This window comes from Arthrobacter sp. HMSC06H05, from assembly GCF_001807395.1.
GTDB classification, from domain to species: domain Bacteria; phylum Actinomycetota; class Actinomycetes; order Actinomycetales; family Micrococcaceae; genus Pseudoglutamicibacter; species Pseudoglutamicibacter albus.
Window position 1 is genome coordinate 27170 of sequence record NZ_KV788983.1, and the last position, 57507, is coordinate 84676.

Here is a 57507-nt window from a genome sequence, read left to right on the forward strand (position 1 = left end):
GTTCCCCGCGCCTGCGGGGATGATCCGTTTCCTGGCGTTCGCGGCCTTCACCGGACGGGAAATCAACGGATTCAAGGGACTAGTCATCTCGCTGATCGTCTGCGTCCTGGCGATTAGCGCGGGAACGATCATCAACGTCTTCGTCTAAGCACCGGTGAACCGTCTGAGAGAAAGAGAAGATCCTCATGGCTGAAACTGATCCATTAGGCAGAAGCTGGAAACTCTGGGGCGGTATCCTCGCCTTCATCGTGGTCATTGTGATCGCGGGGCTAGTCATCTTCCCCCGCGTCAACTCTGAACCAGAAACAGCTCCGACCGCTGCTGCCCCGTCGGTACCAGTTGAGTCTGCGTCCCCGCCCTCCCCTTCGAATTCGCCTTCGGCTTCGGCTTCCAAGCCAGCTTCTGGGGATTGCCCTGCGCTAAGTACCGACAATTCATTCCCGAACGATGCCCCGGAGGCTGAATGGAAGCGGCACCCTGTGGGTATGCTGCTGCCGGTATCGGCGGAGCATGGGCCTGCGAAGATGGATGGGGATTTCTGGCGTTGTTTCAGCCACACACCATCTGGCGCAGTTTTTGCAGGATTGACTCTAAGCCTAGAGTTTTCGGGAGCCGGCATCATCGAAGCCGCAGTTGAATCACCAGAACGCGATCAACTTTTTGAGCAGCAGATGGCCCTGGAAAACGACTTCGAATACCCCGTAATCTCTGGCTACCGCATTATGCATAGCTCAAATGATGCTGCTTCTATCGAATATATCGCCCCAGTGGGCAGTCAGTATGTTTCTATTCGTATAGATCTTCTATGGGATGAAAATGCTAACGATTGGCGGGTGGATCTTTCATCCGGTGAACCGGCTTCGGCCATTGTAAACGATCCCAGCACGTTTACCGATTGGAAGTAGGTGCAATTATGGCCGATTCACAATGCGATTTCTGGGATTCTTTTTGCAAAGGCGGCGAAGTAGCAAAGGACCTTGCGGATAGTGTGATTTCTGGCTTCGTGCAGTCGCTCCTTGAAGGTGCCGTGGCCTTCGGAGTTCCCCGCGCCTGCGGGGATGATCCGCTGCGCGGCCGCAGAGGCTCGCATGCAAGGCACAATTGCAGCCGGGGGGATACGTTAGTCATCCGCGCCCTGGATCGCGTCGCAGGCGAAGAACGAATGACCATCGAGATTATCCGCGAGCTGGCAGAGCGCGGCGTAAGGATCAAAAGTCTTACCGAGCCATTCTTAGACGTGGACATATCTACGCCGATGGGTGAAGCCATTGTGGGCATCATGGCCGTTATGGCGCAGCTGCGCGTCTCTATGATCAGGGAGAACACCAACAGGGAATTAGCGCACGCGCACGCCCAGGGCAGAATCGGAGGGCGGCCGCCCGTCATGGATGCAGACCGCACAGCCATGGCACGGCAGCTGCGCGAGGAAGGGAAAAGCTACGCACAGATCGGCAAAATTCTTGGTGTCAGCGCAACGAACATTCATAGAGCTTTGAACCTATAACCCTAATAATCGCCTATAACACATATTATAATTGAAGTGCATGGATTCTGATTTCCCGTCTTAGGAGGTAGTCATGAGCCAGGTTCTTGAATCGCCACGGGATAGTGAGATGGCAGCTGATTTACTGCGCGCCAGAGAGCTATCGGAGGTTGCGCTACTGGACTATAAGCGGAATCTGAAGGTGGCCGCTAAACAAATGACACAGAAACAAATTGCGGAAATCGTGCGCTTATCGCAGCCAGCAATTGCTACAGCTTTGAAGCGTGCCGCAAAGGTTCCTGATGCTATTGCGGGCTTCAAAGCCGCGTCACCGCATGAGGTGTGCCAGCGGTACGCTGCTGGGCTGATTAGCCGCAAAGAAGTTGTGCGCCAGTTGGTAGCGTGGCCGTACAACGATACGCCGAAGTTCAATGAATTTGGCGAAGTCCAGGGCGACACCTCCGGTACGTTTACGGACGTGGAGAACGCTGTCATGTTTGGTTTGATTGATGACTCAATCTATGAGGAAGTTTTCAACCAACTGGCCGACTAGTCGCGCGCCCTAAAGGAGAGTTTCCCGCGCCTGCGGGGATGATCCCGGATCGCGACGGCGCGGCAGCTGCGGCAGGAGGGCAAAAGCTATGCGCAGATGGCCAGCATTCTCGGTGTCAGCACCGCCAACGTATACCGTTCTCTGACCCACGAAACCCCTTGAAACCACATGATAACACAAGTTATAATTGAAGTGGAGGAAGTCTCCCTTGAGGAGTTGAGGAGGGTGTTATGAGCCAGTTGGTGGAGCGGCCGCGTCATGGTGATATGCGTGCGGAGCTGCTGCGGGTGCGGCAGCGGATGGAGGTCGACACGTTGGATTACAAGCGCACGTTGAAGACCGCTGCGAGGTGCATGTCTCAGCGGGAGATGGCCGAGGTGTTGGGGATGTCTCAGCCGGCTGTGGCGAAGGCGTTGCAGCGTGCCCAGGCAGTACCGGCTGTGGTTGGTGAGTTCAACGCTGCAAGCCCTTATGAAGTGTGCCAGCGGTACGCGGCCGGGTTTATTGATCGTACCGAAGTGGTGCGCCAGTTGGTTGCATGGCCGTATAAGCCGACTCCTTGGGCGAACGAGTACGGTGAGTACGAAGAGAGCAGGGACGGAACCTGGCGAGAGGTTGTCGAAGCGGCCGATAACGGCTTGATTGACGATGCGATCTACGATGAAGTTTTGAAGAAGACGGCCGGTTAGACGCGCGCCCTAAAGGAGAGTTTCCCGCGCCTGCGGGGATGATCCGAATTCACGGTCGTGCTCATGAAACACGACATTAGCGGTAACGGCTAGTTGAAGCCAGCAAGGCCCCGGGGTGATCCGCTCCGGAGCCTTCGCCTATTGAGAGGAAAGCATGGCTAACAGCTTGTTCACCTCAGCGGAATTCAAGACCCTGCGAACCCTCCTAGGGTACTCAATCACTGAAATCAGCCGATACCTCGATATCGGTCCCGCTACCGCCCGCGACTGGGACCGGGGCCGCTATAACCCGCCCCCGGGCGTAGGCGAAGAGATGAGGGATCTAGCAGACCACACCGACGAGATCGTCGCGCGCCTGGTACGGCACTATGAGACACACCCGCGCGATTGGCCGATCCGCACGCCGAGGCGCTCCTGCGACATCGCTACCGCGTTCCCCGGTGTCGAGCTGCCACACTATGTGTCTCTTGATTGGTGTCGCATTGTTGTAGCGAGGGTTGCGCGGGAAATCCCAGGGCTTGGCGTCGATTGGTTCTAACTAACACTTGCAGAGCTCCCCGCGCATGCGGGATCTCCGGCTGAGAAACGCGGGAGCCATCAGTTCACAAGGAGCCCCCGGCCCTGTATGCCATAGCTTCCACCCAGAACCTCCCTTGTGACCCCCTGGACTCTGAGAGGAACAGTCCACGCATGTTTTGAGACAGTCTTTAAGGGAGCGCTTTCGTGGCCATTTTCGATGTTGAATACACCTACATCGACAACGCCGAACTCATCCAGAAACACCGGCCCGAACACCGCGCGTTCCTCAGCGAACAACGCGAAGCCGGCACCGTGCTCCTCTCCGGCCCCAAAACAACCGAACCAGCCAGCGCCCTCATCATCGTCCGCGCCAACACCACCGAAGAAGCCGGCCGCATCCTCGACGCCGACCCCTTCAACGACCACGGCATTATCACCCACCGCGCCATCGCGGAATGGAACGTCGTCATCGGCGAGCTCTAAACCACCCACCCAAGCCCTAAAGCGACAACCGCGCGACGAAAGCCGTATAACGAAAGGTAGCCAGCCGTGGTAGCCCCAGCCCTCAGAACGCATCGCCTCACCGACCCAGCAGCAAACAAGCCGCTGCTGCTCGTCGGGCCCGGAATCGGAACAGGCGTGCAGGAACTGTGGAACACCACGGCGCAACATCTCGCCGATGATTTCGAAGTGATCGGGTACAACCTCCCCGGTCACGCCGGAGCCCCCGCCCACACGGATCCCTACAGCGTCAAGGAACTCGCAGACGCAGCCGCCGCACTCGTCGCCGACCAACCCGCGGAGAGGCGCATCTACTTCGCCGGCGTCTCCATCTCCGGCGGGGTAGCCATGGAACTCGCCCTCCACCACCCCGAGCGGTTCGCCGCGGTCGCAGTCGTGTGCTCGGCACCGAAAATCGGTGAACCCGAAGCCTGGGAAGAACGCGCCCAAGCAGCCGCCGCCAACGGAACCGAGATCATGGTCCCGTTCTGCCGCGAAGGCTGGTTCGCGCCCGGATTCATCGACGAAAACCCCGCCCAGTCAGACGCACTGCTCGATAACCTACGGCAAGCTGACCTCGCCTCCTACGTCACCATCTGCCGCGCACTCGGCACCTACGACGTCCGCGCAGATCTCGCCACCGTCACCATCCCCGTACTCACCATCAACGGCGCGCACGACCACGTCTGCCCACCGAGCGAAGGCGCCACCATCGCCGCCGGCGTACCCCACGGCAAAGCCGTTACCTTCAACCACGTGGCCCACCTCGCCCCCCGTCGAAGACCCCGAACGCACAGCCGCCGAACTCCGACACTTCTTCCTCGCGTAGGGCTAGGAGACGGCGGGGAGAGTAGCGGCAGCTGGGGAAGCCGGCTCAGTTGAGCACCGGCTGCTCGGCGAGCGTGTAGCGGTTGCCTGTGCGTGCCACTGAGATGGGGCCGTGGTACTGGGTTGCGGCTTGTTCTGCCCACCACTGCTCGGTCGCGACTCCGGCGAGGTGGGACAACACCAAGCGGCCCACGCCGGCTTCCTGCGCCACCGCGCCCGCATCGGCGGGGGATGTGTGGGAGCATGCCTGGTGGTTCAGGAACGCTCCAGAGAAACCTTGTTCCTTATAGAAGTCGAGGTTCACGGCCTCGTGCACCAGAATGTCCGCGCCGCGGGCTAGCTCGACGAGGGCCTCGGATTTAGCGGTGTCTCCCGAGAACACGATGGAGCCTTCGTTTGTGTCGAAGCGGAACGCGAACGCCGGGTAGACCGGCGGGTGCTCCACGAGGGTCGCGTTCACCGTCACCGCATCATCGCGATACACCTGGAATATCGGCTCCTCAGGGACCGTGATTTCCTCGGTCTGCACCAGCTCGTGGAGGTTGGGGCGGGCCTCATCCTGGATCCGGATGTCGATGTCGTAGGAGAACCCCTCGAGGGTCTTGCCCACCAGCTCCGCGGTCCCGGCCAGGTCCTCGCCGCCCTCGCGGTGCGGGTCCTTACCTGGCCCCACAATCCGGAACGGCTCCGTGAACCCCTCGACCGGTTTACCCCAGTTCCACAGCAGGAACCCCGGTAGCTCCACCACGTGGTCGGAATGCAGGTGAGTCACGAACCCGGCCGTGAAGTGCTTGCCTTTCAACCCGGCTTCGGCGGCGGCTCGTGTGCAGCCCAGCCCGAAGTCGATCAGATAAAACCTGTCCCCTACCCGTACCGCGGAGCAAATACCGGGTTCGCTCCCGCGGATTGCCGGGCCTGCAGCCGTGCCTAGGGTGATCAGTTCAACGCTCATGTCAATGTCCTTTTAGTTATGTGCACGTTATTGATATGCACGCCAGTTGACGGTGGTCGGCTCCAGGTAGGCGTCCAAGCCCCAACGGCCGCGCTCGCGGCCAATCCCGGACTGTTTCCAGCCACCGAACGGCGCATCCAGCTCAACAACTGTGTGCTGATTAATCCAGACCGTGCCGGCCTCCAGCTCCGGCGCGAGCTGCCGTGCCCGCTCCATATCCGGCGTCCAGATCGAAGCACCCAACCCGAACTCGGAATCGTTCGCGAACTCGATGGCCTCATCAACCGAGCTGTACGTCACGATCGGCAAGGCGGCACCGAATTGTTCCTCCCGCACGATGCGCATGCCCTGTTCCGCATCCGCCACGATGGTCGGGGTCTGGAAATAGCCCGGAAGTTCGCACCGCTGTTGCCCAGCGAGCACGGTCGCGCCGTCAGCTGCGGCCGCATCGACCAGTTCCCGCACATAATCACGCTGGCTCGCGTTATGCATGGGCCCCAGCGTGGTTGCCGCATCAATTCCGTGGCCGAGCACAAACTTATTGACCTCAGCCAGCACAGCGTCAGTGAAGTCCGCGCGCAGCGCCTCCGGCACATAAACGCGCTTGACCGCCATACACACTTGTCCGGCATTTCGGAAAGCACTGCCGACGATGCCGCGTGCGGTCACCTCGATGTCGGCATCCTCCAGCACGATGGCGGCGTCATTACCGCCGAGCTCCATGGTCACGCGGGTGACATTTTCAGCGGCCTGCTGCATCAACGAGGTGCCCACCGCGGTGGAGCCGGTGTAGGAGATCTTGTTGACGAGCGGCTCGGAAGCCAACGCAACGCTCACGGTGCGGTTAGATCCGGTCAGGACCTGCACAACATGCTCGGGCAGCACGGCGTTCATCAGCTCAATCAACGCGATAGCTGAAGCCGGGGTGGTCGGAGCCGGTTTCGTCAGCACCGTGCAACCGGCGATCAGCGCGGGAGCCAGCTTGACGCACAGCAGGGAGATCGGGAAGTTCCACGGAGTGATGGTCCCCACCACCCCCACCGGGCGGTTCAAGACCTCGACGTTGCGGCCATCGCGCTCCGGAAGGCTGATCGCCTCATCCCAATCCAAGGTTGCGTAGTACCGGAACAGGCCGGCCGCGACCGTGAACTCCATCTTCGCCTCAGCAACCGGTTTACCCTGCTCACGCGAGAGCACCTCACCCAAAGAATCGAGGTTCGCCTCGATCTTCTCCGCGATCTTCACCAGCGCCTCAGCGCGCGCCCCACGGTCACGCCGCCAACCACGCAACGCCGCACGAGCTCGGAGCGCTGCCTGCCGCGTGTCTTCGGCCGTGTTTTCCGGAACCTGCGCAACAACTTCCAGTGTTGCCGGATCAAGAACCTCGTACTGGCTGCTCACGTGTACCTACCTTCGGGGCTAGAACTGGACGGGTGTAAAGGTGGACGGGCCTAGAATTGGACGGATCTAGAGTTGGACGGGCCTAGAGGCGAAATGGGCGTTGACACCGCCAGCGCCGCCAGCGCCGCCGCAATTTCTCTACATCATGGAAGATTCAAGGCACCCAATGGCGTTAACTTTCCAACCATTGGAAAAAACTCTGCGCTGATGAGGCAGAATGGTGACCATAGAACCAAACGCATGATCCAGCTCACATGAAAGGTTCTATCCAATGAAAAAGACCATTGTTGTCACCGGCGTCTCCTCCGGAATCGGCGCCCAGACCGCCGCGCAGCTACGCGAGGCCGGCCACCGCGTGATCGGCGTGGACCGCAACCCACCAGCCAACGCCGATACCTGCACCGCAGCCCAGACCAACGCTGAGGCGGGCACCGCACCCCAGACCAACGCCGATGCAGGCCAGGATTTCGTGCAGCTGGATCTCTCATCGACCGAGTCCATTCAGGCTGGCGTCGCGCAGATCACCGAGCTGGCCGGCGGCCCCATCGACGGGCTCGCGAACATCGCTGGCGTCCCCGGCACCGCACCGGCCGAGGTGGTCATGGCTGTGAACGTGCTCGGCCTGCGCGACTTCACCCAGGCGCTCTTGCCACAGCTAGCAACCGGTGCCGGGATCGTGAACCTCGCCTCGTCCGTGGCCTTCGACTGGCGCAGCAACGTCGAGCAAGCCAGCCGTGCCGTGCAGGCCGAAAGCGTCGAGGAGCTGAAAGCTGATGAGCAGGTGTGGGCCCTGGTCCAGGATGAGTCCTACCTGTTCTCCAAGCAGTGCGTCCGCCTCTTGACCGAAAAACTCGCCGCATCCCTGGTGCAGCAGAAGATCCGGGTCAACAGCGTGAGCCCCGGCCCCGTATCGACCCCGATCTTGGAGGACTTCAAGAACGATCACGGCCGCGAGAAAGTCGAAGGCGCCTCAAAACTGCTCGGCAAATTCGGTGAAGTAGCCGAAATCGCTGACGTCATCGAATTCCTCCTCAGCGACTCCGCCCGCTGGGTCAACGGAACCGACATCCGCGTCGATGGCGGTCTCGTGGCGTCCCGCCGGAGCGGAAACCTCTAACCATGGCTAACCGTGCACCGCAGCGGCAAGGCAACCCGGCCGGCCGTTCGACTACGCAAAAGTCGGAGGCACCGTCCATCTCGGTGACCTCGCGGGCGCTACGGATCCTCGACACCTTCGACAGCACGCAACGGGAACAATCCCTCAGCGGCATCGCCCGCCGCGCGAACCTACCGTTGGCGACCGCGCACCGGCTCGTCAACGAACTCACGATGTGGGGCGGCCTGGAAAAGAAATCAGGCCGCTACCGCATCGGCCAAAAGTTGTGGCGCATCGGCCTGCTCGCTTCTGCCCAGCGGGATGTGGCCGAAGTCGCCTCCCCCTACATGCAGGATGTGCTGTTTGTGACCCACAATGTGGTGAACCTGTTCATCCTGGACCAGCAAGAAGTGCTGCTGGTGGAACGTATCTCCGGTACCAACACGGGTGCCCCGTTCCGCAGGGTCGGCGAGCGCATGGACCTGCACTCGAGCGCGGCCGGTAAGTTGATGCTCGCATACGGCTCCCCACACCTATTGGATGATCTACCGGCCGAGCTACCTCGGCATACAAGCCACACGATTGGGCGGAAATCCGAGCTGATCCAGCACATCGCCCGGATCCGTTCGCAAGGGTTCGCGACCACTCAGCGGGAAAGCGGGGAGAACAACTTCGCGATCGCGGTGCCGGTTTTCTCGCCGGCTACCGGCCACATCATCGCCGGGCTTGGGATCGTGACCCAGGACGCGATGGCGCCCATCGGCAACGTGGTGCCCGTGTTGAAGATCGCGGCGCGCGGCATCTCCCGAACACTCGAAGTGGGCGACTAGCTCTCGCGTTCCGGCTTCTCTTTCAGCAAGATCATGGTCCCCGCGATGCCGAGCAGGCTGAATGTACCCGTGAGCATCCAGGAGCTCTCCCAGCCGCCGGTTTTGACCGCGAACCACGCGATGAGGAACGGGCCTAGGAAGTTTCCGAGGTTGAAGATCTGCTGCATGAGCCCCATCACCACGGCACTTGAGCCGTTTGGTTGGGCTAGCTCGCCGATCATTCGCGTCAACAGCATGGGTGCTGCGCCGCCGATCGCGGAGAACGCGACCGCGAAGAGGAACGTCGCCAACGCCGGGTGGGATGTCTGTTGCCACGGGATCGCGAAAAGCCCGAACGACGTCACCGCCATGGCACCCAAGGCCCCGATCAGCAGGTGCTTTTCCTTCACGCCCTTGTGCGCCAGCACGCCAGCCCCCAGGGCACCGACGATGTTGACCCCACCCACGAACGCAGACATCAGCCCTGCTCCCGGCTGCTGAATCCCGTACTGCTCATAGATGCGCGGCAAGAAGCCCAGAACCGCCATCCATTGGATGCTGTAGCACGCGAAAATGGCGCCGGCCAGCCACGGCCCAGACCTGGATATGGTGACGCGCACCAGCTGCCACGTCTTGGTTGCACCGGACGCGGCCGCATCGCCGACGCTGCCCGCCGGGTCTTTCGGCACCAGGGAGATCACGAACGGGATCAAAAGCAGAGTGATGCAGGCCGCGCCAATCCACATCGGCCGCCACCCGAACTCCGGAACCACGAACGTACCCACTGTGAAACCGATGAACGCCGCAAGCCCCTGAAAGGTCGCCCACGCAGTCAAAGCCCGATGCACGTGCGGCGGTTCGAACCGATCCCGAAGTAGCGCTGGTCCCAAGACCACGCAAAACAGGAAGCCGATCCCCTCGACGGCCCGCGAAATGAAGATCATCGCGGGCGAGGACGCCAGCGCGCCCAGTATGGAGCCGAAGCTCAACAGGACCATCCCGGCGAGGATGACCCTGCGTAGCCCAAGCCGTTCCCCCATCCACGCCGTTGGCAAGCCACCAATGATGCTGGCCACCTGGATGATGCCGATGAGGATTCCCGCTTGCACCAGCTCGATGCCGAGCTCTGAGCTCAGCGAATCCAGGGATGGCGGCAACTTCCAAATGTGGATGGCGCTGATGATGCCCATCAGGACTATGCACAGCCATGAAACAGTCTCGCTGTGAGAAGAACTCTGCCTGCGCATCGTTGTCATGGCCCCACCTTCAATACCGCTGATTGCCTTATCTTATTCCGACAATCATGCACACCTTGACTCATCAACAGACTAGATCTTCCATTAGCCGGAAAGCATGGCTCCAGGCGGCGAAACGCAACACCACACCGGTGTTTCCATTGGATGGAATGTTTTGTGATGCGTGACACAACTAGTCCTAGGGTTGCTTCACGAGTAACCGCTACCCCGCGTATCAAGGGGTAGCCCCAACGAATCTTGTTCCCCACTGACCCACGAGGCTTGTTCTAGGAGTGAGCTCATAGTGACACCCACAGCTACCGAAGAAACCCCAGAACTCATCGACGTTGTGGTTGACGAAGTCGATGACATTGCTGAGGGCGTTCTGTCACTCGTGCTGCGCCGCCGCGATGGCCAAGAGTTCCCGCACTGGACTCCGGGCTCCCACATCGACTTGCATCTAGGCAATGGTCTGATCCGCCAGTACTCCCTGTGGTCACCTATGGATGATTTGACCCAGCTACGCGTTGGCGTGCTGCGGACCCTCGATTCACGCGGCGGCTCCGAATGGATCCACGACAACCTGCGCGCCGGCGAGCGCCTCAGCATCTCAGCGCCGCGGAATAACTTCCCTCTGGTTGATTCCCGTAAGTACATGTTCGTGGCCGGCGGCATCGGCATCACGCCTCTGGTTTCGATGATTCAACAGGTTGAGGAGCAGGGCCGGGAATGGCAGCTGTACTACGGCGGCCGCAGCCGGGCATCGATGGCGCTAGTTGAGCAGCTGGAAGAGCAGTACGGCACCGAGAAGGTGCACATCTTCGATGAGGACGGCCGGGGTCGCCTGGATCTGGAAAGCATCCTTGCCCTGCCGCGGGCTCACATGCTGATCTATGCGTGCGGCCCGGGCGGGATGCTGGAAGCGATCGAGGATTTCTGCATGGGTTGGCCTCCAGGCTCGTTGCACACCGAACGGTTTGTTGCCGGCACGCTCGGGGCGGCCGGAAACCAGGATCCGTTCTCTGTGGAGCTTGCCCGCAGCGGTAAAGAGTTCACCGTTCCACCTGAGAAGTCCATCCTCGAAGTCATGGAGGAAAACGGCACCCGGGTGCTTTCCAGTTGCCGCGCTGGCCTGTGCGGTACGTGCGAAACCCGCATCATCTCAGGCGAGGTTGAACACCGCGATGCCGCCCTCACCCAGGAAGACAAGGACGCCGGCGACGTCATGATGGTGTGCGTTTCACGTGCAGCGGCCGGCTGCAACCGACTCGTTCTAGACCTATAAACCCGCGCCGAACTTTTAGCCCCTGCGCTGGCTTTGTTACCCGTGTGCTGGACTTATAAAACCTTGGGAGTAGAGCAATGAAGACGTTAGAGAACGTACCTGTTTTCACCGAAGACCCCTACAGCGAATCAGCGCTGCTGGACCCTTACCCCTTCCTGGAACGGCTCGCAGCAGCAGGGCCTGTCAGCTACCTCGAAGCCACCGGGATCTACGCGATCACCGGTTATGAAGAGGTCTATGAGGTGCTCAAGGACTTTGAGACCTACGTTTCCTCCGGCGGCCTCGGCCCTCGCGATATCCGCAAGGACGAGGGTTGGCGTCCGCCAAGCATCCTCGAATCCGATCCACCCATCCACACGCTCATGCGGCGAGCGCTGACCGGGGTCATCAACCCTGGAACGGTACGTAAGCTGCGTGAACCGTTCACCCCGCCAGCGGCGGAACTGGTTTCTGAGCTTGCGCATCGTACCCATTTCGATGCGATCAAGGACCTCGCTGAGCTCTACCCCATCCGGGTCTTCCCTGACGCGGTGGGTATTCCGGAAGAGGGACGGGAGCATCTTCTGCCGTACGGCAATATGGTGTTCAACGCTTTCGGCCCAGAGAACTACATCTATGAACAAGCCTTCGCGCACGCGGATGAACACTCCGCGGTCGTGATGAAGGCGTGCGAGCACGAGTCCCTCTCCCCTGGCGGTTTCGGCGCCAAGATTTGGGAACGCGTCGAGGATGGGCTGATTACCGAGCAGCAGGCAACCCTGCTGGTGCGTGCGTTGCTGTCTGCGGGAGTGGACACCACCATCTTCGGGATCGGCAACGTTCTCTCCGTGCTCGCCGGCGAACCAGAAGCCTGGCAAGAGTTGCGCAAGCAGCCGCATCTAGCGAAGTTCGCGATCGATGAGGCGCTGCGCCTGGAATCGCCGTTCCAGAAGTTCCACCGAACTGTCAGCACTGACACGACCCTCGGCGGAGTGGACCTTCCGGCCGGGACTAAAGTGCTCGTGTTCTTGGGTGCCGCTAACCGTGATCCGGAGAAGTGGGGCCCAGACGCAACCAAGTTCAGCCTGGACAGAACGTCCTCTGGACACGTCGCTTTCGGTATGGGCCTGCACCAGTGCGTCGGCCAGCCGATTGCGCGACTAGAAATGGAAATCGTGTTGCAGCAAATGCTGGAACACGTCGAGACCATCTCCCTGGCAGGAGAACCACAACCGATCCTGCACAACGTACTTCGCGGTTTCGAATCGCTGCCAGTAGAGATCAGCGCGGCTAAGTAAGCCTTTCCCTCACCCCATCACAACCTGCGCGAGCCGTGCGGGTTATCACCCCTGCCCAAAAGTAGAGATAGGAAAGACATGTCAATCGATGCGAAAAAAGTCGAGGTGAATACGCTCCCTCCGCTCGATGCCTCGGACCCTGCCAACTGGACCGCACGCAAACGCAACGCTTACGGCTGGTCCATCGCAGTCATGTTGCTGATCCTGATGATGATCAGCTGGGCGGATAAAGCGATCCTCGGCATCGTCGCGATGCCTTTGATGCGTGATCTGGGTATCACGCCGGCACAGTTCGGCCTGTTGGGTAGCGCCGTCTTCATGCTCTTCGGTGTCGCCCAGTTCGTGGCAGCACCTATCGCAAACCGGATCCAAGCCAAATGGATCCTGCTCGTGTTGTGCCTGGTTTGGTCGCTCTCCCAGGTTCCAGTCATCCTGTTCGCATCCCTACCGGCACTGTGGATCAGCCGCCTCCTGCTCGGTGCCGGCGAAGGCCCGCTGGCCCCGATCACGATGCACGCGGTGTACAAGTGGTTCCCCGCCAAGCGTTCCGCGACCCCAGCGGCACTGGCCTCGGCTGGCGTGACACTCGGCATCGTCGCTTTCGCGCCAGTCATCGCGTGGATCACCGCCGCGCACGGCTGGAAAGCAGCCTTCGTTTTCGTCGCCCTCATCGGTGTTGTCTGGGCTGTTCTCTGGCTCTTCTTGGGCAAGGAAGGCCCATACACCTCGGTTGAGGCCGAGCACCGCATCGAAGGTACCACCCCTGACGAGACCACCATCGCTGCTGACTCGAAGGTCAAATACCTCAAGTCCTTCCTGACACCAAGCTGGCTGCTCGCGGTCCTCTGCTCCTTCCTGGGCTACTGGACCTTCACCGTGGCAATGACCTGGCTGCCGGCATACTTCGAAACCGTGTACGGAATGTCCACCCAGCAAGCCGGCTCGATGATCGCGCTGCCAGCTATCTGGGGAACCATCTGCACGGTCGGTTTGAGCTGGCTCACCGAATACCTCGGCAACCGCGGAATCGCTACCCGCTTCTCCCGCGGCTGGGTGCTCGGCCTTGCAGCAGCCTTCTCCGGCATCATGGTCCTGGCCGGCACGTGGGCAGACAACCCGACGCTTGCACTGGTGTTCTTCACCTTCGGGTTCGGTACCGCCCCAGCCCTGTTCGCTGTCACCTACCTGATCGCCGCAGAGACCACGAGCATCTCCCAGCGTGGCGCCGTACTGCAGATCACTAACGCGTTCCTGACCTCGGGCGGCCTGCTGGCCCCAGCGATCGTCGGACTCCTCGTTAACGCGGCAGCAACTGAGGCGATCGGCTACGAGAACTCGTTCCTCCTGACCGGCGCGATGATGGTCATCGCCGGCATCATCGGCTGCCTCGGCATCAACCAGCAGCGCGACCGCCGCAAGCTCGGCCTCGACCAGCCAGTACCAGCCGCCAAGTAGGCGGCCGCTCAGCAGGGCGTGCTGAGCTAAACCGTACTGGGTTGAATCAAAGCAACGTTGATTCAACGCTGGGCTAGTTGACGCAACGCTCCATGAGATTGACGCGACGCTGCACTAGGCGCACAAGCAGCGCAACCCAGCCGCACCGCCGCCGCTGACAACCACCCGGTTGTCAGCGGCGGCTTTGTGCACCAAGCAGGCCGGTTCGTCGTTCTACGAAGGTCCGATCTTCCCGTCGCGAGCGAACTCCGTCAGCTTCTCCTGCGCATCCGGCGAGTAAATAAGGTTCGTGTACGGCCCGTTCTTCCCTTGACCTTCGTAGAGCGCGATACCGTAGTCCACACCACGTGGGGTGGGCTTCCAACTTGAGCCGGTGCGCGTGATAAGTCCGTACCTTGATAACGCTTCATTCAGATGAGAAGCGTTGACCTTTTGATCCGCCGATAGAACGTTAGTTTCACGCCAGTCTTTAAGTATCTCCGCAGCAATGCGATATCCAGGAGCGTGACGATCAACGAACGGAATCACAGCTTCGCGAGGCTCTGAGACTTCACTTCCAAGCTCTAGTTCCGCTGCTGCTAATGTGCGAGGCTGTGCGTTTTCCAGCTCAACTTCACCAAGCTCGCAAGCACCGCTTGTGTGGCGTCGCGCGAAGTCGCAGTCATCTAGAACAGCATGCTTCTTGACAAGACTGAATACTGGCCCAGCGTCATTCCAGCGCTTTACACTGCCGAACACAATAAAGAGATCTTTCGCACGCGACACCGCTACGTTCATGAGTTCGAGCGTTCCGTCGATGAAGCCCGCTTGGCCTGAGTTGTCCCCATACACCGGAGAGAAGAGAACAACTGAGCGTTCTGCCCCTTGAAGAGTGTGTGCAGTTCCGACCGTAATCTTGTCCCGGACGCTAGGGTCCACAATGCTAGCGATACGTTGCTTAATCACACGCGCTTGAGCGGCAAAGGGAGTGACTACTCCGACAATTGTTTTGTCTTTCTGCACATCTTCTTCGGGGTTATAAATTGCACGGAAGAAATCGAAGTTATCGCGAATCCACGTTGCGATCGCTGTAGCTTCTTGGAAGTTAACCCGACTCGAGCCTTTCCGTTGGTCCTTAGAATTCGGAACTGTCTTAAACAGGAAAGGGCTGGCCGTCTTGTTTTTGAGCTTGTAGCCTTCCAGAGGACGGCTTGGCTTGAGCATGCCCTTATAGAGCAAGTCATTGCAGTATTCGATGATGTCTGTGTGACAGCGGAAATGTTCTGCCAGGAAAAGGCCCGGGTCCAAGTCTGGTCCATAGCACCAATGGCTTGCCGAGCTCGCAGCCGCCATCACTGAAGAATGATCGGACGACGTTAGTCCACTATCAACCATGTGGTCCCAGTGGTCGCCCAAACCGAAAGTCGATGCCATTTCTCGGTCGTTTTCCGGGTCAATGCTCCACACTGGTGCAAGTTGCAAGACATCGCCCACAACGAGAGCTCGTTTCGGAAGCGCAAAGGCAGAAGCCCCGACTGAAATATCAACTTGGCCAGCTTCATCTACGATCAGGAGGTCTGGTCGCCTCAGGTCAAACCGCGGCTTTTCGCCCTTCTCAGTCCACAGCTTGAAATACTTGGGTAGCTGATAAACCGTCATGACAAAGCATGGCGTCAAAGCGGTGACTTGTTGCCAGTACTTCTCCATGTGGGAAGCGGTTGTGCGATAACGCTCATCGTGCGGTATGAGTTCGTCACCCGCGGCCGCGAGCAACCATTCAGCCTCGTAAATGTGGATAGCTAACCAGAACTGAGCGTAACGGACCGTGACATCAAGCTGCTGATCAAGCTCATATAGGTCGGTGGCCTTTTTCAATTCCTCAACCTGCTCAGGCGACAGCAAGCCGAATCTCTCAACAGCGTAGATCGAGGTGGCGATGTTCTTCAGGTACTCTTCGTGGGCACGATATGCATCGCGCTTTACTTGCTCAATCTCCCGGTTCAGGCTAGCCATTTCGTGTGTTAGTGACGCCACGGTACGACGGTAGAAAGCCACGAACTCATCGAGCGTGCCGAACCTTTCGGCTGGCTCGTCCTCGTCGTAGTGCATGTCGATAACAAACTCTTGCTCAATGAGGCTGGTGTTTTCTTCGTCTTCTACACGATGTAGGTGTTGGCTCCACGCTTGGAGTTGACGTTGATGATCCGCAAGTTGCTGGGCCACCTCGCTGGCCTTGGAAGTAAAGGAGCCCAGCTGAGTGTTAGCTCGGCGATCGGCTAGAGTGCGCTTCTGAATGAGGTCACGGCGAGCGGCTTCGCACTTGCTCAGTGCTTTGCGTAGCGTTTTCAGGGCTTTCTTCAGATCGTTAGTCGGACTCACCGTTATCTGAGGTAAGTACTCAGCGCATTCTTGCAAGAAAAAGCTCGTTGCATCCGGCACATATTCTTGCTCCGAGTAGTCGCTATAAACGCCACCCTTGCGTGTGTCCTCGAGTAGGTATCCCTTTTTCTTAGCGTCTTGCACCTTCGCTTGAGACGGACAGTACGTAGCAATACCGTTGAGCGACTCTTCTGATGCTCTGCCCTCTGACGCTACCGGCAGCCAGCGCTTGTCGAGTATCCCAGGGTTTTTCTTCGTGACTTTGCTAAACGAATCGATGATGTTGGTGACCGCTTGATTGTTGGTCGACGTGCCGACGATCAGGGGCGCAGGTTTCTCTTCGAGTGCGTGCGAAACGATGAGGCTAGCAACAACGGATTGCAACATAGTAGTTTTGCCGGTGCCCGGAGGGCCACTGACTGCGGTAATAGATGCTGGACCGTCTAGGTGAAAAGCATGCACAGCTCGGCGCTGAGATTCAGTCAGAGGGAACTCATCACTCATACTGCCTGTTGACCTCGTGACCGCCTCTTGCAGTGTGTCAATGTAAAGGTCTATGCCATCAGATTGAATGCGCTGGTCCGAGCCCCCTGATAGGAGCTGCTGGTAAACAGGGGCATCAGAATAAGCTCCGTTCTCCAGGAATCGGTACAACTCCAGCACGGCTCCGTTTGCCGTAATCACTTCACCTGGTGATATGAAACATTTGTCCTCGATGATCTCGGTCGAAACATCTGTGTTGAGGCTCGCGTGATTTCGCTTGATTTGCGAAAAGTTGTCGTCAGCGACGCTACGAAAAAGATCAAAACTGAGGTCAACAACATCGCACCACTCCTCAGCTGTTGACGTTAACTCTTGCCCTTCCCCTATTCGCCATTTCCAGAATGAAGACAAGTTACCAACCATGACTTCGCGTTCGGTCATACCTGGAGTTCGCATACGCCTGGCAGGAATCCATGGTTCTGAGCTTTGCAGATCAGCTGAGAGGCCACCGTCTGGTGACAATGATGCGGGAACTAACAACAGACCGGTTGTCTGCGCGTTCTGACGTAGAGTCACGCACGAGATGATGACTTGGATTGGCTTCGCTTTCGGGTCCGGAGACTCCAGTTCGGTTGCCGATTCGCTTAACTTCGCTTTTCTCTTTCGTTGTGCACCCTTCGTTTCTTGAGCAAGTGCGAAAAGCTGAGCGACAGACTGTTCATTCAGTTTGCCCTCTCGGAATTCGTCAACATCGACAGTGACGTGGGGAGCGTCCGAGCCGAAGTCCACATCGTGAAGGTTAGAGCGACGCTGGACTTCAGAGTAGTAGCGGGTAAGTTCTAAAACGTGTGATGGCATGTCATTTCCCGAGGTGTTTTCTGGCCTTATGCGAGGCTCCAATGGTGCACGAATCCAGCCTCAGACTACATCGATCCGGGATAAGCACCCTGTTCTCGCTCTGGGTTCGGCCTTTATGATCGAATGTGAACCGAGGCACACGCGAACGGAGGCCCTCTCATGGAATTGACCACCGCCAACGGAACATTGATCCCCGCGCTCGCGTTCGGAACGTGGCCGCTCCAAGGCACGGAAGCCACTGAAGCGGTCCGCCACGCCCTCGAGCTCGGCTACCGGCACATCGACACTGCCGAAGCCTACGAAAACGAAGAAGCAGTAGGGGCAGGCCTGCGCGCGAGCGGCCTCGACCGGGACGAGGTCTATCTGACCACCAAGTTCCAGAAGAAATGGCACGGCCGCAGTGAAGTCCGCCAAGCACTCGAAGGCACCCTCTCACGCTTAGGCGTCGACACCGTCGACCTGTACCTGGTGCACTGGCCCAACCCGGACCAGGACCGCTACGTTGAAGCCTGCCAGGGCCTCGAAGACCTCCGCACGGAAGGCAAAATCCGCAACTGGGGCGTCTCCAACTTCAAGCCACACCACCTGCAGAAAGTGCTCGATGCGGGCCTGGCTCCGCAGGTCAACCAGATTTCCGTCAACCCGTACGGCGCCCAGACAGAGATCCAAGAATTCAACACCGAGCACAACGTGCTGACCGCCGCCTACTCGCCCCTCGGGCGAGGCGGCGAACTACTCGAAGACGCAACGCTGACCCGCATCGGGCAAGAACACGGCAAAACCCCCGCCCAAGTGATCCTGCGTTGGCATCTGCAGCATGGCCGCATCGCCGTCCCGCGTTCATCCAACCCGGAACGCCAAGCAGAGAACCTGGCCGCCCTCAACTTTGAACTGACCCCCGCTGAGATCGAGGCGATCGACGCCCTCAACCGCAACGATCCCCCACGCCTCGACGCCGACGAGTTCGGCCACTAGGCCTACAAAGCATGGCTAATTCTCCCTCCGGGGATTCGATGCTGGAGAGGATCATCCGGATCCTCTCTGCTTTCGATGCGGACCGTTCTTTGCTCTCGGTCGCGTCCCTAGCCAGCCGCGCCGAGATCCCCCTGGCTACGTGCTACCGGCTGGTCAATCAGATGTGTGCCGCGGACCTGTTGCGCAAAGACGCGGACGGCAACATCAGCCTCGGAATGCGGCTGTGGGAGCTGGCTTCCCGTTCCTCACCCGCGCGTGACTTGCGGGTTGCGGCGATGCCTTTCCTCGATGACGTCCAGGCGGTGTTCCGCCAGCACACCCAGCTAGCGGTGTTGGATGGCGATGAGGTGCTCGTTTTGGAGCGGTTGTCCTCCCGTAACTCGGTGGTCAACCAGGCCACCATCGCGGGCCGCATGCCGATCCACCAGGTCTCGCTCGGGCTGTCGATGCTGGCATTCCAACCTTCGGCCGTCATCGACGCCTACGTGCAGCAGCATCCGGAGGCCGGGAACATCGCATACTCGAACACCGGGAACCTGCGCAACACGTTGGCGGCGATCCGCCAACGCGGTTACGCCCAACTGGACGGCATGGTGGACCACGACACCGCGGGCGCAGCCGTGCCCGTCTTCGCGGCACTCACCGGGCGTGAACGGTCCAAGGTGATCGCCTCGATCGGTGTGGTGGTGCCCATCGATTTCGAACAACGCGCCGCACTCGTACCCGTGCTTTTGGCGGCGAGCCGCGGACTGACCCGAGCAATATCAGCACCGGAGCCTGAAGACAACCCGTAACGATCCATAACGACCCACACGAATTTTCATTCAATGAAAACGACTATTGAAGTTTGTGTCTACTAGATCACACTAGTAGAACTACAGAAAGACACTGCCCGGCGCCACTACTTGGCCCGCGCAGATCTGAATCTCCCACTCTTCCGTTATTTTCAGGAGCTAACTTCGTGGCACCAACCATTGAGAAAACCAAAGTCGGCATCGTAGGTGGCGGCCCAGCCGGCCTCATGCTCTCCCACCTGCTCTCCCAGCAGGGCATCGAGAACATCGTGATCGAAAAACGCGATCACGAGACCATCGCCAACACCCACCGCGCCGGCATTCTCGAAACCGGTGCCGTGAAGATGCTGACCGAAACCGGCGTGGACTCCCGCGTGAAGACCCACGGCTACGAGCACGAAGGCATCGACCTGCGCTTCGGCGGGGTCTCCCACCGCATCAACTTCAAAGAACTCATCGACGCGACCGTGTGGCTCTACCCGCAGAACGAGGTTTTCGTTGACCTGGCCGCAGCTCGCAAACGCGATGGCGGCGACGTCCGTTTCTCGTGCGAGGTCACCGAGGTCCTCGATCACCTGACGGACACCCCTAAGATCCGCTACACCGACAGCGAGGGCGGCGAACACGAGATCCACTGCGACATCCTGGTCGGAACCGACGGCTCTCAGGGCATCTGCAAGTGGTCCATCCCGCAAGAGAAACGCACCGATAACTTCATCGAGTACCCGTTCGCTTGGTTCGGTATCCTCACCGAAGCCCCACCGAGCGCACCAGAGCTGATCTACGCGAACTCCCCACACGGCTTCGCCCTGATCTCCCAGCGCAACGAAGACGTGCAGCGCATGTACTTCCAGTGCGACCCAGAAGAGAACGTGGACGAATGGGATGAGGAACGCATCTGGGCAGAACTGCAGCGCCGCGTTGACGGTCCGGACGGCTTCCAGCTCAAGCGCGGCCCGATCTTCGAAAAGGTCGTTCTGAAGTTCCGCTCCTACGTATGCGAGCCGATGCGTTACGGCAACATGTTCCTCGCCGGCGACGCCGGACACACCGTCCCACCAACCGGCGCGAAGGGCCTCAACCTCGCCTTCGCTGACGTCCGAGTGCTCTTCGACGCTTTGAAGGCCTACTTCATCGACGGCGACAACGAAGGCTTGGAGGGCTACTCCGAGAAGGCGCTCAAGCGTGTATGGAAGGCCCAGAACTTCTCGTTCTGGATGACCCAGATGCTGCACACCCGCAAGGACGCCAACCCGTTCGAAGCCAAGCGTGCACTCGGCGAGCTGAACACCGTCGTCAGCTCCAAGTACGGGCAGGCCTACCTCGCTGAGTCCTACACCGGCTGGCCACACGAAGACTAAATCCACGCCCCAGGCTCACCGCTTACGGTCTGGAATTAAGACGAGAGAAGGAGCAAAACATGGCAGAGGAAAACTTGCCCGTGCTTGACCCGCTGGCCTCCAGCGACTCGCAAGAGCAGATCAGCCAAGAGATGGCAGACATCCACGCCAGCTACGAGGCCGCCAAAAAGGCAGACCCGGCCAAGGAAGAAACCCAGCCACGGGTGAACTTCCCGCCGTACCGGTCCTCGCTGCTGCGCCACCCAACCAAGAACATGCACCACGCTGACCCGGAAACCATCGAACTGTGGTCCCCGGCGTTCGGCCACCGCGACGTTCACCCGCTCGAAGCCGACCTCACCATCCAGGGCAACGGCGAACCTATCGGCGAGCGCATCAAGATCCGCGGCAAGGTCCTCGATGGCGACGGCCGCCCGGTGCGTGGCCAGCTCATCGAAATCTGGCAGGCCAACGCTGCGGGCCGTTACGTGCACAAGCGGGATCAGCATCCGGCGCCGATCGACCCTAACTTCACCGGCATCGGCCGCGCCATCACCGGCCAGGACGGCTCCTACGAGTTCACGACCATCAAGCCGGCACCATACCCGTGGAAGAACCACCACAACGCGTGGCGTCCGGCGCACGTGCACTTCTCGCTGTTCGGTACGGACTTCACGCAGCGGATGATCACCCAGATGTACTTCCCGGGGGATCCGCTGTTCTCGCTGGACCCGATCTACCAGGCGATCACTGACCAGAAGGCCCGCGACCGCCTGGTCGCTAACTATGACCACTCCGTGACCAGCCACGAATGGAACACCGGATATCAATGGGACATCATCCTTACCGGTTCCAACCGGACCTGGATGGAGGACGGAGAAGACCATGCCTAAAGAGAAGCTTGTACCTACCCCTGGCCAGACGATCGGCCCGTTCTTCGGTTACGCCCACCCTCACGAGCAGGTTCACTTGCCGTGGTGGGATGGCCAGAACCTTGTTCCGCCGGGCCACGCTAAGGCTGTCCGCCTGACGGGCACGGTGTACGACGGCGCGGGCAACCCGATCCCGGACGCGATGCTGGAGATTTGGCAGGCCGATGAGGACGGCAACATCGTGCAGAAGGACGGCTCGCTGGTGCGTGATGGCTTCACGTTCACTGGTTGGGGTCGCGGCATTGTCGATAACGTCGGAACCTACACGTTCTCGACCGTGAACCCGGGCCCTACCGAAGAAGGCAAGGCCGCTTTCATTGCGGTTGTCGTGTTCGCGCGCGGGCTGCTGAACAAGCTGCACACCCGCATCTACCTGCCAGAAGATGAGGAAGCGCTCGCGAATGACCCGGTGTTGCAGTCCCTGGATGAGGAGCGCCGCAAGACGCTCATCGCCACCCGCGGTGAGGACGGGTCCCTGCACTTCGACATCCACTTGCAGGGTGAGAAGGAAACGGTGTTCTTCCAGTTCCCAGGTATCGATTACCCGGCCAACGAAAACTAGAACCCCGCTCCCCCGGTAAGAGACACTGCCGCGGTAAAAACACTGCCGCCGGTAAGTAACACTGCCTCCGGGTTCCAATAAAGCCGGGGCCATAGTAAACCGGGGCCTCGAATAAACACTAGTACTGTCCGCCTACGTCTGCCGTGGGCGGACATACTAGTGTTAGAAGTAATCAACCAGCTCCCAATACGAGCTACCTGATATGAGGAGTGATGCGCGTGCTGCACGGCGATTACGGAGTGCTCAGCCCCGCGTGGGCCGGCAGCCAGGCGGCCGCGATCACGAGTGATCACGCGTTCATCCAGGCACTGCTCGATGTCGAACACGCGTGGTCTGCCGTGCTGGCTGAGGCGGGGCTCATCCCGCAGGAACACCTCGGTGCGATCACCGACGCCGCTAACGCTGACGATTACGATCTAGCCGCGATCGCCGCTGAAGGTGTGGGCGGCGGCAACCCGCTCATCCCCCTGCTGGGCGCCTACCGAGCCAACGTAGCGGAAACGAACCCGGCGGCGGCATCGAGCATCCACATTGGCGCCACGAGCCAAGACATCATGGACACCGCGATGATGCTGATCATCAAGCGTGCCGGAGAGCAGACGTTGGCGACGGTCAAGAGTGCGGCGGCCGCGCTCGTGAGCTTAGCCCACGAGTACCGGGACACCCCGATGGTGGCCCGCTCTCTGACCCAACACTCGCTACCGGCGACCTTCGGTTGGCGGGTCACCCACTGGCTCCAAGCCCTCGCCCAAGCAGGCCAGAACCTCGAACAAACACTGACACAAACCGCCCTGCAATGGGGCGGTGCCGCAGGCACCCGGGCCTCCCTCCAAGACTTCCTGACCCGCACCAACAGCACCGTCACTGCGGATGAGCTGGTGGCTGACCTCGCGAACAAGCTGGGTCTGCAGAACCCGCCTCCGTGGCAAGCGAACCGGGTACCGGTTCTGGTGCAGGCGGACTCGTTCGCGCAGGTTGCGGCTGCGTGCGGCAAGATCGCCAACGACGTGCTGATCAGCGTGCGTAGCGAGAACGACGAGCTCGGCGAGCCTCTCGCCGCCGGCCGCGGGATCTCCTCAGCGATGCCGCATAAGCAGAACCCGGTTTTGTCCGTGCTCATCAAGAACGCGGCCCTCACCGCCCCGCAGCTGCTCGCCCAGGTCTATACCGGGGCGGTCGCCAACGTGGAGGAACGCGCCGATGGCGGCTGGCACACCGAATGGGAGGCACTGCGTGGACTTGTGCGCACCAGCGGTGCGGCAGTAGCGAAGACGCACGAGCTGGTCTCCGGTCTGAGAGTCTTCACGGACCGTATGGCACAGAATTTGGCCCGCCACGGTGAGCTGTTGGCGACCGAACGCATGGTCGCGCATCTTGCGCCGCGACTCGAAGAGCACGGTGTTGCCGATGCGGGGCAAGGCAAGAAGTACCTGCAGGGTCTGATCTCGCGTGCGCTCACCGAAGGTGCGTCCGCGGCCGGGGAAACCCAACTGAAACCTCTCTTGCTGGCGGAGTTGCCGGCGGAAGCTGTGACCGAATCAGAACTGAACAACTTGCTGGACCCTTCGGCCTATACGGGGGATGCCGCCACGCTCGTTGACCAGATCACCTCGACCTATATTGACTGGAGTCATTCATGAGTGCACCGAACATCGTTGCCGTCCAACTCACCGAAGCCGACGAAAACAAGCCCCTCCTGTTGGTAGGGCCGGGTCTAGGTACGGGCGTCGAGGCGCTCTGGAACCTGTGTGCCGAAGAACTCGCTACCGATTTCGAAGTGATCGGCTACGATCTGCCAGGGCACGGCCGCTCACCTGCCGCATCGGACGAATTCACCCTCGAAGAACTCGGGGACGCCGCCGCTGAGATCATCGCCGAACAGGCCGCTAGCGGCCGGAAGGTTTTCTTCGCCGGGGTTTCCGTCTCCGGCGCGGTTGCGCTCGAGCTCGCCCTGAAGCACGGCGATAAGTTCGCTGCGGTCGCACCGATCTGCTCGGCAGCTAAGCTCGGCACCGCCGAAGCGTGGCAGGAACGCGCCGACCTGGTCTCTCGGGCGGGTACCCCGACGATGGTGACCGGTTCCGCGCAGCGCTGGTTCGCCCCAGGCTTCATCGAGGAGCATCCGGAGCGGACCACCAACCTGCTGCACACCCTGCAGAACGCTGACCGGTTCTCCTACGCATACACATGCCTCGGTTTGGCCGGCTACGACGTGCGTGACCGTTTGGGTCAGATCAAGATCCCGGTTCTCGCTATGGGTGGCGCGGTGGACCCGGTGTGCCCACCGGAAGACATCGAATTCATCGCCGCCAACGTCCCGAACGCTACCGCCGTGATCATCGACGACGCCGCCCACCAGGCACCACTCGAGAAGCCGGAAGAGACCGCGGCCGCCCTGCGCGAGCACTTCCTCAGCGCTGGCAAGAACGGTGCGGCATCCAACGGTGGTACGGCCCAGGATGGCGTGGCGAAGAACGGTGACGCGACGTTGCAGGAAGTTTTCGATAACGGCATGAAGGTGCGCCGCGAGGTGCTCTCCGATGCGCACGTGGACCGCGCGAACGCGAATAAGGACGAGTTCAGCGAGGACTTCCAGGACCTCATCAGCAAGTATGCGTGGGGCACCATCTGGACCCGCCCTGGCCTGGATCGGCGCATGCGTTCGGCCGTGACCCTGACCGCGATGGTCGCTGGCGGTTACTGGGAAGAGCTCGCGATGCACGTCAAGGCCGCCCGCCGCAACGGGGTCACCGTCGAGGAGATCAAGGAAATCCTGCTGCAGACCGCGATCTACTGCTCGGTACCGGCCGCCAACGTCGCTTTCAAGACCGCGAAAGAGGCCCTCGCTGAATACGACGCCGAACAGTAGGCCTGCCGGAGGCGACGGCGGCTGCTGAGTAGGCCTGCCGAAGGGGCGCAGGCCGCGGCTCTTAGGGGATCGCGGAGTACACAGCTAGGTCGCGGACCTCACCGCGCAGAACTTCGCCGTTGCGGCGAACGCCTTCGTAAGTGAATCCGGCTTTCTCTGCGACCCTGCGGGAGGCGCGGTTGCCCGGGTGAACACACAGTTCGACCCGGGCGGCCCCGCGCTCCAGAGCCCATGCCGTCACCAACCGGACAGCCTCCGTCATGAGGCCGCGTCCACGCGCCCACGGGGCGGTCATGTAGCCCAAAGAAACATGGTGTTCGTTGTGGACTCGTAGCTCGATCTGCCCCATCAACCGGCCGCACTCTGGCCCGTCGGGGACGGTGATAACCCAACGCGTTCCCGGCAACTGGGTGCACCATTCCAGCGCCATCTCGCGGGTATAGTCCAGCGGCACCCGCGTCCACTCGACCACCGCAGGGTCTTGGCATGTGGCTAAAAGATCGTCCACATCGTCAGCTCGGAAATGACGTAGCACCACACCACCGCCGGACAGCTCGGCAGATTCGGGAAGAAAACCCTCAGTACGTTCCATGAGCCACTAGTTTAGAGACCTTGAACACGCGTACGTCGCGAAAACGGTTGTGCCCGGGGCGTAGCTCACATACGCCCCGGGCACACACCGTCAGCTAGCGCGCATCACGTGATCCTGCACGTGCGCCGGCGTTGCACTTGCCGCGGCGCCGCCCCTAGTCGCCATCCCCCGTGCTTTCCGCAAGCATGATGTCGAAACGGGCCTTCGTCCAGGTCTTATCGCCTAGGTCGCGGCCGTTCGGCGTCGGGGTTCCGGCTGGCTGTTCTTCCCTGCTCGGCTGCCTCACTCTGGGTGTGGTCGCCGTTCAGGGCCGCGGTCAGAAGCTCGGTCATGTTCTGTTCGGTTACAGCCACAGGGTTCGATGCCGGGGCCGCCTTGAGCACGCGCTCCACGGCCTCCGGAATGCCTTGGGCTGTGAAGCCGTAGTCAGCCAAACGGGACGGCGCATCCACTGCCTCATACAACTCACGCAGAGCATTCACCGCGGCGGCTGCCGGGTCACCCGACACTTCTCCGCCGAGTGCCGCCGCCAAGCGGCCGGCAAGCTCCGGCACCGCTGGGGCGTTGAGCTCCAAAACATAAGACAACACGGTCGCGTGGGTTTGGGCGTGCGGCAGATCGAACGTTCCACCCAGCACGTGGCAGATCTTGTGATGCAGACCAGAGCCCGCGCCAGCGAAAGACACCGCCGCCAAATAACAGCCGTAGAGGGCCTGCTCGCGCGCATCCATGTCATCGGCATCGGCCACAATCCCACGCAGAGCCAACGCCAACGCACGCGCACCCTCAAGCGCAAGCGCCTGGTTGATCGGGTCAGTGCGCGGAGCCCACAGTGAATCCACGCAGTGCGCCATACCGTTCAAACCAGACGCGACCGACATCTCCACCGGCAGGGTCTTAGACAGCTCGGCGTCATAGATGACCGTGAGCGGCAGAACCTTATCGTCCACACCCGTGGTCTTGGTGCGGTCCTCGGTCAGCCCCCACACGTTGGTCGCCTCAGAACCTGCATACGTGGTCGGGATCGCGATCACAGGGATCCCGGTCGTCAACGCGACAGCCTTCGCAAGCCCGGTCGTGGAGCCGCCACCCACCGAAACCAGAACATCCGCATCCGCCTCATCGGCCGCGGCGCGTGCACGTTCAGCAACCTCAACCGGAACGTGCATCACCACCTCATCCCACCACACGGCGGGGGTGACCTTAGCGGTTGCTGCCTTAGCGAGTTCGGTTTCGAATTCGCCGGCGATCACCATAGGACGGGACGCGCCCAGCTGTTCAAGCTCGGCCGCCAAGTGTTCGGCGGCCTGGCCTGTACCGAACAGCACACGCTGCCCCAAGGTGGTGTGTTCAAAACTCATAGACATGCTGGAAGCCCTCTCGAAACCCTACATATAGGTCTTCAATATTCCAGCAGACTCTGCGCTTATCTGGCACCCCTCGAAATCTTTAGCGCTCTCAGAACCGCTAGCAGCCCTCGGAACCTCTAGCAGTCCTTCGAAGCCGCTGCCTTGGCCGCCTTGAGGGACTTCTCTGCGGCAGCCACATCGGCCTGAGCCGCGCTCAGCGCCTTCTGAGCTTCAGCGACCTTGCCCTTGCCGCTCACAAGATAGTTCTCGTACGCGGAGATCAACGCGGCGTACTCGCCCGTGGTGTAGGACGGTGCGTTGCGGTCAGCGTTCATGTAGTTCTTGGTATCGAAAACCTGGCCATGCGCGATGCGGTAGGTGGTTCCCGGCTTATCGACAACCGCGAAGCCCGTCACCGTGTACCGGCGGTCCGTGAGGTTCAGGTAGTGCCCGACGTCGTGGAACGCAGCCTTCTTATTCTTCTTGTACAGCTCTTTTTCCTTGCTGTACCAGCCCTTGAACGGGTCACTGCTTCCCCACGAGAGGTTCTCGGCAGGGACAATGTGGCCCCGGTGGCCCATATGCGCGTGGGAGGCGTTGGTCTGAACCTGGGAACCCGCCATCAGTAGTGAGTTGATCTTCAGGCTACCCCCGCCCGGGAAGACCTCGTCGCTACTGCGCAAAGCGTTACCACGGTCGATGTGCCGCAACGTGGCCTTGAGGTTCTTCAAGGTCGTGGCGTCACCCGGCTTGTTCAGTTCGGTCTTTGCGAGGAACTTGCCCGCTTGGTCGGTCTTGTTGTTGAAGTTGTGCTTCTTGCCTTTGGCGTCCGTGTACCCGCCGGTGGTCAGCAACTGGTAGGCGCGATTCGCATCAGCATCGTTCTTTTGAGCGCCAAGCCAACGGAAGAAACCGGCGGTACCCAGCTTCTCGTCCTGGATGGCCTGCTGCGCGCTCTTCTGCGCGGCACCCACAGAAGCCTGGCGCGAGTTCTGCGCCGCACGTGCGTTATCGAGCTTCTTCTGCGCGGCAGCTACCGCAGACTTACCCTCAGCCGCATCGCATGTAGCGCCACGCTGGGCCTTCGGCTTGCTCGTAGACTGCTGGGTTGTACCGGCACTCGACTGCGGTTCATCAGACTTCTTCGCAGCGTTGCCCTCAGACTTTTTCTCAGCCTTTTCCCCAGTGGCCTTCTCAGAACCCTCCGCCGCGTCGCCGTCCTTGGCATCATCGGCGGCATCCGGGCTCTTCTTCGCCTCGGTGCGCTGAGCCTGGGCCTCGGAGGCTTCCTCAGCGGAAGTCTCCTCCGCCAGTGTTTCCTTGGCCTCAACCAGATCATTCTCCGACGGCTGAGCGTCAGCCTTCTGCGTGTTCGCAGCAGGCGAGTTCCCATTCGAAACGGCAATGGCGATTCCGCCGAATGCCACCCCACCAATCAATACGCCAGCGGTAATCGCGCCAGCAAGGCGTTTAGAGATCGCCACAGTTGTTCCCCTTCACAAAAGTTCGCAGCACAGCCATCATCTATAGCACCCGAAACAGGCATAACGCCAGGCGTGTCCGTGATCTCGGACAGGGGCGAAAATCTGGGGATATTTGTAAGTTCAGACCTATCTTCAGCTCAGCAAACGGCCATACTTCTTGGGGTGCGCATAGCTTAAAAATCGTCCAGGGTCACGATGCGTACCGCGCCTTCCTCAGCGGTGTCCACGAGCCGCTTGCGCATCACTTCGATCGCTTCCGGATTCTGGTCAACCAACAAGAACTTCCGGCCCAACTCCCGCGCCGCAGCGCCCGTCGTTCCGGAACCGCCAAAGAAATCCAGAACCGTATCGCCCGGCTTGGAGCTCGCCGCGACAATACGCCGCAAAACACCCAACGGCTTCTGCGTGGGATACCCCGTTTTCTCTTTACCCATCGGAGAGACGATCGTGTGCCACCACACGTCGGTAGGTAGCTTCCCGCGTTCCCGCTTCTCCTGAGTCACCAACCCAGGCGCCATATACGGTTCACGGTCAACCTCATCGGAATCAAACCAGTACCGCGCCGGATCCTTGACATACACCAGGATGTTGTCGTGCTTAGCGGGCCATCGTTTAGTGGTGCGCGCCCCATAGTCATAAGCCCAAATGATCTCGTTCAGGAACCCCTCACGCCCGAACAAGCCATCCAATAAAACCTTCGCGTAATGCACCTCCCGGTAATCCAGGTGCACATACAACGTCCCGTCCGGGCTCAACAACCGGTACGCTTCCGCGAGCCGCGGGCCCAGAAAATCCCAATACTGTGCAAACGCATCGTCATAAGCCAACGCCGCCCCGCGTAAGGTCACATACGAATGCCCTCCAAAACCGACGCGGTCCCCCACCTCATCCGCACCCGCTCGCTGAGTACGCAGCGACTGCCTGGTCTGCTTACGGCCCGTATTGAACGGCGGGTCCACATAGATCAGCCGGAAACTCTCATCCGGTAGCTGCCGCAAGACCTCGAGGTTATCCCCCAATACGATCGTGTCTGGATCCCCCGGCTCCCACACCGCGCCGCCATCAACTTGTTCCGTCACCTACACGCCCTTCGCCGCCGCACACGCCACTGCAGATCCGCTGACACTGCACAACTGCTAGCTTAGACACCATGCGTACCCCCGTACCGGATTACCTCCACGACATCATGGAGTCCTGCATCGACGACGGCGAAGTCGCCGGCTACATCCCCGAACTCGCCAACGCGAACCCCAACACGTTCGGTATCGCGTTGTGCATGGATGACGGCACCGTGTATGAGGTCGGCGATTATCAGCATGAATTCTCGCTGCAATCCGCCGCTAAACCTTTCGCTTACGCGCTCGCTGTTGAACACCTCGGGCCCGATGGGGTCGAAGAGCACGTGGGCGTGGAGCCGTCCGGTGACGCGTTCAACTCCGCTTCGGTTGACGCTAAAACGGGTAAGCCCAGCAACCCGATGATTAACATCGGCGCGATCACCACCTACGCGCTGACTGGGCCAATCAGCCTCACACCTGAGGAACGCTACGAGAACGTGCGCCTCGGGATGTCCCGCTTTGCAGGGCGTGAACTCGAACCGGACATACCCGTCTATGAATCGGAGATGGCCAACGCGTGGCGCAACCTCTCGCTCGCCTATCTTGTGCGTTCAACCGGGCACTTCACGCTGCCACCGCACGATGTTGTGGACGGCTACACCAAAGTCTGCTCCCTTAAAGTCACCCCGCACGACCTCGCCGTGATGGGCATGACGCTTGGCAACGGCGGGATCAACCCCATAACCCAAGAACGCGTGGTCAGCGAAGACACCGCCCAACGCGTGCTGTCCGTGATGTCGACCTGCGGAATGTATGACGCCTCAGGCGACTGGATGACCGACGTCGGCATCCCCGCTAAATCCGGGGTCTCCGGCGGCATCGTCGGCGTGCTGCCGGGCCAGGCATCGCTCGCGACGTTCTCGCCGCGGCTAGACACCTACGGCAACTCCGTGCGCGGCCTGCAAGCGTTCACGCGCTTGTCTCAAGATCTGGGCCTGCACATCATGTCGCTACCACCCACCGGCGAATCCACGGTCCGTTCCGTGGCCCGCCACGACCAAGGCGACGGCCCCGAACTGCATGTTGACATCCAAGGCCCGCTGCGGTTCTCGTCTGCCGAACGCGTCATGCGTACCCTTGCGGCCCTCCCGGTCGGTGAGGAACCCGTGGTCCTCGATGTCTCCCGCGTCGGTTCCGCCGACCGCATCAGTGTGCGCATGATCCACGAATCCATGCACCGCCTCCACACCGACGGCCACCAAGTTATGGTCCGCGACCCCAACGGCGTACTGCGCGACCGCTGGGACTACAACTGGGAAGAATAAACCGCCCACCCATCAACCGTCCGCCTACAAGCAGGCCGTCCACTGAGTCAACCAGCCAGTGAGTCAGCCAACCGCTGAGTCAGCCAACCCACTGTGTCGGTCAATACAGAGAGCAGGTCACGATGTTCCACATCCCTCCGCAGCCGTGGACCGGCCGCATCGACGGTGACGGCCCCGAACACGCCCGCTGGCACTCCACCATCCAGCCGCTCCACATGCACGATGCGCCGTGCACCTCGGAACCTGGCTTGGTAGAGCCCGGCGTGGTAGAACCCGGCACCGTGTTGCTGGGGTTCGCATCGGATGAGGGGGTGAGGCGTAATCAGGGCCGCGTGGGTGCCGCGGAAGGACCGCAGAAACTCCGCGAGATGCTCGCCTCGATGGCGGTGCACCCTAAGTCCGGCCAACCGAACTACCCGAGATACGACGCCGGGAACATCAACGTCACTAACAGCGACCTTGAGAGCGGTCAGGCGGCTTTCGGCGAGCGCGTCACGGAGCTTCTGGACGCTGGCCATTTCACGGTGGGGTTGGGTGGCGGTCACGAGATCGCGTACGCGAGCTATCTGGGGGTGGCTGACCACCTGGCCCGGGTGCATGGCGGGGAGCCGTTCACGCTCGGGGTGCTCAACCTGGATGCCCATTTCGACCTGCGGGAGGCTGAGCAGCCCACGTCGGGGACGGGTTTCCTCCAGATGTATCAAGCGGAAGCCGCTGCGGGTAGGGCGCTGCACTACGGCGTCGTAGGTATCAGCCCCGCGTCCAACACCACTACTTTGTTCCGGCAGGCTAAAGCGATGGGTGCTGAGTTCCTGCTCGATACCGAATGCGCCCATCGTGAGGAAGTCACCGGTTTCATCCGCGATTTCAGCAGTAGCGTCGATTACCTCTATCTCACAATCGACCTCGATGTGTTGCCTGCCGCGACCGCTCCCGGGGTTTCAGCGCCGGCCGCCTACGGCGTTGATCTGCCCACGATCCACGCCGCGGCCCTCACTGCGGCGCGCACCAAGAAACTCGTGCACCTCGATGTAGCCGAACTCAACCCGAGCCTGGATGTGGATAACCGCACCGCCCGCACGGCAGCGCGCCTCATCGACGAAATTGTGCGTGCCCACGAAAGCACCCGCAAGTAGGCTTTAACCCAAACAGGCACGCTCGCGCCAACACGCACATAAACGTAAGCGACAATGTAGGAGGGCCAGCATGCACCCGGTCTTTGGGAACGCACCGCCACCTGGTGGCGCCCCGCAGCTCGCCCCTTACATGCGCGCGCCGCAGCACCCTGCCTATTCTCGCAACGCCGCTTACGGTCACAGCCCTGCTTATCCGCACGGTTCTGCTTACGGCCAGCGTCCAGGCTTCCCCGGGCCCCACCGTGGGCGTCCGGCGCGCAGGCGAGGCCGTGTCGGAAGCAACATCGCGGCCCTCTTGGTGGTCATGCTGGCGATCACCGCGTGGCTGGTGCCCAGCATCGTGCTGGACCCATCCACCATCAGTAACCCCGGGCCTGACACCACACAGCAACAGCCAGGGCAACAAAAGCCTGATCCGGGGGCGCAAGGCGAAGCCGCCGTCCCCGCTCAGCCGGGGAACCTCGCGAAAAGCCTCAGCGAGGCCAAGCCGCCCACGGTTCGTTTCCCACCCGAACCTAAAGGCCCAGAACCCCGTGAAACCGGCCCCATCAAAGAAGGCACGGTACTGAATAAGGGCGTACCGGGGCTCGTCATCGTTGAATCCACCATGCCCGGCTATCTCGCCGGCGGCGGGACTGGGCTCATCGCGACACCGGACGGCTACGTCATCACCAACTACCACGTGGTGCAAGGCTCCAGCGGGATCACAGTCCAAGACACCGACACAAAGAAACGCTACGAAGCCACGCTCGTGGGGCATAACGCGCTCAAAGACATCGCGGTCCTCAAACTCAACAACGCCTCCAACCTGCGCACCATCGCAACCCGCTACGACGAAAAAGTCACGCTCGGTATGCGCGTCACCGTGATCGGTAACGGCGGAGCCAAAGGCGTGCTTCAGCAGCTCTACGGCAGGATCACGGACCTCAGCGTCAACATCAGCACCCGTGCCCAAGGCTCAGTGCCGGGTGGTTCCCTCAAGAACCTGCTGGCCACCAGCGCCGACGTGGTCCAGGGCTATTCGGGTGGGGCGATGATGAACCGCGATGGCCGCGTGGTTGGTATGACCGTCGCCGCTTCCGAAGGCCCCAACGCTCGCATGGTTTATGGTTACGCGATCCCTATCAACACCGTGATCGATGAAACCCAGCGCATCCTCGACGGAAACGGCGGAGACGGCACCGTGATCGGCCGGCCGGCTGCCTTCGGCATCACGATCCGCACCGACGAAAAACCCAATCCCCGCGCACCCGGGCTCATCATCGAAAGTTTCCTCGAAGATTCGCCGCTACCGGCGCTCGGCATCAAAAAAGGCGACCGGATCACGAAGCTCAACGGCAAAACCATCGAAAGCTACACCGACCTCAAACGCGCCTTAGCGCCGCTGGAACCCGGCCAGAAAGTCAGCATCGCCTGGAGCGGCAAAGGCGGCGGGAAAGACGGGGCCGGGCAAGGAACCGTAACCCTCATCCGCTCGAGTGTGAACTAGTGTGCGGCGGGCAGCGGGCGCGCATACATCGCCGTGAGCTCTGCCTCCGACAATGTGGAACCGTCTGCGGCGATGCCGGCTCCCGCATCGTTGATCTCGACGCGGGCACCCGGCTGGACACCCACCGATTCCAGCCTGCGCAGAACCTGCGGGTCATCGTCAGCGATGCGCACCACCTCATACATGCCCGGGCCCAGCTCAGCGAGCGCTGCGACGTCATCCATGGGCGGCATCGTGAGGTCCGCGCCGGGGATCGGGTCCCCGTGAGGGTCCATGCGTGGATGCCCGAGTAGGGCGTCGATCCGGTCCACGAACCGCGCCGATGCTGCGTGTTCGAGGCGTTCGGCATCCTCGTGCACTTCGTCCCACGTGTAGCCGAGCGATTCAACGAGGTAGGTTTCGATGAGGCGGTGGCGGCGCACCATCATGAGCGCAACCGCACGCCCCTTCTGTGTGAGAACCACAGGCTTATACGGCTCGTACGTGATAAGGCCCTGCCGCGCCAAACGGCGCAACGTCTCAGACACATTAGGCGCAGAGGTTTGGAAACGCGAAGCCAACATGGACGTGGAGATCGGTTCCCCACCCCACTCGATGGATGCCCAAATCTCCTTGACATAGTCCTGGGCGACCGGTGAAATCTGATCCAGCTCAGCCGGGGACAGCCCGTTTGGCGGCCGTTCAGCCGTAGCTCGCTCAGGTGAGGGCACAGCGTTCTCGCCAGAACTCATGAGTTGCACTCCCCTCGCCCCAAACATCTAAGCCAGCCACACCACCGACGCGGCATCACGGCCACGGCACTACTGCTACGTGCAACCCTATCGTTCCTGCCGCCCCGGAACCCACCGCCAGCAATGCAAGATGCTACAAGCTATGCGAGATGCTGCCACCCGTGCGAGATACTAGGGACATGAGCCACACGCACGATCACGAGCACAGCCATCAGAACCCCGGCCATCAGAACCCCGGCGAGAACAACCCGAGCCAGCCGCGGATGAGCGATACCCGTAGCGAGGCCGCGATCGCGCATCAAGAGAAGTTCCCGCGCCCGGAGAAGGACCAGCCGGGCGGGGCGCTGTTGCGTTCTTATATCGCCTACGATCAGGGCCCCAACGGGGACACTCTGCTCGCGTTCGGTTCCGACTTTTTTGGCACCAAGCTCTACGTTCCGGTGGCGGCCCGTAGCGCATCGGGGGCTGTGACCCAGCTGGTTGCGCACGGCTTCGAGGAGCTGCGGGTGGTGGAGGCCGCGTTCTCCGAAGAGGAGGCACGCAGCCTGTGGACGCAGATCCGCCCCGACGACGAGGTGCCCGAGTTCGCGGGCCTGTACGGGGATGAGCTCGCAGAGATCGCGTTCAAAGACACCAGCTTTGGCGCAAGCGGCATCACCGGGATTGTGGTGGACCCGATGGACACCGGGATGCTGATCCGTCCCGAAGACGAAACCATGCAGTTCCCTCTACACAACGGCCGTCTGCGTGCCGCGGTGCTTGCAGGCCACGACGACGCGGTCCAGGCCCTCATGGGTGAGGGCGAGGTGGTCTTGATGACGCAGAAAACCGGTGAGGGTGAGCACGAGGGCGTTGCGTTCATGAAGAATAAAGAGACCGGCGAGATGATCCTGCCGGTGTTCTCCTCAACGCTTGAGGTGTTCCGGCACAACCCTGACGCCGGCTCCGTGATGGTGCCGCTCACCAGCCTGCGTACGACCGTGAAACCTGGGATGGGCATGGTCATCGACCCAGCCAGCCCCGAAGCCGTCGAACTGCCGAGCGCCGAGCTGGAAGAGGTCGGCTACTACCAAACCTAGGCCCGCGTGGCCGAGCTCCGGCAATCGCGCGGTGCACAGGTGGTCAGCTAGGCGGTGAGGTGCTTGAGGAGTTCTGCTTCTGCGTTCGCAAGCACTTCACGCCACGCTTGGGCCGCACCGAAAGGCTCCCCCGCATCGAGTAGCTCGGCTACTTTTCGGTGCCCTTGAACATACAAGGCATGGAAGGCCGGGACGGCGGACATCGAATCGAAAAGCAACCGCATCGCCGCCTGGATCCGCCCCATGAGGCCATTCAGAATATCTGAGCCGCCAACGAGCATCAGCACCGTCTGGAACGCCTGGTTTTCGGCCGCCATCCCGTCCAGGTCCCCCCAGCGTTGGGCAAGTTCCGCGCGTTCGGCATGCATGCGTAGCGTATCCAGCTGCCCGGAATCGAACTCGCCCCACGCGAGCGCGGCAGGCTCCATGAGCCTGCGGGCGGCGAAGATGCGGCGCACATCGTCGGCTTTCGGGACCGCAACGAACACGCCGCGGTTCCGTATCCGTTCAACAAGGCCCTCCCCGGCGAGCGCGGTGAACGCTTCACGCAGCGTGTTGCGTGAAACATCGAGTTCGGCCGCCAACGCGACCTCCCGCAGCTGATGCCCCGGCGGCATCTGCCCGGCGGCGATCAACTCCCGCAAGCGCGCGGCCGCGGACGCCGCCGCCGATACGCCGTATCCAGCCACTGTCAAACCCTCTCGAATTGAACTACCCGTTCGAACTGCACCCTGGCGCCAGGCGGTAGTTGCGCGGCGAGGCGAATATCGGCCTCGATCACCACGCCGATCACCGGATAGCCGCCCGTGACCGGGTGGTCGGCCAGGAACAGCACCGGCTCACCATTCGGTGGCACCTGGAGCGCGCCCGTGATCATGCCTTCGGTCGCCAGCTCGCCTGAACGCACGCGCTTGAGCGGCTGGGCATCCTCAGCCGGTTTCAGGCGCGCTCCCACACGGTTCGAATCCGTGGAAACCTCCCACACAGTCTCTTCTAGATGCTCAAGCCCCTCGGGCCCGAACCAATCATCGCGTGGGCCCGGCGAAAACCGCAGAACCGCGACCTCGCCGGCGACCGGATAATCGATCGGCTCGATCACCTCAACGGTGTGGACTGCTGTGGCGGCGGGGGCTGGTGCTGGGTCTGCATTCGGCCCGCCGTCGCCTTCTCCCGCGAGCACACCGAGCACATCGCCTGCGGCGAGTGGGGCGGGGCCTAGCCCCGAAAGCGTGTCAGTCGAGCGCGATCCCAGAACCTCTTCGGCCGCGAAGCCGCCCTTGACCGCGAGGTAGCCGCGCACCCCTTCTGGAGTGAAGCCGATGTGCAGGCTCTCCCCCGCCGCGAGCTCAAACGCCTCCCCCACAGGCGCCTCTGTCGCCGGTTGGCCCATCGATGCGCCGCCCCGCACTATCTGCGCGGGGCCAACGGCTCCACCGAGGGCGATCGTCACGTCGTCCCGGGCCGTGAACCGTGCGTTACCGAGCAGGAACTCGATCGCGGCGGCGCCCGCGTAGTTGCCCACCGCGTTATTCGCCTCCGCAAGCCCCCACACGTCAGCCGCGCCGGCCTGCCCCACACCCAGCGAACCGACCGCTGGCCGGCCCACGTCCTGAACCAAAGCCTGCGGACCCGGGGCATCCACCACGATGCGCGCCACCACAGCGTCAGCACCCCTGCCAGCGTCGGCACCGGCGTCAGCGTCGGCCCCGGCGTCCACGCGAGCAGCCGCGTCGGCCCCGGTATCAAGGTCGGCACCGGCTTCAGCGCCGCGCGTTTCGCTCGCGGATATGTGTTCGCGGACGGCCTCGAAACGGACCGTGTCGCCGGGGACCAGCAGCGAGGGCTGCTCACGCGAAACATCCCACATGCGTTCGGTAGTGGACCCGATGAGTTGCCAGCCGCCGGGTGTCGGTTGCGGATAGACCGCGCTCTGTTGCCCGGCCAACGCGACTGAGCCTTCCGGGACGCGGGTCCGTGGGGAATCTCGGCGTGGGACCTCGATCACGGGTGCGCCGTTGAGTTCGCGCGGCTTGAGATACATGAATCCCGGCGCGAATCCGGCAAAATCGGCGAGCCAATCAATGCGGGTGTGCGCGTCGATCAACGCATCCACGCTCATACCGGCAAGTTCGGCGGCGTGGGCGAGGTCCTCGCCGTCATAGACCACCGGGATCGTGACCAGCCGCGCGGCATCGGCTTCCAAGGGCTCCGGTTCCCGGCCCTGCAAGCTCACCCCGGCGAGCATCAATGAAACCGGGTCAACAAACGTCAACAGGATCGACTCAGCCGCCATGACCGCATCGACCATGCCGTCCACGGGCTCACGCTGGATCTCGCGGTTCCACGCCATCCGGGAGGCCGTGTCATCAAACTCCAGCAGCAAGCCCGAGAACCCCACCCGCAGCATCCGCGGGCGGGCCACAGCGTCTGGGCCAGCACCGGAGCTAGTCATGCGAACGCCTCGATCTTCACGCCGGCCTCGGTGAGCCCGGCCCGGACCTTCGCCGCGATCTCGACCGCGCCCGGGGTATCGCCGTGCAGGCACAGCGACTCCGCCGCAACCTGCACCCGCGAACCATCCACGGCAGTGAATTCGCCCGTGCGTGCCCAATCCACCACCCGCTCAACCACGGCCTGGGCATCATGGATCACAGCCCCCGGCTCGCGGCGGGACACCAGCCGGCCCTCCGGGGTATAGCCGCGGTCGGCAAAGGCCTCCCCCACGCCACGAACACCCTTCTGCGCGGCAACATCCAACGCGACCGAACCCGGCAACAACAAAACCGCCACGTCAGCGGAGAAAGCGCGCACCCCATCGATCACCGCACGCGCCTGCTGCTCATGATGCGCAATCGTGTTATACAGCGCGCCGTGCGGCTTCACATACGTGAGCTTCCCGCCAGCGGCACTCACCATCGCATCCAACGCACCGATCTGATACAAAACATCATCCGCAAGCTCACCCGGGGAAACATCCATGAACCGGCGGCCAAAACCAGCCAAATCCCGGTACGCGACATGCGCACCCACCGCAACGCCGGCTTCAACCGCGGCGCGGGCCGTGGCGCGCATATGCGAGGGGTCCCCCGCGTGGAAACCGCACGCAATATTGGCCGAACTCACGTGCTGCAGCAGCGCGGCATCGTCCCCCATCGACCACGAGCCGAAAGACTCGCCCATGTCACCATTCAAATCAACACGCACGCCTTGCCTCCTTCACACCGTCAGCCGCTCACGAGCCACGCACCTGAACGTGACCGCACTTCCAACGTAGCCCACCGCGCCACCATATAGATGCCAAACGCAATCCAAATCCACGCCAAAACCACCCCCGGCAGCGAAACCAATGCCGCAACCGCCAGAAACGGAACGTACACGGCCAGTTGAATGCACGATGCGATCGCAAGATAGCGGTGGTCCCCCGCCCCGATCAGCACTCCGTCCAGAACGAACACGATCCCGGCTATCGGCTGCATCACCGCAAGAATCACGAGCGCGATCGTTGCGGCGTGTGCGACCTCACTTGAGGGGGTGAACGCTCGCGGCAGCCACACGGCTGTTGCGGCAAGCACTGCGCCAACGATGGCGCCGAACCAGAAACCCCACCGCACCATCGTGGTGGTCAACGCCTGCGCCCGGTCCGTGTTGCCTGCACCGAGTTCTTTACCGATGAGTGACTGCGCGGCGATCGCGATCGCATCCAACGCGAACGCAAGCGTTGAGAAGAACGTGAACGCGAGCTGATGCGCGGCCAGCGTCACGGCGCCGTGGGCAGTGGCGGCCCACACCGTTAGCAACAGGGCGATCCGCAACGCCGCGGTACGGATCATGAGCCATCCGCCCGCCTGGGCTGAGGCCCGCAAACCTGCCCGAGATGGAGCCAGCCCCACCCCGCCTGCACGGATCCGCGGAACCAGCAGCACGAGGTAGACGCCCGCCATGATCCATTGAGCGATCGAAGTCCCCAGCGCAGCGCCCGCAACCGACATGCCCGCCAGATACACGAGCGAAAAATTCAGGACAATATTCAAGCCGAAGCCCGCGCTCGCAACGATCAGCGGGGTCTTGCCGTCCTGCAGGCCACGTAAAACACCGGTCGCAGCCAGCACCAGCAGCATCGCCGGGACGCCCGGCATGGACCAGCGCACATAATCGATCGCGAACGCGTGCGTGGCCTGATCCGGGCCGAACATCCCCGTGAGCCACGGCGCCGAAACATAACCCAGGAGTGCAAGTCCTACACCTAAGAACAGCCCGAGCCACATCCCGTCACGGCCCGCGGCGAGCGCCTTCGGCATATTCCGTGCGCCGTATGCTCGGGCGACGGCGGGGGTGGTCGCGTACGCGAGGAAAATCATGAGCCCCACTGCGGTGTGCAGGATCGTGGTGCCCAAACCTGCGCCGGCGAGTTCCCCCACCCCGAGGTGCCCGATGATCGCGGTATCAGCCAGAAGAAACAGCGGCTCCGCGATCAACGCCCCCAACGCAGGTAGCGCGAGCGCGATAATCTGCCGCGCCAAGCCGGGGAACTCAGCTGTCTTCTTCACGGGCACGGCCTCCTTCACGGGCACAGTTTAGTTGGCGGCGGTTGGGTCGCTAGCGCCGCGTTAGGCGACAGTGGCGCCGTCGCGTGGCGGTAGATCGCGTGGCAGGAGCTTGACGGCGGCGAACACGGCAACGCAGATGAGCACGCCCACGAAGATCACGACCCCGCCCCAGTTGGCGGCTTGGAACGCGAACCCGACGGCCCACCCGAACAGGGATGAGCCGGTGTAGTAGACGAGGTTGTAAAGGCTTGAGGCTTGAGCTCGGCCGCGTGTTGCGATCGCCGGAACCCAGCTGGATGCGACTGCGTGTGCGCCGAAGAACCCGCCGGTGAAGATCGCAAGCCCCACGATGATGCCCGGGATCCACGGAATCAGGGTGATCAACAGCCCCGTGAACATCACGAGTGCCGCACCGACCAGCACCACGAACCTGCCTTTGCGGCTCGCAAGCCGCCCCGCCCACGCGGAGGTGTATGTTCCGGCGAGGTAGGTCAGGAACACGAGGGAAGCCAACGATGTGGGAACCAGGTACGGCGGGGCCTCGAGCCGGAAGCCCATGTAGTTATAGACGGCGACGAACCCGCCCATAAGCAAGCCACTTTGAACGAAGAGCGCTAGGAGGTGTGGGTTCTTCAAACCCCAACCGAGTTTGGTGATGAGCCGGATATCGCGCGCAGATTTACGTTGCACGGGCTCGAAACCGCGGGGTTCCGGCGCAGTCAGGAAGAACACGAGCCCCGCAACAGCGGCACTCAACGCAACGGAGAAGCTACCTGCCCGCCAACCGAAGATTTCGCCCAGCGGCCCGGCGAGCATCCGTCCGAACAGGCCGCCCAACGTCGTGCCTGCAATATATGTTCCGGCAGCCACCGAGGCGACGGCCGCCTCAACCTCATCGGCAAGATACGTCAACGCGACCGCGGGGATACCACCCAACGCGAGACCTTCAAGGAACCGCAAACCCAACAGGACCTCGAAAGACGGAGACCACGGAACCAACAGACCCAACGCAACGGCCGCGACGATCGCCACACGCATCGTCGCGCGCCGTCCACGCCTATCCGCCACGATCGACCACGGCAACACCGCCACAGCCAAACCGAGTGTGGCAAGCGAAACCGTCAGAGCCGCGCTCGCCTCGGAAACGTTCTGCTCTTGAGAGATCTGCGGAAGAACACCCTGGAAGGAATACAGTTGCGAGAACGTCGCAACACCGGCGGCGAACAACGCGATGATCATCCGCCGGTACCCGGAAGAACCGCGGCGATGCCCACTAAAGGCGGCAGATGCGCTCATGCGTGCATCAGCCAACCCATCCACAGCGTGCTCGGGGGAACATCTGTGAGGCCGCTGGGCTCCACGAGGTATATGACCGCTAAAGAAACCGCGTTATTGAGCGTGTGCAAAACCCACGAATACGCGATCGATTTACCGCTCAAAATATATGCGGTGCCGAAAACCAGGCCCATCACCAGGTACGGCGCACCTGTGGAAACGGTCGGGACCTCGCCGGCACCCACAAAGTGCAAACCCATGAACAGTACGGAGGAGCCCACCAGCAGAACCCACTGGTTGACCCAGCGGGATAGTTTGCCGATCATCAGGTGCCGGAAGAAATACTCTTCAACGAGCGGGCCCAACGGAACGATCGCAAGCCCGATGAGCCACCACGGAACCGCGGAAGCGAGGCCTTCAGCGATCTGCTGATTCTGCGATTGCCTTGGCATCTCGCCCGAGATGTGGTTCCACACCGCCTGGATCATGACGTTCACCAACTGGGTCCCCAGCCACAAACCCGGGATGCACAAATACTTAACGAGCGGATACCACCGGAACGTCTTGAAGGACTTCCACAGCTCGTTGCCCAACGCGATCATCGCGAGCACCGCAACCACCGCGTACGTGAACAGCAAAACCACAACGTTCGCTAACGCCTCGTTGCCGTTGAACAGCGGCGCGACACCCGGAATGAACAGGATCAACGCGCCCAGACCAATAAACAGCAGGAGGACGTAGGCGATAGCTGCCCCGAGGTCCCACCACGTGAACCCATCCAGTTGCGCTACAGGATGCGGGAAACGCTTACGCTTACCCTGCGGCTGTTGATGTGCCGGGTGGGGTTGTTGCGGCTGCTGTTGCGGTTGTTGCGGCGGCTGACCGCCCGCCTGCTGGTGTGCAGGCCCAGGTTGATAAGCGGGGCCGGGTTGATAGGCAGGGTGGTACTGCGGTTGACCGTGCGGCGGTGGGCCTTGCGGTGGGGTTGAAGACATACCTTTAACCCTAAACCCCGTCCCCTCAAGCCCGTCCCTAGGAGATGCTGACCTCCGCGACTTCTTCCCAGCCTGCCTCGGCGAGCGCTTCTTTCTCGCTGGTTTTCACGACTGTATAGACTTCGTCTGCGCCGGCGTTCCACGCTTCATCCGCGGCCGCGAACCGCAGTTGCTGCACCACGGCCTGCATCTGTTGCCGCGCCGCTTCCGCATCGTCTGCTCCTTCCGCACCGTCCGCACCGTCCGCGCCGTCCGTGTTGTCAGCGCTCTCCGCCGCGTCGCTCGCGTTGCCTGTCCTGAAGTGATTGCCGGGCAGGGCTTTGACGGCGCCGATCATGCCGGCGCCCTCGTCGGGGTCGGCTACCCAACGGATGCGGGCGGCGGGCTGGTCGAAGATCGCGACCTCCACGACGTCGTAGTCCCCCATGGGTGCGTGTGTGATCACGCTGTTCGATACCGCGGCAGGCTCGGCAAGCTCCTGCGGCAAAACCTTCATCACAACGTGGCTCGCGCCAGAGGATGCTTCCTCGATGCTCTCCGGCTTAGCGCCGTTCAACACCGCCCACGCGTTCTTCCAATACTCGCTACTCACGCTCATCACCTCACCCATACCTAGTCACTACGCCACACCAGCACTGGGCCACATCACATCAACACAGAACTGCGCCATACCAAAACAGAACTGCGCCATATCAACAGAGTTCTGTGTGTGCACTATGCGCCAGTTTGACGACTCATGCCCCACACCGCCTAAGCTAAGGGGGCACCTTCTAACAATAGACGCCCGCTTGGAGCGCCGAATCAGGCAGCACCCACGAATGCGTGGCGTCACCATAGAATCAGTGCATCGTCATCACTTTCACGGCCGGCCCCGCGTCCCTCGAGAGCGGGGCCGCTGCCCTTAACCCCGAGTTCACCTTTGCGGGGACGATGGCGGGCGTGCGGCGACGCTGGACCTGGTCGCGAGGCTTGGTCGCGGGGCTGGACCTGGTTTCGAGGCTGGACATGGTTGCGAGGATCTAGACTTGCTCAAGTGGAAACTACGGCATTTCTCGCTTCTTTGCTCCCGTTACTTGTGACGTGGGCGGCCGGACTCATGTCCCCTGGGCCGGATCTGTTCGTGGTTCTGTACCGTTCCTTGGCGGGCTCGCGGCGTGAAGGTATCGCCGCGGCACTCGGTATCACTACGTCCGTTGGGTTCTATCTCGCGTTAGCGTTCGCGGGCCTCGGTCTATTGATGCGCACCGTCCCGTGGCTCGGATCCGCGCTACAGATCGCCGGTGGCGCCGTTCTCATCTGGATGGGCTGGGGCGCCCTACGCGGCTGGTATGCAGCCCGCAACAACCCGGCCATCATCAACGCCGGCGGCGACTGGGAAAAGCGAGCCAAGGAACAACAGGACGCCGCGGATCAAGCATCGAACGCCGCCCCGTCCGCTAACCCAGCGCACTCTTCCAGTACGGCGCAACCGTCTCGTACAGCGCCCCAGGGTGGGCCGGCCGTACTGGGTTTCTGGGGTTCGTGGTGGCGCGGCTGTGTCACTAACCTCGCCAACCCTAAGTTCCTGATCTACATCACCGCGATGTTCGCGCCCTTCATCGCCATCGAGCGGCCGCTGTGGCAGGTCAGCGCACTACTCGTGTTGTTGCTTGCGTGCACGTTCGGTTGGTTCGCACTCATCGCGTTCATCGCTGGCGCCCCGGCCCTGCGTACGCGCATGGAACGATGGTTGCAACACCTCGACCTGTTCGCTGGCCTGGTCTTTTGCGCGCTGGGGCTGTGGTTCATGATCCACGGGATCATCGAGGTTTTCTCCTAACGTTTTCTAGCCGCTCCAACGCTTAGAAACCCAGCGTTAACCCGCAGTTTCCGCCGCTACAGCATCCTGGGTGGCATGGCTACGTCTCACACCTCTGAAGCATTCACCAGAAAGCGGGCGTTCGCGCGGAAGCTGACCGCGGCATCGTTCGCAACGGCTCTGGCAACCACCCTCACGCTCTCGCTCAGCGGCGGCTTCTCCCCTGCGTACGCAACCGCCGCGCCGGAAGCCCCAGCGTCGGAATCCGCGGCAGCAGAGTCTGCCGCCCCGGAAACAGGTGCGGCTGAAGCCGCTGAGCTTGCCGTGGTTGTCAATGAGGTTGAGTCCAACGGGGATGACACGGACTGGGTTGAGTTCGGCAACCCGAGCGGCCAAGCTGTGGACCTCACCGGCTACATCTTCACCGATAATGAACCCACGAAGGCCGGCCACACCTATGTTCTGCCGGAAGGCTCCGTGGTCCCAAGCAACGGATTCTTTGTGCTTGACCAAGCGCAGGGTTCCACCCCAGGGTTTGATTTCGGGCTCGGTAAAGACGATTCCGTGAACCTCTACGCCCCACCCGCTGAGGGTGAATCGGTCGAGGACGCGATCGCGAAAGACCCTGTCCTGACCTACAGCTGGACCAGCCACGCCGCGATCACCTACGGCCGCTGCCCAGACTTCACCGGCGAGATGATCGATACCTTCGCATCCACCAAGGGTGCCGCGAACCAGTGCGAAGAACCCCCGGCAGAGCCAAGCGAGTCGGCTGACCCATCGGACCCATCCACCCCTGCCCCGCTGAGCCCGTCGGCGTGGCCGGGCGGGCAGACCGTCAAGCCACTGCACGATGCCGATGAGGCCCGCGGCGACTGGTCCGGCCTGTTCTGGGAAGCGGCCGGCGCGTTCGGTAGCGACAAGCCATACCTGTGGGTTGCCGAAAACGGCAACGGAACGCTGCTGCGCCTGGACGGCACCGAAGCTAACCGCGGGGCTGAACTGCAGACGTTCACCCTCAAGTACGCTGACGGCACCGGAACCCCGGATGCCGAGGCCGTGACCCGCGCAGCCGGCGCCCCGAACAGCATCTTCGTGGGCACCGAACGCGACAACTCCAAGAAGGGCACCTCCCGCCCGTCAGTGCTCGCGTTCACCACGCCATCCATCGACGATGCCGACGGTGAGCTGAAAGCCGCGAAAGAGTGGAACCTCGCACCCGACTTCCCGGGCCTGGGCGCTAACTCCGGCATCGAAGGCCTCACCTGGGTTCCGGACTCCTGGCTCGTTGAGAACAAGATCCACGACGATTCCACTGGCAAGCCATACGACCCATCCGCTTACCCCGCCCACCACGGCGGTGTGTTCGCGGTCGGCATCGAAGGCACGGGCCACGTCTACCTCTACGTCCTGAACGAAGACGGCGGCTTCCAGCGGATCGCTGACATCGAAACCGGCCTCGACGTGGTCGCCGAAGTCCTCTTCGATGCGCACCGCAGCCAACTGTGGGCTATCTGCGATGACGCATGCGAAGGCCGCATCGCCGTCCTCACCCCGGCAGCGGGCGCTGACACCGCAAGCGAGACTGACGCTGCAACAGACACAGACGCTGACAAGAAGGTGAGCGCTCGCTCGGCCACCACACAGTCCGCTGACGATGCGGCGGTAAAGCTCGCTGTAAGCCAGGTTCTGAACCGTCCAAGCGAAACCCAGAACTACGCTAATGAAGGCTTCGCGATCGCTGACATGAGCCAGTGCAAAGACGGCGCACTCCCAGTGTTCTACGCGGACGACAACAACACCGACGACGTCTCGCTACGCGAAGGCACCCTCACCACGAAATGCCCAACCGAGCAGCCACCAGTAGAGGAAGCACCGAGCGAAGACGCGCCGAGCGAGCAACCGAGCGAGGATGCTCCGTCGGATGAACCGAGCGAGCAGCCTTCCGAAGAGGCTCCATCGAGCCCGGCACCATCCTCGCCAGCACCTAGCACTCCGGTTCCAGATAACGCTGCCGTAACCACCCCAGGTAGCGGTTCCACGGATGCCGGTGCCAACACCGGTGGCGGTGACCTGGCTCGAACGGGTGCTGATGTGAACTCGTGGATGATGTTCGCCGCCGCGGCGATGCTGGTAGGCGGAGCACTCACCCTCACCCTGCGTCGTAAGCACAACGGTGCTACGCGGTAGGCACGCACCTCGTGGAACCACGCAACGATGAGCTTGCCGCGAGCCTGCGCGCCAACGGGTTACTCACCGACTCAGCGACGTCCGGCTGAGTTTCCGCCCGGCGCAGTTTTCACCGACTCAACTCGGTGAGGGCCTCCCACCCGAAAGTTGCGAGCCAGTGGGAGGCCATGAACTCGTCCGTGGTTGCCGCGGCCAGGCCGTTGCGCATGAGCCGCGGGGCGGCGGTACGCAACGTGTCCGCTAGCTCGGGTTCGGCATCGAGGGCATCCAGCGTCCGCGCTACGCGCAGTCCCGATGCGGCGAGCGTGAGCCCTAGCCCGTCCAGGTGGGATTGGTGGCCGTCGCTCGCATCGATCGGTGCGACCGCCTGCAGAACCCGCGGCAACTTACCCTTACCGGCTTCAAGCGAGCCGGCATCAAGCGAGCGGGCGTCCTCAGCAAGCTCCGCCATGAACCCAGGCAACCAGTCCGTCAGTTCCGCGGCGGACTCTGCCGAAGGTGCCGCACCAGCCTCTGCTGCCAGTACCTCGCACATGAGGTCGGCTTCGCACATCCCGGCGGAGAGGAAGTCGTGCCCGGAGCGTTCGAAAGAGAACGGCCACCGGGTATCTGCGCCGTAGAAACGCCGAGCATGCTCGACAATCAGGTCCGCGACATCCGCATAGCCGCGCCTCCGGCCAACCAACAGGAGCCGCCGCAAACCGAACGCCGTATTCGAGTGCACGCCGTGGCGGACCGGCTCCGGCATCGCCGGCAACCACGCCCGCACCGCGTCCATGACCGCATCCAGTAGCGGCCGGGCGCCCTCGGCGAGCGCGTTGACCTCCGGCACGCGACTGTCATGGAGCGCATCGACCAGTTGCGCGGCCCACGCCCACCCGTAAGGGCGCTCCCACGAGGGGTTCGCGGCCACATATTCGGCCTCAGCGCGCATGTTGTCGGCGCTGAGATGCTGTTGCAGCACATCCACGATGCGGCCGGAGGTCTCCGCCTCCACATGCTCGATGAGCTGCGTGCCAAGCCAGTGCATGTGCACGCTTGAATGCCAGTCGAACGAGTTCGCGAACGCGGGATGCATCTGCCGGGGCTGCAACAGGTCCGCTGAGTCGCGTTGCACGTGATGCGCGGCGTAGGGGAACTCGGTTGTGAGGTTATCGATCACAACCTGAGCGAACGGTTCGGCATAGTTTGGCAACGCGAATTCAGGCATACAACAATTCTTGCACTGGCGGCGGCGAGGCAAGAAGCAGGGTTGCCCGCGCCGGACTCACCGGCCTGGCTTGCCCCGCCAGGACTTCCGCCAGGCCAGGCCCTGCCTCTCTATTTGGCGAGGAGGCCGCGATAGGAGCGGTGCACCAGCAGCGCTACTGCGGTGGCGATCACGGCTTTAGCGGTATCACCCGGGATGAACACGACGTTGCCTTTCAGAGCGGTACCGATGTCCATGCCGGTGGTCATGCTGAGCCACCCCGAACCCATCAGGTAGACGACCAGCACGCCACCTACGATGCATGCCGCGAACAGGATCACGGCGTTGATCCAAGCGGTCCGGGCACGGTCGTAGAACGTTACCGTGATCAAACCGATCACGAGCGCGCCGAGGACCCAACCGAAAATGTAGCCGCCCGTCGGGCCCAATAGGGCACCCATACCGCCGCGGCCACCGGCCAGCAGCGGCAGTCCAGCTGCGACCAGTGCGATCAGCAGGACCTGCGAAAGCGCGCCGCGCCAGGGGCCTAAGAGCGCGCCTGCGAGCATGACCGCGAGGGTCTGCAACGTGATCGGGACAGGCAAAATACCGACCGTGATCGGCGGAATGAGCCCCATGACGGCGGTGAGTGCGGCGAACATCGCCACCAAAACCAGGTCCAGCGTCGGGTTAGAGCGGCGAACGTTACGTACAGGCTCACCTGTTGCAGTGGTCATCATCGGTTACCGGTTCCTCTCTCGGGTGTTGAACGAGCGGGCATCAAGGGCTTGAGCCACCTGTTCAGATGTTTTCAACGTGCGGAAAATCATGGGAACAATCAGCGCGAGCGGTCTGCGTTCCAGGCCGCGGGCGATCTGCGCTTCGCGGACCTCCTGGTACATCCCCATCAGGTGCGGGACAAAGCGGATGGTCAACGCCATCGCCATCGAAATGTTCTCCGTGTTGACCCCAACCCACCGCAGCGGAGACACGATCTTCTCGAAGACCCGCAGCATCTGCGGGAACGTGGTCGATGCGGTCACAGCGAACGCGAGCAAAACCAGCGTCAACAGCCGCATACCGAAATGCACGCCGCGGGCGAGGTCCTGTTGCCACGCCATGATCGCCACCACGAGCCCCACAATGACCACCGAAAACAGCAGCGACTTCACGAGGCGCATCAACGGGACCCGCGGCAGCAACGCGATCACGAACGCTGCGATCAACAGGCCCAGTTGCACGCTCATCCACGGGATCAGGTAGGTCACGATGCTCAAAACGAACAGTGCCGCGAATTTGAAGCCGGCCGGGAGCCGCTCCAGCACTCCGGGGTTGTGCGGTGCCGCGCCCGTCTGGATCAAGGAATAGGAACTGTTCACAGCTCACACATCCTGCGGTAGGCCGCAATGCTGTCAGCGGGCGTCCCGTCCTCAACGATCCGGCCCTCATGCACCACCAGAACCCGTTGCGCATCCGCTGCAAGCTCCAGATCGTGCGTCACCACGATGCTGCGCTGGCTAAGGCCCGCGATCACCGAACGCATCCGGTGTCGGTTCAGTAGGTCCAGCATCGTGGTCGGTTCATCCAAAATGATGGTTTCGGGGCGCATGGTCAGCACGGAAGCCAACGCGATCATCTGCTGCTCGCCGCCAGAGAGCGCATGCGTTTCACGCTCGTAGAACTCCCCCATCCCCAGCTGTTCCAGAGTCTCGCGGGCTCTCTCAACGCGCTCACCCCGAGGGATTCCGATGTTCTTCAACCCGAACAGCATGTCTTCGCCCACGGTGGGCATGATGATCTGGTTCGCGGGATTCTGGAACACGAAACCGACTTTGCGGCGTACCCTCTTGGTTTCTTTCATCGTGCACGCCCCACCCACCGTGACGCGGCCGTAGGTGGGCATCACGAGGCCGTTGATGAGGCGCACGAGCGTGGATTTACCGGAGCCGTTGAGCCCGATGATCGCGATCCGCTGCTCATCCAAGGTGAGCGAAATATCGTCAAGGACCCGCCGGTCATCGTATTCGACAGAGACGCGCTCCATCTCGATGCGGTTGTCGGCTGTGCTGTCCGCGAGGCTGCGCTGTGCGGGAACGCTCGCTGACAGATCACTCGCTGGCAGATCGCTCGGCGATGGCTCGCTGGTTGGTGGGTTGTTCACTCGGTTCGGCTCACTCGGGTTGGGTTACCCACCTATAGTGCCCCAGATTGTTCAACAATGTCTACATGGGTATCTATCTGCGCTTTTTGAGCGCGGGATCGCGGTCCACTTCCTCCAGCGATTTACCCGCCATATCCCGCATGAGCCACAGCAACACGGCACCGAACAGCACCACGACCGCCGTGGCATAGTACGCCGGGGCATACAGGTTGCCGGTCGCCTCGATCAACGCTGTAGCGATCATCGGAGAGAACCCACCGAAAACCGCGGCAGCGATGTTGTAGCCGATCGCCATCCCTGCGAAACGCCCCAGCGCACTGAACTGTTCTGGGATCGCTGCCGCCGCGACCGCGGACCATCCCGCCGCCGGCACCGCAAGCAAGGCAACACCTGTAGCGGCACCCGCGTTGCCGGAGCCGGCCAACAGCAGGTATGCCGGCAACGTCGTGACCACAAGCACGAGCCCGAGCGTGAGCATCATCGCGCGCCGCCCAAACCTATCTGAAAGCAGGCCTATGAACGGGGTCGCGATAATCGCAGCGACCATCGCAATAGCGCCCAGGTTCAGCGCGAGCTGATTGGAAACCTCCGCCGTGGACTCAAGATAGGTGGGGATGTTGGTGATGTTGAGGAAATACGTGACCGAACCGATCGAGGAAAACAGGAAAGCGACCAGCACCGCTTTGGGTTGGTGCTTCAAAACGTCGATGAGGGGCGATCCTTTGCGCCGCTGTGTAACCCCGGCTTCCTGGAGTTTTTCGAAGGTCTGCGTCTCATCCATGAACCGCCGCAACGGAATCATGACGGCCGCTAACAGCCCGCCCACCACGAACAGGATCCGCCAACCCCAGCTATCCATCTGATCAGCGGTGAGCCACTGCGCTAACAGTGCCGCCCCACCCACGGCAAGGAGGGAGCCGAGTTCAGAGTTCGCTGCAGCCCAGCTCGCGGCGACTCCGCGCCGGTTCTGTTTCGCGGACTCCATGAGGTACACCATGATCCCGGTGTATTCAGCGCCCACCGAGAATCCCGCGAGGCATCGCAGAGCCACCAGCAGGATGCCTGCCCACACCCCGAGCACGTCATAGCCGGGCAGGGCCGCGATGCCGAACATCGCTACCGCCATCAGCATCGCGGAGATCACAAGGGCTTGTTTACGCCCGATGCGCTCCCCCAGATGTCCGAAAACCATGGCTCCCAGCGGGCGGAAGAGGAACCCTGCCGCGCCAACACCGAGGGTGAGCAGGAGCGAGGAGGTATCCCCGTGGAAGAACGTGCGGGTCAGCGAAGTGGATACATAGAAGAAAATCGAGAAGTCGTACCACTCGACGACCGTCCCGAACGCCGCTACCGCAAGCGAGCGTTTACGCCGCTTAGGCGTACGGGAAGCCAACGGCCTGTCCACATCTACCGGATACCGAGTGTGAACAGGCCGTTGGTGCGAAGCGCTGGGCTGGTTATGGGAGCGCGTCGTAAACCTTCTTAGCGTCAGCCGCAGCCTTCTTAGCGTCGCCAACCATCGATACGACGTAGTCGCCCTTTACTGCGTAAACGTATTCGACGTTCGTGCCTGCGAGGTTCGTTGCGAAGCCTGCAGTCTCGTCGAAGCCGAACTTGTCCTTGATCGGCTTGATGGTCACGGTCTGGCCCTGGATCTCGATCTTGCTGCAGACCGAGTTCTCGTTTTCCTTCCGGACCCGCTCCAGAACGTTCTCCGCCTGGTCACCGGAAGTGTACTTGATCACGTTGATGCCCTGCATCGCGACGCCAGACTTGGATGAGGACTGTTGCTTCAGGGCAGTCACAATCTGGGAGCCGTCTTCAACGAGCTCTGCTGCACCGAAGGCGGAAACTGGGCATTCCTTGACAGCCTTGCTGTTACCCAGGTCAGGCTTCTGCAGGTAGGGCTTGAGGTCTGCGACTTGGTAGTCCTTGCCGACGTTCTTCTTCACGAGCTGAACGAAATCACGGTCGGCATCCTGTACGTCCGCAATGCCGTCTGGGGTCTTCTCAGAGCTTTCCGAAGACGACGGGGCTGCGCTCTCGGTAGGCGTTGGGGTTTCCGAGTTCTGTGGCGCGGCCTGCGTGGTCTCTTCTGCTGGCTTTTTGTCGCCGCCATCGTTGCTGGAGCAGCCGACTAGCGCCGCCGCGAGCAGCGAAGGCACAGCGAGAATCGCCAGGGTACGGCGCGCGGTTTTTGTCTTGTTGAGCACTGTGAGAATCCCTACATGTCAGAGGATTGTGTGGAGCCTAGTGAGACACTAGCTGTGCTTAGCCTTGCGCAGATTGCCCGCGATCGCAACATCACTTCTAGGTTGCTAAAAGCTCACCGATCCACTAGGGGCGTTATGAAACCGAAGCGCTGGGTTCGCTATGGCAACGCGTCATAGACCTTCTTGCCGTCAGCAACTACCTCGTCGAGGTCTCCGATCATGATCACCATGAATTGACCCTTCGTTGCGAACAGGTTGTCGATGTCTTCACCCTGGACATCCAGGGTCATCCCCGCGGCCTTATCAAAGCCGTACGTATCCTTGAGCGGTTCAATCTTGATCGATTTACCGTTGATCGAGGTTTCCTTACATTCCGGCTTATCCAGTTCCGAGTTGACCTGATCGAGGGCAGCATTCGCCTTATCAGCCGATCCAAACATGAGCACGGTGACGGCCTTCTGCTTTGGGCCCGACTGCACAGCAGTGACGACCTGAGCTCCGTACTTGGCAAGATCCGCTGCGCCATAGACCGTGGCTGCGCATTGATCTGCGGCTGCGCCGGCACCGACGTCCGGCTTCGACAGCCTCGAACTAAGATCCACGACCCTATAGTCGGAGCTCACATTGTTTTTCATGAACTCCATGAACTTCGGGCTTGCAGGCGACGCTCCGGATGCCGATCCACTGCCTTGTGAATCCTGCGGGGCCGGCGAGTTCTGCGGTGTTGACACCTCAGGGCTCTGAGACTGCTGACCCTGAGACTGCTCGCTCGAGGCGCCTTCCGGGCTCGTCTCGTTGCCGTCGCTCTTATCGCCGCAACCCACGAGCGAGGCTGCAAGCAGTGGTGGCACAGCAATCATTGCTAATGCGCGTCGTACAGTCCTCGTTTTATTAGTCATTGCTAGCCCTTACGTATCGTCAAGCTTCTAGTGAGACACTAGCTTTGCCTACCTTTGCGCAAATTGCCAGTGATCGCAATAAATTTTCTAGGCTGACTTATAGCTCGTCCATCCACTAGGAGGTGTTTATGCAACCGAAGTTCCTTATCGGTCTTCTCTTTGCTTTGGCGTCGTCCTTTGCATTCGCTCTTCCTGGACCGGTGGGGAAAGCGCTCTACGGTTCCGGCTGGTCGCCAGGTTCTGTGACTTTAGTGCGTTTGACCGGTTGCGCGCTCGTCCTCCTAGTGCCCACCTTGATCCAGTTGCGCGGTAAGTGGGGTGAAGTGCGTGCGCACTGGCGGCTTGTAGTCGCGTTCGGCCTGTTCTCGATGACCGGCGTTCAAGCCACGTATTTCGTGGCGGTGGAACGCCTGAATGTCACGATCGCGATCCTGCTTGAGATGACCGCACCCATGATGATCGTTTTCTGGCTGTGGGCCCGCACCAAGGCCCGCCCTTCCGGGCTCACGTTCTTTGGGCTTGCGATCTCGATGATCGGCCTGGTTGCGGTGCTCGATGTGGGCTCGGTCATCGGCGAAGGCTCAGGTTCCCTCGACGCACTCGGCGTGGTCATGGGGCTGGCCTCAGCGGTGTGCCTGGCCGTGTACTTCATGATTTCTGCGAACGACTCGGTCCGGATCCCCTCCACCGCCCTGACGGGGCTGGGCTTCGCGGTCGGCGCCATCGGCACGGTCCCGTTCGTAGCACTCGGTTTACTCCCATGGAAGGCAACCACGGATCCCGTTGCGCTCGGCCAATGGAGTGCACCCTGGTTCATCGCCCACAGCATCATCATCGTCTTCACCGTCGCCGCCTACGTCCTCGGTGTTGTGGGCCTGCGGCTCATGGGTGCCGGCGTAGGTTCGTTCGTGAACCTCACCGAGGTCCTCTTCGCAGCCGTTGTGGCGTGGTGGCTACTCGGCGAGACGCTGGCGAGCATCCAGTTCGTGGGTGGTGCGGCGATCCTCGCCGGAGTCGTCTTCATCAAGCTCGGTGAGCGCCCACGCGGCCGTTCGCCAATGTCCAAGAAGATGCCAGGCATCGAGCCTCGCCGCCGCGTCAAATGGCGGCCAACACGGAAGAAGAACCACAAACGCAAAGACGGCACGCCTGGCAACAAGACCCAGAACGGCGATAAGGGCCAAAGCCAGAAGAAGGTGCAGGAGGGCAACCAGAAACGGCCTCAACGCCGCGAGGTTACCCCGCTCTAAAGTCAGCCCGCTCTAAAGCCAGCCCCCGCTGATGCGCTGATGTCTCCCGCTCTAGCGCGTTGCTAGATGCCGGCGTCGGCGGATTCATAGGCCATGTTGTTGAAGCGCGAGTAGTGGCCCTGGAACGCGACCACGATCGTCTTGGTCGGGCCGTTTCTGTGCTTAGCCACGATTACGTCGGCTTCACCTGCGCGTGGGGACTCTTTGTCGTAGATGTCTTCGCGGTGCAACAGGATGACCATGTCGGCGTCCTGCTCAATCGAACCGGATTCACGCAGGTCGGAGACCTGTGGGCGTTTATCGGTGCGCTGTTCGGAGCCACGGTTGAGCTGCGAGAGCGCGATGACCGGAACATCGAGCTCTTTAGCCAACAGTTTGAGCGCACGCGAGAACTCAGCGACCTCTTGTTGGCGCGATTCAACGCGTTTACCTGATGACATGAGCTGCAGGTAGTCCAGCACCACGAGCTTGAGGTTGTGTTGCTGCTTGAGGCGGCGGCATTTCGCGCGGATCTCCATGAGCGTCATGTTCGGTGAATCGTCGATGAAGAACGGCGCGTTATTCAGTTGCGGGAGGGTGCGGGCGATCTTGGTCCAGTCCTCGTCGCGCAAGTCACCTTTACGCAGGTTTTGAAGCCCGACGGCGGTCTCAGCTGAGAGCATGCGCATCGCGATCTCGGTGCGGCCCATTTCTAGCGAGAAGAACACGGTGGTCATGCCGTTTTTGATCGCCGCGGAGCGGGCGATATCCAGCGCGAAGGTCGATTTACCGACTGCGGGGCGGGCCGCGACCACGATCATCTGGCCACCCTGGAACCCCTGCGTCAGTTCGTCAAGCTCATAGAAGCCCGAAGGCACACCGGTGATTTCGTCGCCGGTCATCTGCCCTGCGGCCTCGATCTCATCGACCGTGGACTCCATGATCTCTGAGAGCAGCACGTAGTCTTCCGCGGCGCGCCGTTCAGCAACCTGCATGACCTCGGACTGGGCGTCGTTGACGATCGCGTCGACCTCACCGTCGGCTGCGAAGGCCATCTGCGTGATGCGATCGCCCGCGTAGACGAGGCGGCGCAGGATGGCGCGCTCCCTCACGATCTCGGCGTAGAAGCTCGCGTTCGCGGCCGTCGGAACGGATTGGATCAGCTCGTGCAGATAGGCCGCGCCACCGGCACGGTTGAGCTCACCGCTCTTGGTCAGGTGGCTCGAGACGGTCACCGCATCAGCCGGTTCCCCACGGCCGTAGAGATCGGTGATCGCGTCAAAAATGATCGAGTGCGCGGGCTTATAGAAATCCGATGAGCGCAGAATCTCTACACAGTCGGCGATCGCGTCCTGGGAGAGCAACATGCCACCCAAAACCGACTGTTCAGCCGCTACATCCTGAGGCGGGACGCGCTCAGCAAGTGAGGACGCACCCGAGGATGATGCGCCTGCATCGCTGTAGTCGGCGTCGCTGTACTGATCCACTGTGCTCCTTCAACCTGTACTGTCCTCAGGCTCAGTGTAGGGCGAAATAGACACAACACAACCCGAGTTATCCACAGCCCCTGTCGATAGTGTGTGGACTATTGTGGAACACACCGGTGGATATCCACTACTTCTGTGGATAACCTGGGGAAAACATCGCTGTGATTTTGCTTAAAATTAGCTGTATCCCGCGAGATTCCGCGGTTTTTTCTTGTGGATTATGAAGATGCTCTAAAAACTTTTCCCCAACCTTCAAGCACACGTGTCATGTTGACAAGAGGGATATCCACGCGATACATGCCTGAAACGCTAAGTTATCCACAGGTTTGGGCTAGTTACCCACAGACTCGCCCGAGTAGAGGTTGAAGGTTCGCCAACTCACCCTCGCGGAAGGTTGACCGCCCCCACAAATGGGGCTACATGCACATGGGGCGAGCCCGAAAGGGCCCGCCCCACAAACTACCTTGCACTATTGCTTATGCTTTTGCGTGCTTATTTGTCCTTCTTGAGGACCTGTCCGCTCTTGACGTCCACATAGACCGTCACGTCGGCGCCGCCACCCTCTGGGTAGATATCAACTTCCCACATGATCTGGCCTTGCTCCTCGTCAACGCTGACGTCATCGAGGGTGCCTGGGGTGTCCTTGAGCGCGGTCTCGATCGCCTTAGCGATTTCTACCTTGATCGCGTCATATTCGCGGCGGTCATCGCTGTCTACGTCTTCGACTTCATCCTGGTTGGTGACCTTGGATCCGTCAGCGGCTACCTCGAGCTCGTGACTCTTATTGCCCTTGACAACATCTACGCTCCAGCCGCTCTTATCGTCATCCCAGTCGAGGTCAACGGCCTTGCCGCCAACTTCCTTTTCAGCGGTCTCGATCGCCTTGAGAGCGTTCTGTTGGCTACCACCCTTGGTTGGGGCTTGCGCGTTGTTGTCTGCAGAGTCCTTACCATCAGCGTCATCGGCGTCAGTGTTCTGCGCCTGCTGAGTCTCAGTCTGCTGAGTTTGGGTCTGCTGGGCGTCCTGGGTGGGTTCGGAGGTTTTGTCCTCCGTTGGAGCACCGCAAGCGGCAAGAACCAGCGCGAGGGTTGCTACGGACGTGAGGGCTACATGTTTCTTCTCCATGGCCTCAATATACGCAGATCGGGACTCAGATAGCACTGCTTTTTTTGCTCAGCTCTAAGCCAACCTAGATTAACTGCCCGCGTTTGTCCTATGATCAGCGCCTTCCAAACAGCAGGCTTTAGGCGGTTACGAGTGCGCGGTCTGGAAGCTGCGCAAGGTCGCGGAACGTCTTGCCGTGCAGCACGATCGGCTCTCCGTGTTCCTCGCCGTGAGATACAGCGTGGACCTTCAACAGCACGATGGTGTGGTCGCCTGCCGGGACCGTGTCATAGATCGAGGTCTCAAGCCACAGGGCGGCGCGGTCCAGGAACAAAGCACCGGAGTCAGCTAACGTGACGTCGAGGCCGCTGAAACGCTTGGATGCGTCGCGGGAGGCGAGCTGATAGCAGACCTCGCGGTGTTCATCGGCCAGAATCGAGACGCCGAGCCGATAGCCGTGCTTGAGGCGCTGCCATGTGCGGGATTCGTTGCGAACTGAGAAGGATACGAGCGCTGGCTCATATGAGATGCCGACCGCAAAGCTCGAGGAGACCATGCCTTCGTGGTGGCCTCCCACGCGGGAGCAGAGAGCTGCCACGCCTACAGGGAAACGGTCGAATGCCGAACGCAGGGTTGCCTGGTCGATGGTGTGGGTCAGGGACATAGCGATTCATCCTTCGCAAGTATCGGCCGTCCACAATGGCCGGCGCAGCTTGCCGCCGGCATTCCCGACGGCCGAATCGTCACCTGGGGCACCCCACCTACGCGAGAGGGTTGCCGACGGATTAGCCAGGGCCTAAAAATCCGTACTCATGATTCGTGTGTTAAACGATAAACAGTTCAGCGCACGCCGTGCAACTGAATGTGTCATGTAGTTCATTTAATGAGACGAACGCCGCACCCTTTCTCGGGTGCGGCGTTCG

Annotated in this window: 52 protein-coding genes, 1 pseudogene and 1 riboswitch; of the genes and pseudogenes, 27 read left to right on the forward strand and 26 right to left on the reverse strand. The window is 61.4% G+C overall.

Going from position 1 to position 57507, the window contains the following annotated elements; all coding sequences use genetic code 11:
- The first annotated feature begins 185 nt into the window (after positions 1–185).
- The 7 genes from HMPREF3160_RS05190 to HMPREF3160_RS05220 all read left to right on the forward strand — a co-directional run bounded on the left by HMPREF3160_RS05190 (position 186) and on the right by HMPREF3160_RS05220 (position 4627).
- Positions 186–905, forward strand: a complete 720-nt coding sequence (locus tag HMPREF3160_RS05190; RefSeq protein WP_070507458.1) for a DUF8175 domain-containg protein — start codon at positions 186–188, stop codon at positions 903–905.
- Positions 906–913: 8 nt separating this feature from the next.
- On the forward strand, positions 914–1504 hold the full coding sequence (locus HMPREF3160_RS05195) for a recombinase family protein (protein WP_070507460.1): 591 nt from the start codon (positions 914–916) through the stop codon (positions 1502–1504).
- A gap of 73 nt (positions 1505–1577) precedes the next feature.
- Positions 1578–2036: a hypothetical protein gene (locus tag HMPREF3160_RS05200; protein ID WP_035755841.1), complete on the forward strand. Its 459-nt coding sequence runs from the start codon at positions 1578–1580 to the stop codon at positions 2034–2036.
- Between the two features lie 230 nt (positions 2037–2266).
- On the forward strand, positions 2267–2725 hold the full coding sequence (locus HMPREF3160_RS05205) for a helix-turn-helix domain-containing protein (protein WP_070507462.1): 459 nt from the start codon (positions 2267–2269) through the stop codon (positions 2723–2725).
- Between the two features lie 154 nt (positions 2726–2879).
- A complete protein-coding gene (locus HMPREF3160_RS05210; protein WP_070507463.1) occupies positions 2880–3263 on the forward strand; it encodes a helix-turn-helix domain-containing protein in 384 nt (127 codons plus the stop codon).
- Positions 3264–3448: 185 nt separating this feature from the next.
- The gene (locus HMPREF3160_RS05215; RefSeq protein ID WP_070507465.1) at positions 3449–3727 is read left to right on the forward strand and encodes a YciI family protein; all 279 of its coding nucleotides are present in this window, start codon (positions 3449–3451) and stop codon (positions 3725–3727) included.
- Positions 3728–3793: 66 nt separating this feature from the next.
- Complete coding sequence (locus HMPREF3160_RS05220) at positions 3794–4627, forward strand: alpha/beta fold hydrolase (RefSeq protein ID WP_083285455.1); 834 nt, start codon at positions 3794–3796, stop codon at positions 4625–4627.
- On the opposite strand, the gene HMPREF3160_RS05225 is transcribed toward HMPREF3160_RS05220, so the two are convergent.
- Complete coding sequence (locus HMPREF3160_RS05225) at positions 4620–5525, reverse strand: MBL fold metallo-hydrolase (RefSeq protein WP_070491236.1); 906 nt, start codon at positions 5523–5525, stop codon at positions 4620–4622. The genes HMPREF3160_RS05220 and HMPREF3160_RS05225 overlap by 8 nt on opposite strands.
- Before the next feature lie 27 nt (positions 5526–5552).
- Positions 5553–6926, reverse strand: a complete 1374-nt coding sequence (locus HMPREF3160_RS05230) for an aldehyde dehydrogenase family protein (protein ID WP_070507467.1) — start codon at positions 6924–6926, stop codon at positions 5553–5555.
- A gap of 271 nt (positions 6927–7197) precedes the next feature.
- On the opposite strand from HMPREF3160_RS05230, the gene HMPREF3160_RS05235 reads away from it, so the two are divergent.
- A complete protein-coding gene (locus HMPREF3160_RS05235) occupies positions 7198–8043 on the forward strand; it encodes an SDR family oxidoreductase (RefSeq protein WP_070507468.1) in 846 nt (281 codons plus the stop codon).
- A gap of 2 nt (positions 8044–8045) precedes the next feature.
- A complete protein-coding gene (locus HMPREF3160_RS05240; RefSeq protein WP_070507470.1) occupies positions 8046–8852 on the forward strand; it encodes an IclR family transcriptional regulator in 807 nt (268 codons plus the stop codon).
- Here the strand turns inward: HMPREF3160_RS05240 and HMPREF3160_RS05245 are convergent.
- On the reverse strand, positions 8849–10021 hold the full coding sequence (locus HMPREF3160_RS05245) for an MFS transporter (protein ID WP_176744706.1): 1173 nt from the start codon (positions 10019–10021) through the stop codon (positions 8849–8851). The genes HMPREF3160_RS05240 and HMPREF3160_RS05245 overlap by 4 nt on opposite strands.
- A 349-nt stretch (positions 10022–10370) precedes the next feature.
- Here HMPREF3160_RS05245 and HMPREF3160_RS05250 point away from each other — a divergent pair, with 349 nt between their 5' ends.
- The 3 genes from HMPREF3160_RS05250 (at position 10371) to HMPREF3160_RS05260 (ending at position 14083) form a co-directional block, all read left to right on the forward strand.
- On the forward strand, positions 10371–11351 hold the full coding sequence (locus tag HMPREF3160_RS05250; protein ID WP_070507473.1) for a PDR/VanB family oxidoreductase: 981 nt from the start codon (positions 10371–10373) through the stop codon (positions 11349–11351).
- 77 nt (positions 11352–11428) lie between these two features.
- On the forward strand, positions 11429–12628 hold the full coding sequence (locus tag HMPREF3160_RS05255) for a cytochrome P450 (protein WP_070507475.1): 1200 nt from the start codon (positions 11429–11431) through the stop codon (positions 12626–12628).
- Between the two features lie 78 nt (positions 12629–12706).
- On the forward strand, positions 12707–14083 hold the full coding sequence (locus HMPREF3160_RS05260) for an MFS transporter (RefSeq protein ID WP_070507477.1): 1377 nt from the start codon (positions 12707–12709) through the stop codon (positions 14081–14083).
- 213 nt (positions 14084–14296) lie between these two features.
- Here HMPREF3160_RS05260 and HMPREF3160_RS05265 read toward each other — a convergent pair whose 3' ends face one another.
- Complete coding sequence (locus HMPREF3160_RS05265) at positions 14297–17782, reverse strand: DEAD/DEAH box helicase (RefSeq protein WP_070507479.1); 3486 nt, start codon at positions 17780–17782, stop codon at positions 14297–14299.
- Positions 17783–17941: 159 nt separating this feature from the next.
- Here HMPREF3160_RS05265 and HMPREF3160_RS05270 point away from each other — a divergent pair, with 159 nt between their 5' ends.
- From HMPREF3160_RS05270 to pcaC, 8 genes and pseudogenes are all read left to right on the forward strand, one after another.
- Entirely contained in the window at positions 17942–18757 is an 816-nt protein-coding gene (locus tag HMPREF3160_RS05270) for an aldo/keto reductase (protein WP_070507480.1), read from the forward strand.
- A gap of 11 nt (positions 18758–18768) precedes the next feature.
- On the forward strand, positions 18769–19551 hold the full coding sequence (locus HMPREF3160_RS05275; RefSeq protein ID WP_070507482.1) for an IclR family transcriptional regulator: 783 nt from the start codon (positions 18769–18771) through the stop codon (positions 19549–19551).
- A 167-nt stretch (positions 19552–19718) separates the two neighbouring features.
- Positions 19719–20912, forward strand: a complete 1194-nt coding sequence (locus tag HMPREF3160_RS05280) for a 4-hydroxybenzoate 3-monooxygenase (RefSeq protein ID WP_070507484.1) — start codon at positions 19719–19721, stop codon at positions 20910–20912.
- A gap of 59 nt (positions 20913–20971) precedes the next feature.
- Complete coding sequence (pcaH, locus tag HMPREF3160_RS05285) at positions 20972–21784, forward strand: protocatechuate 3,4-dioxygenase subunit beta (RefSeq protein WP_035755809.1); 813 nt, start codon at positions 20972–20974, stop codon at positions 21782–21784.
- The gene (gene pcaG / locus HMPREF3160_RS05290) at positions 21777–22385 is read left to right on the forward strand and encodes a protocatechuate 3,4-dioxygenase subunit alpha (RefSeq protein WP_070507486.1); all 609 of its coding nucleotides are present in this window, start codon (positions 21777–21779) and stop codon (positions 22383–22385) included. Before pcaH ends, pcaG begins: the two co-directional genes overlap by 8 nt.
- Positions 22386–22603: 218 nt before the next feature.
- The gene (locus HMPREF3160_RS05295; protein ID WP_256174039.1) at positions 22604–24025 is read left to right on the forward strand and encodes a lyase family protein; all 1422 of its coding nucleotides are present in this window, start codon (positions 22604–22606) and stop codon (positions 24023–24025) included.
- Positions 24022–24768: pseudogene (locus HMPREF3160_RS10180) on the forward strand (alpha/beta fold hydrolase); the annotation flags it as partial. The gene HMPREF3160_RS05295 and the pseudogene HMPREF3160_RS10180, both read left to right, overlap by 4 nt.
- 81 nt (positions 24769–24849) lie before the next feature.
- Entirely contained in the window at positions 24850–25254 is a 405-nt protein-coding gene (gene pcaC, locus HMPREF3160_RS10185) for a 4-carboxymuconolactone decarboxylase (protein WP_232219271.1), read from the forward strand.
- A 61-nt stretch (positions 25255–25315) separates the two neighbouring features.
- Here the strand turns inward: pcaC and HMPREF3160_RS05305 are convergent, their stop codons facing one another.
- The 4 genes from HMPREF3160_RS05305 to HMPREF3160_RS05320 all read right to left on the reverse strand — a co-directional run bounded on the left by HMPREF3160_RS05305 (position 25316) and on the right by HMPREF3160_RS05320 (position 29758).
- Complete coding sequence (locus tag HMPREF3160_RS05305) at positions 25316–25846, reverse strand: GNAT family N-acetyltransferase (RefSeq protein ID WP_035755800.1); 531 nt, start codon at positions 25844–25846, stop codon at positions 25316–25318.
- A 215-nt stretch (positions 25847–26061) separates the two neighbouring features.
- On the reverse strand, positions 26062–27213 hold the full coding sequence (locus HMPREF3160_RS05310) for a maleylacetate reductase (RefSeq protein WP_070491260.1): 1152 nt from the start codon (positions 27211–27213) through the stop codon (positions 26062–26064).
- A gap of 119 nt (positions 27214–27332) precedes the next feature.
- Positions 27333–28679 carry a CAP domain-containing protein gene (locus tag HMPREF3160_RS05315; protein WP_070491262.1) on the reverse strand — a complete coding sequence of 449 codons (1347 nt, stop codon included), beginning with the start codon at positions 28677–28679 and terminating at the stop codon, positions 27333–27335.
- 173 nt (positions 28680–28852) lie between these two features.
- Positions 28853–29758, reverse strand: a complete 906-nt coding sequence (locus HMPREF3160_RS05320; protein ID WP_256174040.1) for a DNA-methyltransferase — start codon at positions 29756–29758, stop codon at positions 28853–28855.
- A gap of 71 nt (positions 29759–29829) precedes the next feature.
- Here HMPREF3160_RS05320 and glsA point away from each other — a divergent pair, with 71 nt between their 5' ends.
- From glsA to HMPREF3160_RS05335, 3 genes are all read left to right on the forward strand, one after another.
- A complete protein-coding gene (glsA, locus tag HMPREF3160_RS05325) occupies positions 29830–31062 on the forward strand; it encodes a glutaminase A (RefSeq protein ID WP_070491263.1) in 1233 nt (410 codons plus the stop codon).
- A gap of 122 nt (positions 31063–31184) precedes the next feature.
- A complete protein-coding gene (hutG, locus tag HMPREF3160_RS05330; protein WP_070507490.1) occupies positions 31185–32198 on the forward strand; it encodes a formimidoylglutamase in 1014 nt (337 codons plus the stop codon).
- A 70-nt stretch (positions 32199–32268) separates the two neighbouring features.
- Complete coding sequence (locus HMPREF3160_RS05335; RefSeq protein ID WP_070507492.1) at positions 32269–33687, forward strand: S1C family serine protease; 1419 nt, start codon at positions 32269–32271, stop codon at positions 33685–33687.
- Here the strand turns inward: HMPREF3160_RS05335 and HMPREF3160_RS05340 are convergent.
- Positions 33684–34418, reverse strand: coding sequence for a metal-dependent transcriptional regulator (locus HMPREF3160_RS05340; RefSeq protein WP_083285456.1), 735 nt, complete (start codon positions 34416–34418; stop codon positions 33684–33686). The genes HMPREF3160_RS05335 and HMPREF3160_RS05340 overlap by 4 nt on opposite strands.
- 179 nt (positions 34419–34597) lie before the next feature.
- Here HMPREF3160_RS05340 and HMPREF3160_RS05345 point away from each other — a divergent pair, with 179 nt between their 5' ends.
- Complete coding sequence (locus HMPREF3160_RS05345) at positions 34598–35497, forward strand: SseB family protein (RefSeq protein ID WP_070507494.1); 900 nt, start codon at positions 34598–34600, stop codon at positions 35495–35497.
- 47 nt (positions 35498–35544) lie between these two features.
- On the opposite strand, the gene HMPREF3160_RS05350 is transcribed toward HMPREF3160_RS05345, so the two are convergent.
- The 7 genes from HMPREF3160_RS05350 to HMPREF3160_RS05380 are packed head-to-tail and all read right to left on the reverse strand — an operon-like array spanning position 35545 to position 42906.
- Positions 35545–36186: a GntR family transcriptional regulator gene (locus HMPREF3160_RS05350; protein ID WP_052048394.1), complete on the reverse strand. Its 642-nt coding sequence runs from the start codon at positions 36184–36186 to the stop codon at positions 35545–35547.
- A gap of 2 nt (positions 36187–36188) precedes the next feature.
- Positions 36189–37949, reverse strand: a complete 1761-nt coding sequence (locus HMPREF3160_RS05355) for a 5-oxoprolinase subunit B/C family protein (RefSeq protein WP_070507496.1) — start codon at positions 37947–37949, stop codon at positions 36189–36191.
- A complete protein-coding gene (locus HMPREF3160_RS05360; protein ID WP_083285458.1) occupies positions 37946–38701 on the reverse strand; it encodes a LamB/YcsF family protein in 756 nt (251 codons plus the stop codon). The genes HMPREF3160_RS05355 and HMPREF3160_RS05360 overlap by 4 nt, the downstream gene beginning before the upstream one ends.
- A 20-nt stretch (positions 38702–38721) precedes the next feature.
- Positions 38722–40050 (reverse strand): MATE family efflux transporter, encoded by a 1329-nt coding sequence (locus HMPREF3160_RS05365; RefSeq protein ID WP_070507498.1) that lies wholly within the window; start codon positions 40048–40050, stop codon positions 38722–38724.
- A 54-nt stretch (positions 40051–40104) separates the two neighbouring features.
- Positions 40105–41340, reverse strand: a complete 1236-nt coding sequence (locus tag HMPREF3160_RS05370; protein WP_070507500.1) for an MFS transporter — start codon at positions 41338–41340, stop codon at positions 40105–40107.
- A complete protein-coding gene (locus HMPREF3160_RS05375) occupies positions 41337–42314 on the reverse strand; it encodes a CPBP family intramembrane glutamic endopeptidase (RefSeq protein WP_083285459.1) in 978 nt (325 codons plus the stop codon). Before HMPREF3160_RS05375 ends, HMPREF3160_RS05370 begins: the two co-directional genes overlap by 4 nt.
- A 37-nt stretch (positions 42315–42351) precedes the next feature.
- Complete coding sequence (locus HMPREF3160_RS05380; RefSeq protein ID WP_141739845.1) at positions 42352–42906, reverse strand: hypothetical protein; 555 nt, start codon at positions 42904–42906, stop codon at positions 42352–42354.
- Between the two features lie 441 nt (positions 42907–43347).
- Between HMPREF3160_RS05380 and HMPREF3160_RS05385 the strand changes: the two genes are divergently transcribed.
- The gene (locus tag HMPREF3160_RS05385; protein WP_070491276.1) at positions 43348–44133 is read left to right on the forward strand and encodes a LysE family translocator; all 786 of its coding nucleotides are present in this window, start codon (positions 43348–43350) and stop codon (positions 44131–44133) included.
- Between the two features lie 75 nt (positions 44134–44208).
- On the forward strand, positions 44209–46302 hold the full coding sequence (locus tag HMPREF3160_RS05390) for a lamin tail domain-containing protein (RefSeq protein ID WP_070507504.1): 2094 nt from the start codon (positions 44209–44211) through the stop codon (positions 46300–46302).
- A gap of 109 nt (positions 46303–46411) precedes the next feature.
- Here the strand turns inward: HMPREF3160_RS05390 and HMPREF3160_RS05395 are convergent, their stop codons facing one another.
- The 7 genes from HMPREF3160_RS05395 to HMPREF3160_RS05425 form a co-directional block, all read right to left on the reverse strand.
- Positions 46412–47512, reverse strand: a complete 1101-nt coding sequence (locus HMPREF3160_RS05395) for a DUF2891 family protein (RefSeq protein ID WP_070507506.1) — start codon at positions 47510–47512, stop codon at positions 46412–46414.
- A gap of 110 nt (positions 47513–47622) precedes the next feature.
- Positions 47623–48231 (reverse strand): biotin transporter BioY, encoded by a 609-nt coding sequence (locus HMPREF3160_RS05400; protein WP_256174045.1) that lies wholly within the window; start codon positions 48229–48231, stop codon positions 47623–47625.
- Positions 48232–48234: 3 nt separating this feature from the next.
- The gene (locus HMPREF3160_RS05405) at positions 48235–48870 is read right to left on the reverse strand and encodes an energy-coupling factor transporter transmembrane component T family protein (protein ID WP_083285460.1); all 636 of its coding nucleotides are present in this window, start codon (positions 48868–48870) and stop codon (positions 48235–48237) included.
- Positions 48867–49652, reverse strand: a complete 786-nt coding sequence (locus HMPREF3160_RS05410) for an energy-coupling factor ABC transporter ATP-binding protein (protein ID WP_256174046.1) — start codon at positions 49650–49652, stop codon at positions 48867–48869. Before HMPREF3160_RS05410 ends, HMPREF3160_RS05405 begins: the two co-directional genes overlap by 4 nt.
- Positions 49653–49725: 73 nt before the next feature.
- The gene (locus HMPREF3160_RS05415) at positions 49726–51045 is read right to left on the reverse strand and encodes an MFS transporter (protein WP_256174048.1); all 1320 of its coding nucleotides are present in this window, start codon (positions 51043–51045) and stop codon (positions 49726–49728) included.
- Positions 51046–51109: 64 nt separating this feature from the next.
- On the reverse strand, positions 51110–51865 hold the full coding sequence (locus HMPREF3160_RS05420) for a hypothetical protein (protein WP_070507508.1): 756 nt from the start codon (positions 51863–51865) through the stop codon (positions 51110–51112).
- Positions 51866–52023: 158 nt separating this feature from the next.
- Positions 52024–52716: a hypothetical protein gene (locus HMPREF3160_RS05425; protein WP_141739846.1), complete on the reverse strand. Its 693-nt coding sequence runs from the start codon at positions 52714–52716 to the stop codon at positions 52024–52026.
- A gap of 176 nt (positions 52717–52892) precedes the next feature.
- Here HMPREF3160_RS05425 and HMPREF3160_RS05430 point away from each other — a divergent pair, with 176 nt between their 5' ends.
- Entirely contained in the window at positions 52893–54014 is a 1122-nt protein-coding gene (locus HMPREF3160_RS05430; protein WP_070507512.1) for an EamA family transporter, read from the forward strand.
- 62 nt (positions 54015–54076) lie between these two features.
- On the opposite strand, the gene dnaB is transcribed toward HMPREF3160_RS05430, so the two are convergent.
- From dnaB to HMPREF3160_RS05445, 3 genes are all read right to left on the reverse strand, one after another.
- Complete coding sequence (gene dnaB, locus HMPREF3160_RS05435; RefSeq protein ID WP_070491289.1) at positions 54077–55480, reverse strand: replicative DNA helicase; 1404 nt, start codon at positions 55478–55480, stop codon at positions 54077–54079.
- A 492-nt stretch (positions 55481–55972) separates the two neighbouring features.
- Positions 55973–56605, reverse strand: a complete 633-nt coding sequence (locus tag HMPREF3160_RS05440) for a PepSY domain-containing protein (RefSeq protein ID WP_070491291.1) — start codon at positions 56603–56605, stop codon at positions 55973–55975.
- Between the two features lie 118 nt (positions 56606–56723).
- A complete protein-coding gene (locus tag HMPREF3160_RS05445) occupies positions 56724–57248 on the reverse strand; it encodes a flavin reductase family protein (protein WP_070491293.1) in 525 nt (174 codons plus the stop codon).
- A gap of 40 nt (positions 57249–57288) precedes the next feature.
- Positions 57289–57402, reverse strand: a riboswitch (SAM riboswitch).
- Positions 57403–57507: the final 105 nt, after the last annotated feature.

Excerpts from the sequence above, each read along its gene's own strand:
- HMPREF3160_RS05205 (WP_070507462.1), top strand. The coding sequence starts at position 2,267 with ATGAGCCAGTTGGTGGAGCGGCCGCGTCATGGTGATATGCGTGCGGAG.
- glsA (WP_070491263.1), top strand. The coding sequence starts at position 29,830 with ATGCGTACCCCCGTACCGGATTACCTCCACGACATCATGGAGTCCTGC.
- HMPREF3160_RS05275 (WP_070507482.1), top strand. The coding sequence starts at position 18,769 with ATGGCTAATTCTCCCTCCGGGGATTCGATGCTGGAGAGGATCATCCGG.
- HMPREF3160_RS05305 (WP_035755800.1), bottom strand. The coding sequence starts at position 25,846 with ATGGAACGTACTGAGGGTTTTCTTCCCGAATCTGCCGAGCTGTCCGGC.
- HMPREF3160_RS05270 (WP_070507480.1), top strand. The coding sequence starts at position 17,942 with ATGGAATTGACCACCGCCAACGGAACATTGATCCCCGCGCTCGCGTTC.
- HMPREF3160_RS05445 (WP_070491293.1), bottom strand. The coding sequence starts at position 57,248 with ATGTCCCTGACCCACACCATCGACCAGGCAACCCTGCGTTCGGCATTC.
- HMPREF3160_RS05370 (WP_070507500.1), bottom strand. The coding sequence starts at position 41,340 with ATGAGCGCATCTGCCGCCTTTAGTGGGCATCGCCGCGGTTCTTCCGGG.
- HMPREF3160_RS05395 (WP_070507506.1), bottom strand. The coding sequence starts at position 47,512 with ATGCCTGAATTCGCGTTGCCAAACTATGCCGAACCGTTCGCTCAGGTT.
- HMPREF3160_RS05390 (WP_070507504.1), top strand. The coding sequence starts at position 44,209 with ATGGCTACGTCTCACACCTCTGAAGCATTCACCAGAAAGCGGGCGTTC.
- HMPREF3160_RS05310 (WP_070491260.1), bottom strand. The coding sequence starts at position 27,213 with ATGTCTATGAGTTTTGAACACACCACCTTGGGGCAGCGTGTGCTGTTC.
- HMPREF3160_RS05210 (WP_070507463.1), top strand. The coding sequence starts at position 2,880 with ATGGCTAACAGCTTGTTCACCTCAGCGGAATTCAAGACCCTGCGAACC.
- HMPREF3160_RS05190 (WP_070507458.1), top strand. The coding sequence starts at position 186 with ATGGCTGAAACTGATCCATTAGGCAGAAGCTGGAAACTCTGGGGCGGT.
- pcaG (WP_070507486.1), top strand. The coding sequence starts at position 21,777 with ATGCCTAAAGAGAAGCTTGTACCTACCCCTGGCCAGACGATCGGCCCG.
- HMPREF3160_RS05355 (WP_070507496.1), bottom strand. The coding sequence starts at position 37,949 with ATGACTAGCTCCGGTGCTGGCCCAGACGCTGTGGCCCGCCCGCGGATG.
- HMPREF3160_RS05255 (WP_070507475.1), top strand. The coding sequence starts at position 11,429 with ATGAAGACGTTAGAGAACGTACCTGTTTTCACCGAAGACCCCTACAGC.
- HMPREF3160_RS05340 (WP_083285456.1), bottom strand. The coding sequence starts at position 34,418 with ATGAGTTCTGGCGAGAACGCTGTGCCCTCACCTGAGCGAGCTACGGCT.
- HMPREF3160_RS05240 (WP_070507470.1), top strand. The coding sequence starts at position 8,046 with ATGGCTAACCGTGCACCGCAGCGGCAAGGCAACCCGGCCGGCCGTTCG.
- HMPREF3160_RS05245 (WP_176744706.1), bottom strand. The coding sequence starts at position 10,021 with ATGGGCATCATCAGCGCCATCCACATTTGGAAGTTGCCGCCATCCCTG.
- hutG (WP_070507490.1), top strand. The coding sequence starts at position 31,185 with ATGTTCCACATCCCTCCGCAGCCGTGGACCGGCCGCATCGACGGTGAC.
- HMPREF3160_RS05335 (WP_070507492.1), top strand. The coding sequence starts at position 32,269 with ATGCACCCGGTCTTTGGGAACGCACCGCCACCTGGTGGCGCCCCGCAG.
- pcaH (WP_035755809.1), top strand. The coding sequence starts at position 20,972 with ATGGCAGAGGAAAACTTGCCCGTGCTTGACCCGCTGGCCTCCAGCGAC.
- HMPREF3160_RS05225 (WP_070491236.1), bottom strand. The coding sequence starts at position 5,525 with ATGAGCGTTGAACTGATCACCCTAGGCACGGCTGCAGGCCCGGCAATC.
- HMPREF3160_RS05440 (WP_070491291.1), bottom strand. The coding sequence starts at position 56,605 with ATGGAGAAGAAACATGTAGCCCTCACGTCCGTAGCAACCCTCGCGCTG.
- HMPREF3160_RS05265 (WP_070507479.1), bottom strand. The coding sequence starts at position 17,782 with ATGCCATCACACGTTTTAGAACTTACCCGCTACTACTCTGAAGTCCAG.
- HMPREF3160_RS05430 (WP_070507512.1), top strand. The coding sequence starts at position 52,893 with ATGCAACCGAAGTTCCTTATCGGTCTTCTCTTTGCTTTGGCGTCGTCC.
- HMPREF3160_RS05260 (WP_070507477.1), top strand. The coding sequence starts at position 12,707 with ATGTCAATCGATGCGAAAAAAGTCGAGGTGAATACGCTCCCTCCGCTC.
- HMPREF3160_RS05345 (WP_070507494.1), top strand. The coding sequence starts at position 34,598 with ATGAGCCACACGCACGATCACGAGCACAGCCATCAGAACCCCGGCCAT.
- HMPREF3160_RS05235 (WP_070507468.1), top strand. The coding sequence starts at position 7,198 with ATGAAAAAGACCATTGTTGTCACCGGCGTCTCCTCCGGAATCGGCGCC.
- HMPREF3160_RS05195 (WP_070507460.1), top strand. The coding sequence starts at position 914 with ATGGCCGATTCACAATGCGATTTCTGGGATTCTTTTTGCAAAGGCGGC.
- HMPREF3160_RS05400 (WP_256174045.1), bottom strand. The coding sequence starts at position 48,231 with ATGATGACCACTGCAACAGGTGAGCCTGTACGTAACGTTCGCCGCTCT.
- HMPREF3160_RS05375 (WP_083285459.1), bottom strand. The coding sequence starts at position 42,314 with ATGTCTTCAACCCCACCGCAAGGCCCACCGCCGCACGGTCAACCGCAG.
- HMPREF3160_RS05200 (WP_035755841.1), top strand. The coding sequence starts at position 1,578 with ATGAGCCAGGTTCTTGAATCGCCACGGGATAGTGAGATGGCAGCTGAT.